40 protein-coding genes and 5 pseudogenes are annotated in these 42,942 nt (G+C 66.0%); 28 read left to right on the plus strand and 17 right to left on the minus strand.

Annotation, left to right across the window (positions count from 1 at the left end; translation table 11 throughout):
* On the plus strand, positions 1 to 601 hold a 601-nt coding region (locus ON20_RS28475), incomplete at its 5' end, for a sensor histidine kinase (protein WP_040840731.1).
* Positions 602 to 692: 91 nt separating this feature from the next.
* Here ON20_RS28475 and ON20_RS33610 read toward each other — a convergent pair.
* Together ON20_RS33610 and ON20_RS33615 are read right to left on the minus strand one after the other, a co-directional pair.
* The gene (locus ON20_RS33610; RefSeq protein ID WP_051163572.1) at positions 693 to 1,214 is read right to left on the minus strand and encodes a DMT family transporter; all 522 of its coding nucleotides are present in this window, start codon (positions 1,212 to 1,214) and stop codon (positions 693 to 695) included.
* Positions 1,215 to 1,261: 47 nt separating this feature from the next.
* Positions 1,262 to 1,741 (minus strand): DMT family transporter, encoded by a 480-nt coding sequence (locus ON20_RS33615; RefSeq protein ID WP_157229096.1) that lies wholly within the window; start codon positions 1,739 to 1,741, stop codon positions 1,262 to 1,264.
* Between the two features lie 296 nt (positions 1,742 to 2,037).
* Between ON20_RS33615 and ON20_RS28490 the strand changes: the two genes are divergently transcribed.
* Positions 2,038 to 2,538: a flavin reductase family protein gene (locus ON20_RS28490; RefSeq protein ID WP_040840733.1), complete on the plus strand. Its 501-nt coding sequence runs from the start codon at positions 2,038 to 2,040 to the stop codon at positions 2,536 to 2,538.
* 90 nt (positions 2,539 to 2,628) lie between these two features.
* Here the strand turns inward: ON20_RS28490 and ON20_RS28495 are convergent, their stop codons facing one another.
* A complete protein-coding gene (locus ON20_RS28495) occupies positions 2,629 to 3,501 on the minus strand; it encodes an RNA polymerase sigma factor SigF (RefSeq protein ID WP_083865413.1) in 873 nt (290 codons plus the stop codon).
* Positions 3,502 to 3,838: 337 nt separating this feature from the next.
* Here ON20_RS28495 and ON20_RS28500 point away from each other — a divergent pair, with 337 nt between their 5' ends.
* From ON20_RS28500 to ON20_RS28525, 5 genes are all read left to right on the plus strand, one after another.
* Complete coding sequence (locus tag ON20_RS28500) at positions 3,839 to 5,260, plus strand: cytochrome ubiquinol oxidase subunit I (RefSeq protein WP_040840735.1); 1,422 nt, start codon at positions 3,839 to 3,841, stop codon at positions 5,258 to 5,260.
* Positions 5,261 to 5,263: 3 nt separating this feature from the next.
* Positions 5,264 to 6,313 carry a cytochrome d ubiquinol oxidase subunit II gene (locus ON20_RS28505; protein ID WP_051163574.1) on the plus strand — a complete coding sequence of 350 codons (1,050 nt, stop codon included), beginning with the start codon at positions 5,264 to 5,266 and terminating at the stop codon, positions 6,311 to 6,313.
* A 72-nt stretch (positions 6,314 to 6,385) separates the two neighbouring features.
* Positions 6,386 to 6,910 (plus strand): hypothetical protein, encoded by a 525-nt coding sequence (locus tag ON20_RS28510; RefSeq protein ID WP_040840737.1) that lies wholly within the window; start codon positions 6,386 to 6,388, stop codon positions 6,908 to 6,910.
* Between the two features lie 339 nt (positions 6,911 to 7,249).
* Positions 7,250 to 7,825 carry a copper chaperone PCu(A)C gene (locus tag ON20_RS28520; protein WP_245547547.1) on the plus strand — a complete coding sequence of 192 codons (576 nt, stop codon included), beginning with the start codon at positions 7,250 to 7,252 and terminating at the stop codon, positions 7,823 to 7,825.
* Entirely contained in the window at positions 7,818 to 9,017 is a 1,200-nt protein-coding gene (locus tag ON20_RS28525; RefSeq protein ID WP_040840743.1) for a Dyp-type peroxidase, read from the plus strand. Before ON20_RS28520 ends, ON20_RS28525 begins: the two co-directional genes overlap by 8 nt.
* A 185-nt stretch (positions 9,018 to 9,202) precedes the next feature.
* On the opposite strand, the pseudogene ON20_RS39440 reads toward ON20_RS28525, so the two are convergent.
* Positions 9,203 to 9,526 (minus strand): annotated as a pseudogene (locus ON20_RS39440) (DUF6223 family protein); the annotation flags it as partial.
* Positions 9,527 to 9,718: 192 nt separating this feature from the next.
* Here ON20_RS39440 and ON20_RS28530 point away from each other — a divergent pair.
* The 5 genes and pseudogenes from ON20_RS28530 (at position 9,719) to ON20_RS28550 (ending at position 14,425) form a co-directional block, all read left to right on the plus strand.
* Positions 9,719 to 10,801 (plus strand): sensor histidine kinase, encoded by a 1,083-nt coding sequence (locus ON20_RS28530; protein ID WP_040840745.1) that lies wholly within the window; start codon positions 9,719 to 9,721, stop codon positions 10,799 to 10,801.
* Entirely contained in the window at positions 10,798 to 11,460 is a 663-nt protein-coding gene (locus ON20_RS28535; protein WP_040840747.1) for a response regulator, read from the plus strand. The genes ON20_RS28530 and ON20_RS28535 overlap by 4 nt, the downstream gene beginning before the upstream one ends.
* Positions 11,461 to 11,718: 258 nt before the next feature.
* Positions 11,719 to 12,246, plus strand: a complete 528-nt coding sequence (locus ON20_RS28540; RefSeq protein ID WP_281032926.1) for a nuclear transport factor 2 family protein — start codon at positions 11,719 to 11,721, stop codon at positions 12,244 to 12,246.
* A gap of 99 nt (positions 12,247 to 12,345) precedes the next feature.
* Positions 12,346 to 13,517: pseudogene (locus tag ON20_RS28545) on the plus strand (serine hydrolase domain-containing protein).
* A 62-nt stretch (positions 13,518 to 13,579) separates the two neighbouring features.
* Positions 13,580 to 14,425, plus strand: a complete 846-nt coding sequence (locus tag ON20_RS28550) for a mycofactocin-coupled SDR family oxidoreductase (protein ID WP_245547549.1) — start codon at positions 13,580 to 13,582, stop codon at positions 14,423 to 14,425.
* A gap of 22 nt (positions 14,426 to 14,447) precedes the next feature.
* Here the strand turns inward: ON20_RS28550 and ON20_RS28555 are convergent, their stop codons facing one another.
* Both ON20_RS28555 and ON20_RS39445 read right to left on the minus strand, forming a co-directional pair.
* Complete coding sequence (locus ON20_RS28555; RefSeq protein WP_245547551.1) at positions 14,448 to 14,999, minus strand: IclR family transcriptional regulator domain-containing protein; 552 nt, start codon at positions 14,997 to 14,999, stop codon at positions 14,448 to 14,450.
* A gap of 72 nt (positions 15,000 to 15,071) precedes the next feature.
* Positions 15,072 to 15,245: pseudogene (locus tag ON20_RS39445) on the minus strand (helix-turn-helix domain-containing protein); the annotation flags it as partial.
* A 249-nt stretch (positions 15,246 to 15,494) separates the two neighbouring features.
* On the opposite strand from ON20_RS39445, the gene ON20_RS40180 reads away from it, so the two are divergent.
* Genes ON20_RS40180 through ON20_RS28565 form a run of 3 tightly spaced genes read left to right on the plus strand, consistent with a single transcriptional unit; the run spans position 15,495 to position 17,015 of the window.
* Complete coding sequence (locus ON20_RS40180) at positions 15,495 to 16,121, plus strand: cupin domain-containing protein (RefSeq protein WP_040840752.1); 627 nt, start codon at positions 15,495 to 15,497, stop codon at positions 16,119 to 16,121.
* Positions 16,094 to 16,171 carry a hypothetical protein gene (locus ON20_RS41315; RefSeq protein WP_305080303.1) on the plus strand — a complete coding sequence of 26 codons (78 nt, stop codon included), beginning with the start codon at positions 16,094 to 16,096 and terminating at the stop codon, positions 16,169 to 16,171. The genes ON20_RS40180 and ON20_RS41315 overlap by 28 nt, the downstream gene beginning before the upstream one ends.
* Positions 16,155 to 17,015, plus strand: coding sequence for an SDR family NAD(P)-dependent oxidoreductase (locus ON20_RS28565; RefSeq protein ID WP_083865407.1), 861 nt, complete (start codon positions 16,155 to 16,157; stop codon positions 17,013 to 17,015). Before ON20_RS41315 ends, ON20_RS28565 begins: the two co-directional genes overlap by 17 nt.
* 46 nt (positions 17,016 to 17,061) lie before the next feature.
* Here the strand turns inward: ON20_RS28565 and ON20_RS28570 are convergent, their stop codons facing one another.
* Entirely contained in the window at positions 17,062 to 18,837 is a 1,776-nt protein-coding gene (locus ON20_RS28570; protein ID WP_040840754.1) for a TerD family protein, read from the minus strand.
* 357 nt (positions 18,838 to 19,194) lie between these two features.
* Here ON20_RS28570 and ON20_RS28575 point away from each other — a divergent pair, with 357 nt between their 5' ends.
* A complete protein-coding gene (locus ON20_RS28575) occupies positions 19,195 to 19,716 on the plus strand; it encodes a DUF2199 domain-containing protein (protein ID WP_218002680.1) in 522 nt (173 codons plus the stop codon).
* Positions 19,717 to 19,814: 98 nt separating this feature from the next.
* Here the strand turns inward: ON20_RS28575 and ON20_RS40065 are convergent, their stop codons facing one another.
* Both ON20_RS40065 and ON20_RS28580 read right to left on the minus strand, forming a co-directional pair.
* Positions 19,815 to 19,940 (minus strand): hypothetical protein, encoded by a 126-nt coding sequence (locus tag ON20_RS40065; RefSeq protein ID WP_281032927.1) that lies wholly within the window; start codon positions 19,938 to 19,940, stop codon positions 19,815 to 19,817.
* Positions 19,941 to 20,194: 254 nt separating this feature from the next.
* Positions 20,195 to 20,647 (minus strand): hypothetical protein, encoded by a 453-nt coding sequence (locus tag ON20_RS28580; protein ID WP_245547550.1) that lies wholly within the window; start codon positions 20,645 to 20,647, stop codon positions 20,195 to 20,197.
* Between the two features lie 111 nt (positions 20,648 to 20,758).
* Between ON20_RS28580 and ON20_RS38255 the strand changes: the two genes are divergently transcribed.
* From ON20_RS38255 to ON20_RS28590, 3 genes and pseudogenes are all read left to right on the plus strand, one after another.
* The gene (locus ON20_RS38255) at positions 20,759 to 20,953 is read left to right on the plus strand and encodes a helix-turn-helix domain-containing protein (protein ID WP_218002681.1); all 195 of its coding nucleotides are present in this window, start codon (positions 20,759 to 20,761) and stop codon (positions 20,951 to 20,953) included.
* Positions 20,954 to 20,965: 12 nt separating this feature from the next.
* A pseudogene (locus ON20_RS28585) lies at positions 20,966 to 21,904 on the plus strand (IS630 family transposase); the annotation flags it as partial.
* Positions 21,905 to 22,409: 505 nt separating this feature from the next.
* On the plus strand, positions 22,410 to 23,159 hold the full coding sequence (locus tag ON20_RS28590; RefSeq protein ID WP_083865409.1) for a class I SAM-dependent methyltransferase: 750 nt from the start codon (positions 22,410 to 22,412) through the stop codon (positions 23,157 to 23,159).
* Positions 23,160 to 23,209: 50 nt separating this feature from the next.
* Here the strand turns inward: ON20_RS28590 and ON20_RS28595 are convergent.
* Both ON20_RS28595 and ON20_RS28600 read right to left on the minus strand, forming a co-directional pair.
* Positions 23,210 to 23,689, minus strand: a pseudogene (locus ON20_RS28595) (IS982 family transposase); the annotation flags it as partial.
* A 122-nt stretch (positions 23,690 to 23,811) separates the two neighbouring features.
* Positions 23,812 to 24,231: an SRPBCC family protein gene (locus ON20_RS28600; protein ID WP_040840790.1), complete on the minus strand. Its 420-nt coding sequence runs from the start codon at positions 24,229 to 24,231 to the stop codon at positions 23,812 to 23,814.
* Between the two features lie 447 nt (positions 24,232 to 24,678).
* Here ON20_RS28600 and ON20_RS28605 point away from each other — a divergent pair, with 447 nt between their 5' ends.
* The 6 genes from ON20_RS28605 (at position 24,679) to ON20_RS40745 (ending at position 32,512) form a co-directional block, all read left to right on the plus strand.
* Positions 24,679 to 25,188 (plus strand): hypothetical protein, encoded by a 510-nt coding sequence (locus ON20_RS28605; protein WP_040840759.1) that lies wholly within the window; start codon positions 24,679 to 24,681, stop codon positions 25,186 to 25,188.
* Complete coding sequence (locus ON20_RS28610) at positions 25,188 to 26,564, plus strand: hypothetical protein (RefSeq protein ID WP_040840761.1); 1,377 nt, start codon at positions 25,188 to 25,190, stop codon at positions 26,562 to 26,564. The genes ON20_RS28605 and ON20_RS28610 overlap by 1 nt, the downstream gene beginning before the upstream one ends.
* Positions 26,561 to 27,940 carry a vWA domain-containing protein gene (locus ON20_RS28615; RefSeq protein WP_040840762.1) on the plus strand — a complete coding sequence of 460 codons (1,380 nt, stop codon included), beginning with the start codon at positions 26,561 to 26,563 and terminating at the stop codon, positions 27,938 to 27,940. Before ON20_RS28610 ends, ON20_RS28615 begins: the two co-directional genes overlap by 4 nt.
* A 13-nt stretch (positions 27,941 to 27,953) precedes the next feature.
* Entirely contained in the window at positions 27,954 to 29,081 is a 1,128-nt protein-coding gene (locus tag ON20_RS28620; protein ID WP_040840764.1) for an ATP-binding protein, read from the plus strand.
* Positions 29,078 to 31,870 carry a DUF5682 family protein gene (locus ON20_RS28625; RefSeq protein WP_040840766.1) on the plus strand — a complete coding sequence of 931 codons (2,793 nt, stop codon included), beginning with the start codon at positions 29,078 to 29,080 and terminating at the stop codon, positions 31,868 to 31,870. The genes ON20_RS28620 and ON20_RS28625 overlap by 4 nt, the downstream gene beginning before the upstream one ends.
* A 225-nt stretch (positions 31,871 to 32,095) precedes the next feature.
* Positions 32,096 to 32,512, plus strand: a complete 417-nt coding sequence (locus ON20_RS40745; RefSeq protein ID WP_368853943.1) for an integrase core domain-containing protein — start codon at positions 32,096 to 32,098, stop codon at positions 32,510 to 32,512.
* On the opposite strand, the gene ON20_RS28635 is transcribed toward ON20_RS40745, so the two are convergent.
* On the minus strand, positions 32,420 to 33,520 hold the full coding sequence (locus ON20_RS28635) for a CapA family protein (protein ID WP_040840792.1): 1,101 nt from the start codon (positions 33,518 to 33,520) through the stop codon (positions 32,420 to 32,422). The two genes, ON20_RS40745 and ON20_RS28635, sit on opposite strands and share 93 nt — an antisense overlap.
* Before the next feature lie 311 nt (positions 33,521 to 33,831).
* Positions 33,832 to 34,155 (minus strand): nucleoside triphosphate pyrophosphohydrolase, encoded by a 324-nt coding sequence (locus ON20_RS28640; protein ID WP_040840794.1) that lies wholly within the window; start codon positions 34,153 to 34,155, stop codon positions 33,832 to 33,834.
* Positions 34,156 to 34,480: 325 nt separating this feature from the next.
* Between ON20_RS28640 and ON20_RS38260 the strand changes: the two genes are divergently transcribed.
* On the plus strand, positions 34,481 to 34,678 hold the full coding sequence (locus ON20_RS38260; RefSeq protein ID WP_051163576.1) for a hypothetical protein: 198 nt from the start codon (positions 34,481 to 34,483) through the stop codon (positions 34,676 to 34,678).
* Complete coding sequence (locus tag ON20_RS37015; RefSeq protein WP_157229098.1) at positions 34,678 to 34,815, plus strand: hypothetical protein; 138 nt, start codon at positions 34,678 to 34,680, stop codon at positions 34,813 to 34,815. The genes ON20_RS38260 and ON20_RS37015 overlap by 1 nt, the downstream gene beginning before the upstream one ends.
* 54 nt (positions 34,816 to 34,869) lie before the next feature.
* Here the strand turns inward: ON20_RS37015 and ON20_RS28650 are convergent, their stop codons facing one another.
* The 4 genes from ON20_RS28650 to ON20_RS28665 all read right to left on the minus strand — a co-directional run bounded on the left by ON20_RS28650 (position 34,870) and on the right by ON20_RS28665 (position 41,218).
* Entirely contained in the window at positions 34,870 to 35,316 is a 447-nt protein-coding gene (locus tag ON20_RS28650) for an NUDIX hydrolase (protein ID WP_040840769.1), read from the minus strand.
* 432 nt (positions 35,317 to 35,748) lie between these two features.
* Positions 35,749 to 38,796 carry a glycine--tRNA ligase gene (locus tag ON20_RS28655; RefSeq protein WP_051163577.1) on the minus strand — a complete coding sequence of 1,016 codons (3,048 nt, stop codon included), beginning with the start codon at positions 38,794 to 38,796 and terminating at the stop codon, positions 35,749 to 35,751.
* Positions 38,796 to 40,187, minus strand: coding sequence for a radical SAM protein (locus ON20_RS28660; RefSeq protein ID WP_040840771.1), 1,392 nt, complete (start codon positions 40,185 to 40,187; stop codon positions 38,796 to 38,798). Before ON20_RS28660 ends, ON20_RS28655 begins: the two co-directional genes overlap by 1 nt.
* Before the next feature lie 26 nt (positions 40,188 to 40,213).
* Positions 40,214 to 41,218, minus strand: coding sequence for a glutathione S-transferase family protein (locus tag ON20_RS28665; protein ID WP_040840773.1), 1,005 nt, complete (start codon positions 41,216 to 41,218; stop codon positions 40,214 to 40,216).
* A gap of 409 nt (positions 41,219 to 41,627) precedes the next feature.
* On the opposite strand from ON20_RS28665, the gene ON20_RS28670 reads away from it, so the two are divergent.
* Positions 41,628 to 42,842, plus strand: coding sequence for a hypothetical protein (locus ON20_RS28670; protein ID WP_083865411.1), 1,215 nt, complete (start codon positions 41,628 to 41,630; stop codon positions 42,840 to 42,842).
* The last annotated feature ends 100 nt before the right edge of the window (positions 42,843 to 42,942 follow it).

Consider the following 42,942-nt stretch of genomic DNA (forward strand, 5'->3'; position numbering starts at 1 on the left):
GGCGTTCCGGTGGTTGAACTACACCATCGAGACCGAACTGCTGATGAACGAGATCGCCGACTCGACGGGCCGCATCTCCACTCTGCTGGACGCCGCCAAGCAGTACTCCCAGATGGACCGGGCTCCGTTCCAGGTGGTGGACCTGCACGAACTGCTGGACAGTACGTTGGTGATGCTCAGCCGCAAGATCGGTGACTCGATCGATGTCGTCAAGGACTACGACCGCACGCTGCCCCCGGTGGCCTGCTATGCCGCCGAGCTGAACCAGGTGTGGACGAATCTGATCGACAACGCGGTATACGCGATGGAAGGCCGCGGTACGTTGACGATCGGCACCCGGCAGGGGAACGATTGCGCGGTCGTGGTGATCGCGGACACCGGACCCGGTATTCCGGCCGACGTGCAGAGCCGTATCTTCGAGCCGTTCTTCACCACCAAACCGGTCGGCGAGGGCACCGGGTTGGGTCTGGACATCTCGTTCCGGATCGTGGTGAACAAGCACAGCGGCGACATTCGAGTCGAATCGCGGCCGGGCGACACCCGGTTCACCGTATGGCTACCGCTTACCCGCCCCGAATCCGAAGGGGAAGAAGATCGGTGACCGTAGGAGACGGCCGCCCCGGCCGGGCACAGGGTTCGGCCATCCTGTTTCGGGAATGCGATGGTCGGGTCTGCCGGCGGGGTCGCCCCGGTCAGTAACCGGCCATGAGATAGACCCCCGCGACGATCATCACGCAGGCCGTCGCGCGGCGCGGGCTCACGGAGCGTTTCGGGAAGCCCATCAGCCCGAAATGGTCCAGGACCAGGGCGCCGGACATCTGGCCCGCGATGATGAGCGCGTTGAACGTACTGGCTCCGACGCTGGACGCCACGGAGATCATGGCCAGTACCGCCGCGCCGCCGAGCAGCCCGCCGAACGGTGCCCAGGCGGGCATGGACCGCAGGTCCGACAGCGCAGGCCGGGCTCGCCGGCGCGAGCCGGTTCGTCGGGAGGTGGCGATGAGGTAGATCGCGAGAAACACCGCGAAGCCGGTGAACGCCACGGCGTAGGAGACGACCCCGCACAGCCACACGTTCCCGAGCGCCAGCTTCAACGAATTCTGGCAGCCCGCCTCTACGGAGCGTAGGGCGCCGCCGATGAGAATGAAGACGAAGAGCAGTGCGGTGGTGGCGCGGGGCAGGGTGGCGGGGGCCTCGATGGTGGGAGTGGCCACGGTGTTCCTTCACGGAGAGTTCGGATGGTTCCTGACGCGGCCGCCGATCAGGTGACCGACGCTCCGCGTCCGCGGGAGTCGTCGGCCATCAGGTAGATCGCCGCGGTGATCAATACGCAGGCCAGTACGCGGGGGAGGGTGGCGTGCCGCTCTTCGAAGCCCATCAGTCCGAAATGGTCCAGGACCAGGGCGACGGCCATCTCACCGACGATCACCAGCGCGCTGAATGTCGCCACGCCGACATACCGGGCGACGGCGATCATGCCGATGACGGCCGCGCCGCCGAGCAATCCGCCGAACGGCGACCACCACGGCATGCTTCGTACATCGTCGAGATCCGGCCACGGTGTTCCGGACAAGATCAGGAAAATCGAAAAGCCGGTCAGCGCAACGGCATAGGAGATCACCGCGCACAGCCACATGTTCTTCACATGGTTCATCAGGGTGTTCTGGCAGCCGGCTTCTACGGATCGTAGTGCGCCGCCGGTGAGGACGAACAGAAACACGAGCCCCATCATGATCAACATGGGCAGCACATCCTCGACACGGCTGGGTGAATACCGACGCCCTTCGGCTGCAACCGAATTGGCGCCGAGGTGAAGTGACGCAGATAACGTACCACTGAACGACGGTACAATAAAGAGGTTGCTCGGATTCGCGTTTTCGCACCTTCGAGCCCTGTGACGAGGTTGTGCGGCAGCCGTACTCGCGTACTGTGGGCAGGCCGAGCGTTCGAACAGCGCGGCCCACGACCTTCGACGGCCCGGCACACCCGAGTAGTGCCGTGGCGGTGACCGACCGAGGGATCAGATCAGGAGGACCGATGCCGGACAAGGATGTTCACGACGCGTTCGATGCCGTTGTGGCCGGAGCGGACTACCCGATGTGGGTGCTCACCACGGCCGTCGAGGACCACCGTGCAGGGTGCCTGATCGGCTTCTGCACCCAGATCGGCATCCACCCCCGCCGGTTCCTGGTGGGGGTGTCCAAGAACAACCACACTTTCCGTGTGGTCTCTCGCGCAGCGCATCTCGCCCTTCATCTACTGCCTGCCCACGATATCGATTCGGCGCGGTTGTTCGGCAGCGAAACCGGCGACGACATCGACAAATTCGCCCACTGCGAATCGTTCGACGGCCCCTACGGCCTGCCCATCCTCACCGCCGCCGTGGGGTGGTTCGCCGCGGCGATCATCGAACGTCACGACTTCGGTGATCACACCGGACTGCTGCTCGAGCCCGTGGCGGCGAGCGCGCCCCCGGACTCGGCGGCAGTATTGCGATACCGTGACGTGGCCGACCTGCCGGCCGGTCACGAAGCCTGACCGGCCGCGCTGGAACGGCCCGGCAGGCGAGCCTGCGCCCACCCTTCGAAATCGCCCCCGGGGCGGATACCGGCGAGGGGGTACGCCCGCTTACGCGGCGGTGACCCTCTCCGGTGCCTTCTCCGCCAGAGCCTGTTCACGCAGCCGGGCCAGCGTCCTGGACAGGATCCGCGAGACCTGCATCTGGGACACTCCGAGGCGTTCGGCGATCTGGGTTTGGGTCAGGGAGTCGAAGAACCGCCACACCAGCACCTGGCGTTCCCGCTCCGGCAGCGCCGCGATGAGCGGGCGTACCGCCATCGCGTCCTCGAGCAGTCGATAGCAGACGTCCTCGCTGCCCATACGGGCCAACAGGGTCGGCGAGCCGTTGTCCTCGTCGTCACGAAGGACCGAATCCAAGGAGCTGCTGGTATGTCCGTTACCGGCGATGAGGGCCTGGGTGACCTGGGTGACCTCCACACCGAGCTCGGCGGCGATTTCCCGCGCGGTCGGCACGCGCCCGAGGCGATGGGACAATTCCTCGGTTACCGGGCCTATCCGCAGTTGCAGTTCCTTCAAGGCGCGCGGCACCCGCACCGCCCAGGTGCGGTCGCGGAAGTGGCGGCGCACCTCACCCATGATGGTCGGTACCGCGAAGGACAGGAACGACGAGCCGCGCGTGTGGTCGAAGCGGTCCACGGCCTGCACCAGACCCATCCGGGCGATCTGGAGGAGATCGTCGAACGCCTCGCCCCGGTTGGTGAAACGGCGCGCGATGTGCTCGGCCAACGGCAGGCACAGGTGCACGATCTCCTCCCGAACCTGCCGACGGTGCGGGTCCTCGGCATCGAGGGAATGCAGTTTGTCGAACCACGGTTCGACGTTGTCGTAACTGTCCCCGTGCCCGCCCCCGCGCCGGGCACCGGATTCTTGATGCGCGCGGGGCGAGCGGCGGTCGGTCAGAACGGATGTCGGCTCGTTCATCGAGGCCTCCTGGGGTCCATACAACTGTCTCTTGGCTCGACCTCACGGGAACTACCCGCCAATCCGTGATTCAAACGTTATGGCTACTTCGGGTCTCTGTCAGAGAGGTGCGGGCAGGTGGCGGAATATCTCATCGCCGCGCTCGCGTGCTCGGTCACCGATGTGCCACGCGGGGACGTCCTCCCTCCGGTGCCACCCGGTTCGGGGGATGATCGCGGAGGGCGACGGGCGAGGTCGACCGGTTGGCGCGGCGAAAGGGGATAACCGGGGAGGGCGCGGCGCACGGTGGCCGAGCGCGGACGTCCGGTCCGCGGCGGAATCGGAGGAAGGGGCTGTGATGGTGTCGAGCACGCTGGTCGCGCTCTACGCTGCGGCGGGGCAGGACCCGCCGGGCTTGTTGCCCGCCCGTCAGCAGATGGCGTTCTCGTTGGGCTGGCATATCGTATTGGCCTGCTTCGGGGTCGCGTTCCCGGCCATGATCTACGTCGTGCACCGCCGCGGCATCACCCGCGATGATTCGGTTGCCTTGGGACTGGCCAAGCGGTGGGCGACGGTGTCGGCGATCCTGTTCGCCATCGGCGCGGTTTCGGGGACGGTGCTCAGCTTCGAAATGGGTCTGCTGTGGCCGGGGCTGATGGGCCGCTACGGCGATGTGCTGGGTCTGCCGTTCGCCTTCGAAGGACTGTCGTTCTTCATCGAGGCCATCTTCCTCGGTATCTACCTGTACGGGTGGGGGCGTATGTCGCCGCGACGTCATCTCGCGATGCTCATCCCGATGGGGGCCGCCGGCGTGGTGGGTACGTTCTGTGTGGTCAGCGTCAACGCGTGGATGAACAACCCGACCGGGTTCCGGCTCGTCGACGGTGAGATCACCGAGGTGAACCCGTGGCGGGCGATGTTCAACGACGGGGTCTCTCTGCAGTTCGCGCATATGTGGGTGGGTGCGTTCATGCTGGTGGGGTTCGTGGTGGCCGGTGTGTATGCCGCCGGGTTGCTGCGGGACCGGCGTGACGACCATCACCGTCTGGGCTTCACGGTGCCGTTCGTTTTCGCGACCGTCGCTGCGCTGCTGCAACCCTTTGTCGGGCATGTCCTCGGAATGCGGGTGCACGATACGCAACCGTCGAAGCTGGCCGCGTTCGAACTGGCCACCACCACCGAGGGCTCGGCCCCGCTGCGCCTGGGCGGTGTGCTCGTGAACGGGGAGGTTCGCGGGGTCTTCGAGCTGCCACGTCTCGGCTCGATCATCGCCCGCAATTCGCTGACCGCACCCGTTCCCGGTCTGGATACGGTAGCCGTCGAAGACCGGCCGCCGGTCAACATCACCCACCTCGCCTTCCAGACCATGGTCGCCATCGGCACCCTGCTCGCGGTCATGGTGCTCGTCTTCTGGCTGCTGCGATGGCGACGCCGCGATCTGTCGACCCACCGTTGGTTCCTGTGGATGGCGGTTGCCGCCGGGCCTCTCGCGGTCCTCGCGCTCGAATGCGGCTGGGTCGCCACCGAGGTCGGCCGCCAACCGTGGACCGTATGGCAGGTGCTGCGCACCCGCGAGGCCGCGAGTACCAGCAGCGGCCTGTGGTGGAGCTACACCGGTGTCCTGCTGGTCTATATCGGGATGACGGTGGGCGCGATCGTCGTATTGCGTTCCATGGCGCGCCGTTGGCGTGCCGGCAGCGAAACCCTCCTCGCGCCTTACGGACCCGAGGTCTCACCTGTCGATCAGGCGCAGCTCGTACGCAGCGCCGGAGAGGAGTGACCGATGGAGCTGTCGGATGTGGTGGCGACGGCCATGTTCACCGGGGTGGTGCTGTATTCGCTGTTCGCCGGCGCGGACTTCGGCTCCGGGTTCTGGGATCTGACCGCGGGCGGAGCGCGGCGCGGCGGTCGCCTGCGGGTGCTGATCGATCACAGTATCGGCCCGGTGTGGGAGGCCAACCACGTCTGGCTGATCTACATCCTGGTGTTTCTGTGGACCGCCTATCCCCGGGTATTCGCCGCCGTCATGACCACCCTGTTCATCCCGATGAGCCTGGCCTTACTGGGAATCGTGTTGCGTGGGGCCAACTTCGCCTTCCGCAAGTACGCCGAGTCGATGGCCCAGGCGCGCCTGTTCGGCGCACTGTTCGCCGGGGCGTCGCTGATGACCCCGTTCTTCTTCGGCACCATCGTCGGCGCGATCGCCTCGGGGCGGGTGCCCCCGGAGGGATACGGCGACCGGGTGAGCTCGTGGGTGAACCCGACCTCGTTCCTCGGCGGCATCCTCGCCGTGGGGACCTCGGCCTTTCTGGCCGGCGTGTTCCTCACCGCCGACGCCGCCCGCGCCGGAGACCGTACGCTCGCGGAATACCTGCGCCCGCGCACCCTGGTCGTCGGGGGAGTGACCGGTGCGATCGCGATCATGGCAATCGCCCCCATTCGACACGACGCACCGACCCTCGGTGCCGGCCTGCTCGGTCGGGCCTTCCCCCTGATCGCGCTGTCCGCCGCCGCGGGGGCGCTCACCCTGACCCTGGTGTTCTTCCGCCGATTCGGCTGGGCCCGGGTCTTCGCCTTGGTCGCGGTCGCGGCGATCGTCGTCGGATGGGCGGTGGCCCAAACTCCCTGGATCCTGGTCGACCGGATGCTTATCGCCGATGCCGCCGGAGCGCGGTCCACGCTGGTTGCGCTGCTCGTGGTCGTCGGACTCGCCGCGGTGACGGTGCTGCCCGCCCTCGCCTACCTGTTCTGGCTCACCCAGACCGATGCCTGGGTCCGCGACGAGACCACGCCCGGGGATCTCGTTGGGGCCGGCGACACCCGGGGTCGGTGATGAATGCCGGCCCCGGGTTCCGCGCGGACCCGCCCCGATCAGATCTCCGACATCGGGTAGTAGTATGGGCGCGTGCGGTCCCCGGCAGATGTTGCGGCACGAATTCGTGGTGCCTTCGTCGGATCCGCCGCAGGCGCGGTGAGTATCGCCGCACACGGTATCGGCGGCGCGAGTATGCCGCCGGACCACACCGCCATTGCTTTGCTGATCGCCGCGTGTACCGCGACCGGCGCCCTCTCCGGCTCGTTGCGCACCCGGCACGGTATCGCCGAGGTGATGGTGATGCTCGTCTTCGGACAGGCGCTCGGGCACACCGCCCTATCGGTTTCCGAACACGGGCACGAACACTCCGCGACGGCGCTCATGCTCGTCGCTCACCTCGTGGCCGTCCTCGTCGGGGCGCTGCTGATCCACGGCGTCGAACTGGCGATGCGATACATCCTCGCGAGTATGCGAGGTGTGCTTCTCGCGCTCGACCCTGTGCTTCCCGTGCCGGACGGGCTCATTCGTCCGGTCGTACGGACGACGGTGCCGAGGCGACTGCCCATCCTGGTGAGTTCGGGAATCGGTAGGCGCGGACCGCCGCTGCCCCGGTGACACCCCGTCCCCTTCACCGTTCGTCGTAGCGACGCGAATACCGGTGCGCCGGTCGCGCTCCCCGCCGAGTGGCATTCGACCGTGACAGCCGTCCCGATACGCGACACCCATACCGCGGACCGGCGAGGCAGCACCGGGCCACCGGCTTCCACCGTGGTCCGCACCGTCATCGGTACTCGTGCTCGGCCCAGAGCACGTATCGGATGATATCCATCGGTTCCCCATGCCTCGGCAGGCGACGCTCGGGCCACTCCGCGGTGCGATCGGCTCGCACCCCGGACACGACCCGAACCCGCTCCGGCGCGGTGAATTCCTCTTCTTCTCTCGAACGGAGTTCGTGTGTCCACCCCAACCATTCCCACCCCGCCGACCTCCGGCGTGTCCCGCGCCGCGCGCATGGTCCGCGCCGCGACCGTGGCGCTGTCGATACTGGTGCTGCCGATCGCCTGCGCGAACCCGGACCCGGACGTGAGCGCGGCCGAGTCGATCATCGTGCACGACCAATGGGTCAAGGCGGCCGAGGGCGGGATGTCCGCGGCCTTCGCGGAGATCACCAACGACGGTGACCGCGATATCGTCCTGGTCTCGGCGACCAGCGCGGCATCGGCCCGTATGGAACTACACGAGACGGTGACCGATCCGGCCGGTGCCAAGACCATGCGCCCCAAGGAAGGCGGTTTCACGATCGCGGCCGGTCAGACGCTCACCCTCGCGCCCGGCAACGACCACCTGATGTTCATCGACCTGAAGGAGCCGTTGCGCACCGGCTCGAACACCTCGATCGAACTTCACTTCGCCGACGGTTCCACCACGTCGTTCACCGCGAGGGTCCGGGACTTCCCCGGCGCGCAGGAGAACTACAACCCCGGCACCGGAGGCCATGAGCCCCACGCACCCTCAACCCACGATGGCTGAGCAGCGCGCGGGTCGGCTCACCCGGCGGCGGCTTCTCGGGGGAGGGGTCGCCGCCGCGGGGGTGGTCGGCGCGGCGGGCGCGGGGTGGACCGCCGCCGACCTTCGCCACGCCCCGTCCGAGACGGCGACCGCCACCGAATCGTTCTACGGCATCCATCAGGCCGGTATCGCCACCCCGCCCCAGGCGTATACCGCGTTCGTCGGGCTGGATCTGCGGCCGGACACCGATCGTGACGATCTGGTCGGTCTGCTCGGCATCTGGACCGAGGACGCCGCGCGCCTCACCCAGGGCCGGCCCGCGCTCGCCGATACCGAGCCGGAACTGGCGGCCCGCCCGGCGCGGCTCACCGTCACCGTGGGGTTCGGCCCTCGGATATTCGCGACGGTCGCGCCGGCGCAGCGCGGACCCGCCTGGTTGCGCCCGCTGCCGGCATTCGAGATCGACCGGCTGCGACCGGAGTTCAGCGGCGGTGACCTGCTGCTGCAGATCTGTGCCGACGAGCCGACCACCGTCGCACACGCGGTGCGGGTGCTGTGTCGCAGTATCACCTCGCTGGTCACCGTCCGCTGGGTGCAGCGCGGGTTTCGCGATGCCGCCGCCGGTGCCACTCCACGCAATCTCATGGGCCAGGTCGACGGCACCGTCAATATCGACCCGGACAGCGCCGACTTCGATCGGCTCGTCTGGGACGACGGCGGCCGGCAGCCATGGTTGGCCGGCGGCACCTCGCTGGTACTGCGCCGAATCGCGATGAACCTGGACACCTGGGACGAGCTCGATACCGAAGGCCGCGAACTCTCGGTAGGGCGCACCCTGTCCAACGGCGCACCGCTGACCGGCACCCACGAGCACGACGAACCCGATTTCACGGCCGTCGACACCAACGGTATTCCGGTCATCCCGCCCTCGGCGCATATCGCACGCGCCCACCACACCCATGACGGTGAGCGGTTCCTGCGTCGGGCGTACAACTACGACGACGCACCCGAGCCGGGGCAGATATCGAACTCGGGACTGTTGTTCGCGGCCTACCAGCGCGATATCGATGTCCAGTTCCTGCCGGTGCAGCGCAGACTGGCCGAGTTCGACGCGCTCAACGTGTGGACGACCCCGATCGGTTCGGCGGTGTTCGTCATCCCGCCGGGCACCGAGCCGGGCGGGTTCGTCGGCGAAACGCTTTTCGCCGACTGAGCTCGTTCGAGACCGGGGAGTGTCGGTGATGTTCCCCGCTCCACGAAGCGGGGAACATCACCTGCGGACCAGCGAATTCGTGGTGTGGACTGTAGTCGGCTCTCGGTAATCTCAGTAAGTCCGTTCTCGGCCGGCGGCAAGCATCGACACCAACCGTCCAGCGGTCGGTCGGGCCGCAGGCTCCTCTTCAAGACGACCGCGCCGAGGGCGGCGGCGATCAGCCCGACGGCCAGGGCCAGGAAGCCGCCGACGATGCCGTACCCGGTGCCGGGTCCGGCCTCGGCGGCGACCACGACCAGCCCGCCTATCCCCAGGCCGACCACCCCGGCCACCAGCGCGGTGACCGCGGAACGGCGTCCGGCGCCGCGGATGAGGGCGCGGACGCCGACGACGACACCGACCAGTCCCACGGCCACACCCACCAGGGACCAGAAACGCCCGGCGGTCAGCCCGGAGGAGCCTGACCGGGCCAGCACCTCCGAGGCGGCGAGTAGGTGACGAACGGACATGACGTGCTCCTTCTCCAACGACTGGGACGAGGAATATCCTCTCCGTCGGACCGGCCCTGATCGTCGTGCGCACGCAGACACTTCACGCTACTGCCGGGGGCGTAGAAACCCGCCGGGGTACCGCGTCTGCGGTAGACGGTGATCACCCCCGTGCACGACTTCCCCGCACGGATATCGGGCTAGGGTGCACCCATGGAACGGCTTCGGGACTGGGCGATCGCCGCGGGCATCGCGGTGTTTCAGCTCGTCTCCGGGTTGTCCGGGCCTCCGGTCGGGTGGGTGCTGCTGGTCGCCGGCGGGCTGTCGTTGTCCGCCGCCCGTCGGGTGCCGGTCGCGGTGCTGGCGGTGACGGGGTCGACCGCGTTGGCGTACCAGGCCCTCGGGGTGGATGTCCCCGCGGTCGCGTTCCTGTTCGCCGTGTACACGGCATTCCGGGCGGGGCACCGGGTGGCGGCTGTGGCGGGGTCGGTGGTCATGGTGCTCGTTATGCCCTTCGCGTTACTGGCTTCGCCGCGCGGGCTGCTCGTGGGTGAGGCGTTCGTGCAGACCCGGGACGTCCTGCAACTGGCGTGGCTGGTCGCCGCGTGCGCGGCGGGCGAAGCGGTGCGGCAGGCCGAGCGGCGGGCCGACGAGGCCGAACGTACCCGGGAGGAGGCCGCGCGGCGCCGAGCCGACGAGGAGCGGCTGCACATCGCGCGGGAACTGCACGACTCGCTGACCCATCAGATTTCGGTGATCAAGGTGCAGGCCGAGGCGGCCGTCCACCTGGCCCGCCGGCGCGGCGAACAGGTGCCCGAGGCGTTGTCGGCGATCCTGGAGGCCGGGCGCGAGGCGTCCCGGGAGCTACGGGCCACCCTGGAGGCCTTGCGCGACGACGGCGAACCGTCGCACGGGCTCGACCACGTACCGGACCTGGTGGAACGGGTCCGCACGACCGGTCTGGACGCGAAGTTGACGGTCGGGGGACGGCGCGGCGCTCTGCCGGCGGCCGTGGACCGGACCGCCTATCGGATCGTCCAGGAGTCACTGACCAACATCACCCGGCACGCCGCCGCCGATACCGCGTCGGTCCACATCGACTACCGCCCCGACGCCCTGGTGATTCGGGTGGACGACGACGGCCGCGCCGCGCCGGACACCACGCCTGTGTCGGGTGTGGGGCTGCTCGGGATGCACGAACGGGTCACCGCCCTCGGCGGCCGGTTGCATGCCGCGCCCCGCAGCGGAGGCGGGTTCACCGTCCAGGCCGAGCTGCCTGTGGAGCGGACGCCGTGATCCGCGTTCTGCTGGTGGACGACCAGCCGCTGATACGCAGCGGTTTCCGCGCACTGCTCGACGCGGAGGACGATATCGAGGTGGTGGCCGAGGCCGGTGAGGGCGCGTGTGGCGTCGAACTGGCACGTGCACACCTGCCCGACGTCGCGCTGGTGGACATCCGGATGCCCATCGTGGACGGCATCGAGGCGACCCGGCGCATCGCCGTCGATCCGGCCCTGGCCGGGGTGCACGTGGTGATCCTGACCAACTACGGCCTGGACGAGCACGTCTTCAACGCTCTGCGCGCGGGCGCGGCCGGGTTCCTGGTCAAGGACATCCACCCGGAGGACTTCCTGCACGCCGTCCGGGTCGCGGCCCGCGGTGACGCGCTGCTCGCGCCGTCGATCACGCGCAAGCTGATCAACCGGTACGTCAGCCGGCCGCCGGTTCCCGGCGAGGCTTCCGGTCTGGCCGAGCTGACCAACCGTGAGCGGGAGGTGGTCACCCTGGTCGCGCGGGGCCTGTCGAGCGACGAGATCGCCGACCACTTGGTGATCAGCCCGCTGACCGCCAAGACCCACATCAACCGGGCGATGGCCAAGCTCCACGCCCGCGACCGCGCCCAATTGGTCGTCCTGGCCTACGAATCCGGCCTCGTGACTCCGCGTCGAGTCTGACCTTCCCCACCTGGCATGGCCGTCCGCGGTGCGAGATGCGTTCTCCAACCGGATCGTGGCTGCAGGCGGTGACCATGAACGCGTCCTTGTGCTCGTACCGATCGGGGCCGTCGCTGCTCGTCGCGTTGCCGGGCACCTCGAATGTAGTCCATTGCGGTTGTCGCAAGCGGTACCTGGACTCACAGCACGGACACCAGACGCGTTGACAGGCGGTTTCCTTGCGTGAAAGTGTGTCAAAAACGCACGAGTGTGCGTTCTGTGAACCCGCAAGGAGTCTGGGCTTTGTCGCAGCTGGAAGATCGATTGGATATTCACGAATGCCTGTACCGGTATGCCCGCGCTGTGGATCGCCTCGACTACGAGGCCATAGCGGAGTGCTACTTCGACGATGCCATTGATACACACGCCGGCTACGTCGGTGACGCTGCCGGCCTCGTCGAGGACATTCGTACTCGGCATGCGTCGATTGATTCTGCGCAGCACTTCGTGACGAATGTCCTCATCGAGTTCGATGGGCCCGACCGCGCGCACGTCGAGTCGTACTGCCTGGCCTTTTTGCGTCGGAAGTCGGCGGAGGGCGATGACTCTCAAATCGAGTTCGTCTCTCGGTGTCGTTACGTCGACCGCTTCGAGCGGCGCGAGGCCCGATGGGCGATCGCTGATCGAGTGGTGGTCTTCGACGAGACGGTCGAGCAGCGGGTGGTGGACACGCGTCCACCGTCCTGGATCGCCTCGCGTCGCGACCGGACGGATCCGGTCTATACCTGGGGCCGCGGTGAGAGGTGACCCGGGTGGTCGTAGGTGGGTTGACGGCCGCAGCCTGCTAGGCAATAGTGTGGCACACATTACCGCACAAGTGAGCGCAGAACGCACAGAGGAATTTGCATGACTGTAGAAGGCGTGTGGCACGACCGGTTCTCGGGACTGGCGGACATCCTGCAGAAGAGCATCGAAACCGGGGATGACGTCGGTGCATCCGTTGCCGTGACACTCGACGGGCAGCCGGTCGTCGATCTGTGGGTGGATGGGTCGATGAGCAACGGACCGAGCCGTGGAAACGTGACACGATCTTGAATGTCTGGTCGAACACGAAGACGGTTACGGCTTTGGCGGCCCTTGTTCTCGTCGATCGCGGCGAACTGGATCTCTTTGCGCCGGTGGCGAAGTACTGGCCGGAGTTCGCGGCGAACGGGAAGGAGGGCGTCGAGGTCCGGTACATCTAGTCGCACACGTCCGGTGTCGCGGGCTGGGATCTCCCGGTCACGATGGATGGTGTCTACGACCCGGAGATCTCGGTGGCGAAACTGGCTGCGCAGGCGCCGTGGTGGGAACCGGGAACGTCAGGCGCCTATCACGCACTCAGCATCGGTCACCTCGTGCACGAGCTGGTGCGGCGAGTCACGGGATCGACTCTCGGCCAGTTCGTAGCCCGGGAGATCGCAGGACCGTTGGGCGCCGATTTCCACATCGGCCTGGACCGCTCCGAGGACCACCGGTTGTCGTACCTCATCCTTCCCCCGCAGGAGGAGTCGTTCGACGCTGAATTGGTCGAGCTGGACAAAGACAGCGTCGGCTACAAACTGACAGCAGCCGGATTGGCCACCGATCCGAGGACTGCGTGGGAGGAGCGGTGGCGGCGGTCGGAGATTTGCAGCGCCGGCAACGGCCAGGGCAATGCCCGCTCTCTCGCCACCATCCAGTCGATCGTCTCTCACGGCGAATACAACGGCGTCCGACTGCTTTCGGAGAAGACGTGCGATCTCATCTTCCACGAGCACTACAAGGGAGTCGACCAGTATCTGGGACTGCCCATCCGATGGGGGGTCGGATATGCACTGTCCTACCCGGAGGTCTTCCCGTATCTGCCCGACGGCAGGATTTGTTTCTGGGCCGGGTGGGGCGGTTCGATGGTCATCAACGATCTCGACCGTCGAATGACGATCGCCTACGTCATGAACCAGATGGAATCCGGGGTGCTCGGTACCTACCGCGGAATTGTCGGTGGGGTTCGAAGCGAAGCGCTGATCCGCGAGGTCTATGCAGCCCTCGATCGATGAACCGATCTTCACAGCGCACCTGTGATAGGCCGTCTCGCCCGGCGGCAGAATGCGAGAACCAGATGGGCCGATTCGAAGGCAAAGTAGCAGTCATCACCGGTGGTGCCCGTGGTCAAGGGCGCTCCCACGCCCTGGCCCTCGCGCGCGAGGGGGCCGACGTCGTCGTGGCCGACGTCCCCGCCCCGATTGCGTCGGTGCCGTATCCGCTCGCGACATCCGATGACCTGGCGGAGACGGTCGCGATGGTCGAGGAAGTCGGCGTCCGTGCTGTCGGCATTCCCACAGACGTGCGCAAGTCGGCCGACATCGATGCGGTGATTGCGACCGCGATCTCGGAATTCGGAAAGATCGACGTGCTCGTGGCCAACGCGGGCATCGTCTCGTACAGTCCGCTGATCGACATGGACGACGATACGTGGCTGGACATGATCAACGTCAACTTGACGGGTGTGGCGTGGACCATCCGGGCAGCGCTGCCGCATATGGCCGACAGGTCGTATGGGCGGATCGTCGTCACCGCTTCACAGGCGGCGCGCCGTGGAATGCCGAACCTTGCTCATTACTGCTCGGCGAAATGGGGTCTTCTCGGCCTGGTGAAGACCGTTGCCCTCGAGATGGCCCCGCATCTGGGCGTCACCTGCAATGCGGTGCTACCCGGCGGCGTCGATACTCCGATGATGCGCAACGATGCCGTCTGCCGAGTCTTTGCGCCCGACTGGACGCACCGACGGTCCAGGATCTCGAGGAACGGCTCCGTGCGTTCAATCCGATGCCGACGGCGTGGATCGAGCCCGCAGATATCTCCCACACTGTGCTCTACCTGCTCAGCGATGAAGCACGTTATGTCTCCGGGACAGCGGTCGACGTCGCTGCAGCCCACAATGCCGGTTAACAGGCTCGAGCCGTAGGGCGCCGACATAAGTCGGACTCCTACGGTTCTGCCGGGCTGCCCGCGTGCCGACCGGTTCGGAGGTCTGCCTCGATTTCGGTGGCCGTCGCTTTCAGTCGCAGCAGCAAATCTCCGCTGAGAGCGGAGAGGCTGACCGTCGCGGCCGTGACACCGATGGAGATCGCCGCAATAACCTTACCGGCCTTGTCGTGGACCGGAACGGCAACGGTCCGAAGATCGATTGCGAGTTCCTGGTCGCCGATGGCATATCCGTGGTGGGCGACCTGCTCGAGCTCGAGTCGAAGTGTTGCTTCGTCGACAATGGTGCGATCGGTCTGCTTGACGAGTTCGACCCTGGAAAAGTACGCATCGATATCGTCTGGCGGCAGCGCCGCGAGCAGCACTCGTCCCACCGGACTTGCATAGGCCGGCACACGGGTGCCGAACCCCACTTGTACGGCGACGAGCTTCTTCGCCTGCACGCCGGCGACATAGACGATTTCATCGCCGTCGAGGACGAACGCCATCGAAGTTTCCGAGATCTCGCGCGTCAACGCTTCGAGATGCGGCTGGATCACGTCGGGAAACGACACTGCGTCGAGGTAGGGCTGAGCCAGTTCGAGTACACGAGGCCGAAGGTAGAACCTGCTGCCGTCTACTCCCACGTATCCGAGTGCGACCAGCGTGTGCAAGAACCGTCGCGCCGCTGCCCGATCGATCTGCACTTCGCGCGCGACATCGGAGATGGTCAGCTGAGCACGTCCCTCACCGAAACAACGCAGGACCGCAAGACCCCTGTCCAATGCCTGGACGTAGGGGCCGTTGCCTTCTCGTGCCATCGCTTCATCCTAATCTCTTTGCCAACACCCTATCCCGTGCCGAAATGATCGACACGTCGCCGCTGACGAGGCGCGATCAGCATGCCACACCTATGTGCGTATTGCGCATGAGGGCGCGGCTCGCGCACGGTGTATTCACGGGTGGCTTCTCGATCGACCCCTGGCTTATTGACGCCCCAGAAGTGTCATGACACACTCTGTATGTGCGTTTAACGCACATATGAGCGATTAACGCACGGGGGGTGTGAGGTGACCGCGACGGTGTGGAAGTCCGGCCGGGACGCTGACAGCCCCATGGACATCAAGACCGGTTTGACCAGAAAAGACGAGGGAGAGTGGGTGTCCGGAACCGTTCCCGGCGCTGCCTACCGTGACCTCGGACTCGGCGCCAACTGTGATGGCCTCCTCAGCGCCCATCACGTGAAGTACGACGCAAAGGCGAGAGCTACCACCGACTGGCAGTTCCACGACGCCGACTTCCACTGGTTCTTCGTGCTGTCGGGCGAAATCGCAATTGCCAACGAGGACGGCGAGGAAGTCACCCTCGGCCGCGGCGGCTCTGCTTACCACCCTCCTTACTGGCGGCACCGCATCGTCTCCGCGACACTCGACTTCGAGGCGTACGAGGTCTTCGGTCCGGCCGAATACTCGACGACCACAGGCGAGGACGCATTGAAACCTGCTGAGGCCGAACAGTTTTCACACCTATCGGCGGTCTATACCGCTGAAGCACCCGAGTCGTACGTGCGGGGAGACGGCCCCCGGGCGTGGTCTCTGTACCGCGATCTCGGGACGCGCATCCCGACCGATGGTCGCATCCACGAGAAATCGCGTTCGGCGTACTGTTCCTGGCTTCTGACGAGGCGAGCTTCCTGACCGGCCACGACCTCGTGATGAGCGGAGGACAAGGTGAAGTCGCCTTCTGAGCACGAGCTGGCCCCGGGACCCGCTCTGTCCCTTCGCGGCAGGACCGCCGTGGTCGCCGGAGCAGGACGGGGGATCGGTGCTTCCGTCGCGACCACATTGGCGTCGGCAGGTGCGACCGTCGCCGTGGTCGAGATGGTCGCGGCACGCGCTGCCGAGACGGTTGCCGCCATTGAGGAAACAGGCGGCATTGCCTTCCCCGTGGTCGCAGATCTCACCGATTCCGAGTCCGTCCGAACCGTCGTAACGACCGTGCTCGAAAAAACCACCGGCATCGACATCCTGGCAAACGTAGCGGGAGGATCGTGGCCGTATGTCCCTTACCGGCGTCTGCACGAGGTCCCCGACACCGACTGGGCGACCATCCAGGACATCAACCTCACCTACGTCTACCGGCTCACCGCCGATGTGCTCGGGCACATGATCGATACCGGGCGTCAGGGCGCGATTGTGCATGTCACATCGATCGCCGGAGTCCTGAGCTCACCGCATGCGGCCGTCTACGGTGCGGCGAAGTCGGCCGTAATGTCACTGCCGCGCTCATTGGCACAGGAGTACGGGCCCGAAGGTATCAGGGTGAACGCTGTGGCTCCCGGGCGGATCGCTACGCCCGCGACGACATCACCTGACGGAGAACAGGTCGACTTCACACAGAGTATCCCTCTCCGCGCATTGGGCGAGCCTCGGGATATAGCGGACGCGGTCCTGTTTCTGGCATCTGACCGGGCCGGATACATCACAGGCCAGACCCTGCTGGTCGACGGTGACGCCTCCTCGACCCCCGGTCTGGTTCCGACCGGCGGCGTGCCGCTTCCTCGGAATGACCGCGCGGGCGGATTGCGTTAGAGCCTTCCGTCAACCCAGGGATTGCTGCACGGATAGGTTATGTAGGTCACTCCGCCGCGATGTCGACCCCGTACGAGCGGGCGAGTTCGGGGAGTCCGGACGGGTATCCCTGACCTATCGCCCGTAGGCGCCACATATCTTCACGCAGGTAGATCTCGGCGAGCAGCAGAGTGCGCTCTTCGGTAGCGGCGTCGAGCGTCGCGCGCGCGAAAACACCCGACTGGTTGCCGGCGCCGATCTCGAGCTCGATCGCGCCCACCGCCCCGAACGTTGTTCCGGCTCCGTCGATCGCGGCCGCGAGCGCGACCCGCACGCATCCTTGCGCAAGCTGGTCGAGGGTGAGCTCCACGGACTGCTCGCTGGGCCCGTCGGTGGTCAGTCGCAGGCCGTCGGTGGCGGGGTGGTTGTAGAAGACGAAATCAGAGTCCGCGCCGACCTTTTCGCGGCTGTCGAGAAGGAATCCCACGACGTCGACCTCGTACGATTCGCTATAGCTCCACGACACCCGTACTGACCACTCCTCGCCCAGCAGCTTCACCGGCAGGTCGATCACCTGGCCGCGGCTCATAATATGCGGGTCGGCGATTTCGGGTGCAGGGGTTGGCGGCGACGGAATGCGGGGTGCATCCAGCAGTTCCGGCCCATGCACGGGAATGTCGTGTTCGGTTGCCCAGCGCAGTCGGGGGTCGGTCTGCGCGTCGGCCAGTGCAAGGACGTCGGACACGTTCGCCGACATGTTCACCGCCGCCGAGCCGCCGAGTTCGGTGATCCGCCTCCTGGCCTCGGCCGCCACCGGGTGCGGCCCGCCGAGCACCAAGACTCGCCGCCCGGCCAAGGGACCGCTTCGTTCGGCGGGTCCGCGCCGGCCGGCCTTCGCACCGGCCGGCGAGGTGCCTTTGGTCGTCCCGGTCCGAACGCGTTCGAGCAGGCTCAGGAAGTCTGCTTCGGTGCGGACCGGGGTGCCGTGCCTGCGCGCCGCACCGGCCTTGCCGGTGGAGGCGTGCGGCGTATTCGTCACCAGGATGCTCGTCCGGCCGCTGACCGAACCCGTGACGTCCAGCCCCGCGGCCACGGCGCGGGCTATCAGCTCCGCACGATCGAGGAGGGTGTCGCCGGTGAAGGCGACCTTCATCCCTTGGACCAGAAGACCGTTGTCGTCGAGGCGCCCGGGATACTCGAACGCGCATACCGTCTTCGGTGTGGTACTCGGTCGTCTCCGGGTGCGGGGACGGGTATCCGGTGAACATGCCAGTAAGGGAAGCGTTATACCGAGCCCGGCCGCATCGGTGATCAACGACCGCAGTACCGCCGCGAGCACCTGTGCATCGTCGAGGGCATCGTGTGCGCGCTGTTGCCGGACACCGTAATACGTTGCCAGAGTGGACAACCGACAGTCCGGCACCGGGAGGGCGACGCGGCGTGCGAGAGCCAGCGTGCACAGTCTGTGGCCGATCGGTGGCGCCACCCCGATGCGGTCGAATTCTCCCGCAAGGAAGTCGTAGTCGAACCGGGCGTTGTGGGCGACCATGACCCGACCCGCCAGCAGTTCGGTCAACTCTTCCTCGATATGCTCGAAACGCGGCGCACCGTTCAGCAGTTCACGGGTCAGGCCATGGATATGGACCGGTCCGGGATCACATCCGGGATCGATGAGGGTATGGAACTCCCGGGCGACGGCGCCATCGCCGTCCAAGGTCAGTGCGGCGATCGATAACACCCGGTGGTCGGCAGCGCTGAGCCCCGAGGTCTCGACATCGACGACGGTAAAAGAGCCGAATCCGAACCCAGGTGTCGCCGCGGAGACTGTCGAATCGTATTGCATGCCAGAGGAATTGTAGACGAGTCGGTATATGTTGCGATCCGACCGAGCGTGTTCGAGTACTTTCGGTCAGCGCTATCACAGGTGGAAGCCCAGGATTCGGCGTCGGCGAGCGTGCAGGCGATTCGGTGCGTCGACCGGGAGCTCCGGGACTGGACCAAGCCGCCATGGAGATCGAAAGCACCACTTCTGTTGCTCGGTTGCCCGGCCCGGCTGCACTGAAGCTCTCCGTAATCCTGGACGCCGGTCGAGTACGCCCGGCCAACGCCCTCGAGCGCCTCAACTCGGTATTCTCGGAACCTGGCCAAGGCGTTGTAATGCCGAGAAGCACGCACGCGATGCAGCCGATACGCTTCCGTCGTGATAGATGGTTCCACTTTCGTCTGCTCATGCTGTGCGGAACCGCATGATGGACCACCCTTCGGCTATGGGACACGCGCGCCCGCGTACTGGAACGCCGACCTCGCGGATCGGCCGGGCAGCATGCTCGGAGAAGAACAGTGCGTGATCGCGGGAACGCACTTCTTCGCGCGGGCACGTCTCGTCCTGCCGATCACCGACACCGGCGACGAGTTCGACTGGGGCGTCCGGGTTTCCGTCAGCGAGCAGAACTTCGATCGGATATCGGCCGTGTGGGAGAAACCCGAAAGAGTCGAAGAACCACCGTATTTCGGATGGTTGGCCACAGAACTGCCCCTGTATGAACCGACAACCTTGAATCTGAAGACCCACTTGCGTACCCAGAGTGTCGGGAGTCGGCCACTCGTGGAGCTGGAGCCCACCGATCACCCCCTGGCCGTCGAACAGCGAACCGGCATCACGTTGGCCCGTGTCCAATCGATCGCTGAACAACTCCTGCACGCCGACCCGCTGACCGAGTAAACCGCGAACATCCCTTCTGCCGCGTTGTGCGCGGTCCGAAGCGGCCACGGGCTGATGTCAAGAACGATCATGACGTCAGGATTCGTCGATGAACGACGTCACTGTCCACCGATGTAGCCGAACTCGACGGTCGCGTCGCCGACGAACCAGCGCTCGGAGAGGCCTCGGTCGGTCAGCGGCACGCCGATGTTCTTGAAGTCATCGCCGAGCGAGGTAGCAACCATCTGGTAGTCCCGTACCGGCCGACATTGATTCCACGGCAGAAAACAGGCTTTCGGCCAGGTTCAGAACCTCCTCCAGAGGTCGATGGCCGGTCTTCCGAGTGCACGCACAGCAGATCGATATCGCTGAGCAGTTTCGCCTCGCCGGCCGTAGTGTGGCGAAGCCGGGCTTGCCGCGGGCCGGCGATCCGCCGCCCACCTGTTCCGCACCACCCAGCGACTCACCGGCCCACAAGCCGATGGGAAGGCCTTACCCTCTACGGCATCCTCCGCGAAATCCAGCGCGCACTCGCCATCCGGATCGGCACCTGCCCCTCTGCCACCACACCTTCCCGACCTGACAAAGTCCTACTAGTGGGTGCGCCCGTTAGTTCGTCGGGGGTTGCCAGGCGGTGGGTCGTTGAGGTAGAGGCCGAAGCGCAGTCGAGGGCTTCGGCGGATGTTCCGGCGGGCAGGCCACTGGGCAGCACAGAGTCGTGATAGGTGTCTCGGCCGGCGAGGTAGATGGCGAATCTCCAGGTTGTGGCATATCCGGTGTATCGCAGCCGCATCAGCGGCATGCGGGTCCCGTTGCCCAGTTCGCCGGTGACGTAGGCGAAGGCGCCGTGGTAGCGCACATGCAGGCGGGCCAGTTGAGGCCGGCGGTCCGCGGCGTGGGCGGCCAGTCGCTGCCGCAGCGAGGTCTTGGTCGGTTCCGGCGGTGCAGCCATGCGTGTGACCCTGCCACGAACAAGCTTTCGGCGTGGCTACCCGGTTCCGCGTGCCCGGTCGGGCAGAGTTTCTCAATCCGTAACCAGGTTGAGGGACAAGGGAATATCGTTGTGCTGCCACGCAGTCCGTATGTTGTCGTCCCGACCGCTGCGCAGCGGTCGCAGCCGGAAACGATCACCCGCCGGTCCTCGGTGCCGTATCGGACGGTACTGCGGGCACGAATCGTGCTCGCAGCTGCGGACGGGGAATCGAACACCGATATCGCCCGTGCCCTCGGCATCAACGCCGACACTGCCCGAAAATGACGGAAACGATTCTGCAGCAAAGGAATCGTTGGATTGACCGATCTACCTCGCAGCGGCCGGCCACGAACATTCACCGCCGAGCAGGTAGCGGAGGTCAAGGCCCTGGCCTGTGAACTGCCGTCGGTGTCCGGGCTGCCGTTGGCCCGATGGAGCTGCCCCGAGCCGGCCCGCGAAGTGACCTCACGCAGGATCGCCGAACAGATCTCGGCGTCGACCGTGCGGCGGATCCTCGCTCGGTACGCGATCAGGCCCTGGCAACACCGATCGTGGATCCTTCCCCGCGACCCGTATTTCGCACCCAAAGCCGCCCGGGTGCTGGACCTGTACGCCCGAATCCGGGACGGCGAACCACTCGACGCCGACGACTACGTACTGTCTGCCGATGAGAAACCCGGCGTCCAGGCCCGCCGCCGCATCTGTCGTAGCCTCCCGCCCACCGCCCGGCGGGCGATGCGAGTGGAATCGGAATACCGACGCGACGGCACTCTCGCCTATTTCGCCGCCTATGACGTGCACAGCGCCCACGTCATCGGCCGCTGCGAGCCCAGCACCGGCATCGCACCGTTCTCCCGGCTCACTGCCCAGGTCATGACCGCCGAGCCGTACGCCGGCGCGCGGCGAGTGTTCCGGATCGTCGACAACGGCGTCTCCCACCGCAACTGGGCAGCACCGGCGCGTCTGGCCGACGCCTACCCGAATGCGCATATGGTGTACCTGCCGGTGCACGCGTCGTGGTTGAACCAAGTGGAGGTCTACTTCTCCGTCGTACAGCGAAAAGCGTTGTACCCTCTGTCTTCGCCGACCTCAGCGCGGTCGCAGACCGGCTGTTCACCTTCCGACAGCACTACAACGACACCGCCCGACCGGACCTTCACCCGCGACGACCTCAACCAGCTCCTGCACCGCCTCGGACGCCACGACCTGCACGCACCCCGACCGACCGCCACATAACCCCCGACGAACCAGCGGGCGCACCCACTAGTGCCGACTGGTCCAAATGTGGCCAGGGTTATGCACCTGGGCTGTTCCAACTCGGCATCAATGCGATTGCGTCCGTGTGATCGACCCCTTACACCTCGCCGTGTATCACGGCGAGGCCGACGCCGCGGGCGATACGGCTCACGTCGAGTCGAAAGCCACCAGGCGGGAACCTGCGGTGACCTGCCGACGCGGTCGGTGACGGGGAGTTGGTTGGGATCTGGACCTCACGGACCCGGGATCCCGCCGGCTTGGGTAGCCACCTGGCAGGAAGACCGTGCAGCGACGGGTCGGAACAGATTCCGCCATCCGTTGTGCGGGGATGGGACAACCCTGGTCTAACTGTCTCGGCCCCGCATCGCCGATCCGAACTCGTCGACACGATGTGACCGGCTCGAAGGTGGGGCGTGGCGCGCCGACACGAATTACCCATCTTATTGCTGCATAGCAGTTACCTATCGAGCGTACTGTGCGGAGTATGCCTAACCACAATGGTCGGCCGGATTTCGACGCGCTGTACCGTGAAGCGCCACCGGAGCAGGACGCTCCTGCGCTGATCCCTTGGGATATCGGCGGCCCACAGCCGGTGGTGCAGCAGTTGGTGGCCTACGGCGCTGTGCGGGGCGAGGTGCTCGATCCCGGAACCGGTCCGGGACATCACGCGATCTACTACGCGTCCAAGGGCTACTCGGCCACGGGGATCGACGCGTCGCCGGCGGCGATCGAGCGGGCCGAGCGCAATGCGGAGCGTGCCGGGGTGCGAGTGAACTTCGAGGTGGCCGATGCCACCGAACTCGACGGCCTGGAGGGCCGGTTCGATACGGTCGTCGACAGCGCATTCTACCACGTGTTCCTCGACGACGAACAAACCCAGGCCCAGTACGCGCAGGCGCTGCACCGGGCCACAAAACCGGGGGCGCGACTGTTCATGTTCGAAGTCGGACGCCACAACGTCAACGGTCTCCAGCCCGAAGGTTTGCCTGCGGAGAATTTCGATCGGGTACTTCCCGCGGCCGGGTGGCGCATCGACCACCTGGGGACCACCACTTACCAAGCCACTTTCAGCCCGGAGACGTTTGCCCATCTCGCCCATGAGATGAGCGACGACTCGGGATGGGAAGAGCGAATGAAGCCGATGCAAGAACAACTTCAAATCATCGCACCGCTGCTGAAGAACAACCGGGTGCATATGCCGGTATGGGCCGTGACCGCCACCCGACTCGACTAGATGAATGATTCCAGGGGGAGACTGCGGAGCGGTTCCTACCCCTCGGCGGTTCAGTGGTCGTAGGCGGTTGGTGAGCGGTGGATCGGCGCGCCGGTGTGGTCGTTGTGCCAGATCGCGGCGGTGAGGACAAGGATGCGGGCGATGACTCCGGCTGGGGTGCGTCCGCCGTGTCGTTCCAGGTCGAGTTGGGCTTCGAGGGTTTGGCTGATCGATTCGACGGTCTGGCGCAGCGGCTTGAACAGGGCGGTGCCGGGCGTTCGGGTTCGCCTTGCGGGCAGGGCGCAGCACCCGTATTCGGCCCATCCGGCCAACTCGGAGCGTTTGACGGTCTCACGGGAGCGGCTGCACTGGACCGGGGTGGAATCGACCACCCGCACGTCGTCGGTCCACAAGCCGGTATCGGCGGCCAGGACTCTGATCACTGCGACGATCAAGGCGGTGGCGTTGCGCAGCCGCTTGTTGTGGCCGGGTTGTTTCGGTAGGTATCGGAACAGGTGCCGTAGATGCGCGTGGGCATATCGCAGCCGGCGGGTCATTGGCTGCCTGGCAGCCTGTTTCAGCACCGTGCACACTCACGGCAACGGCAAGCCGCAACAGAATCGACTCATCCCGCGGCACTACGGAGTCTCGAGTGCGTTCCCGGTTCGGGCGGTCAGCGTTCCAGTAACGCCTTGAGTGTTGCCAGGTCGCGTCGGACCCAGTCGGTGTCGGCGTCGAATCGCGCGTCGTCGACCTCCGGCTGCTGCAACAACGTGAGCATCACCGTTGCCCCCTCGCCATTGCGGATCACGCGCAGCGGGATGTCCAGTGTCGGGCCGGCCGGGAAGCGCACGCGGTGATCGGCGACGCCGAACTCGTTGGGCGGGCTGAAAAGGACGTAGGCCTTGCCCTCCGGCGCGTCCGCGACCCACTCGCCGGGCTCCGCGCCGGGATCGCCGGAGCCCGGTTCCAGGCCGGCGGAAAGCCCGGTCGCCCACTGTGGGTAGTTCCGCGGCTCTGCCAGAAAGGCCGCGACCTCTGCGTACGGCCGCACGACGTTTTCACTGATATGCCGCACCGGTAGCGTCGTCACCCGCACGACACTACCAGCAACACCTTCCCGAGCCGGGGTCCGTGCGCAGCGAACCACCCGGTTACGGTGCGCGGCACAGCCGCACAACCCCCTGGAATCATTCGTCCAGGCGATCGGATCCCACCTCGACCATGGTCGGGGTCCGCAGCGCGAGCACGGAGGCAGTCCACGCGATGTTGGGCTCGAGGTGAGTGTCCCGATGGACGCACCGCGGTATTCGAAGTAACAGCACTTGCAGCGGCGTCTATAGCCGCATGTTTCGTAGATGAAGGGAATAGGACCACATCGTGTGCGGGGCGCGCTCGGTTCATGGCGGTCGCCATCGCCGCCGGTGGGCCTGGAAGCGGGCGTGTAAGTGTTCTTCACCAGCCGATTCGGGGTTGTGACGGCACTTGTCGGTGCCGTCACATACTTTGTGCGCATCGTGATCGACCGGGAGGGAGAACGATGGCCTCGAATCCGAGTGCCACGCCGGATGGACCGGCATGGGAAAGCGCTTCTGTCGTGCGGGTTTTGCCCGCCGTCGCACCGCGCAAACTGAACAAGGTGCCGTTTGTGGAACTGGCCGACGGACGCCTCCAGGGCGTGGTGTCGAGTGGCTCCGATATTTCACGCGTGTACGTGGCGTCGGTGACCGCCGGGACACATGGGCTGAGCTGTAGCACCAATAACAACCGGCCGTGCGGCGGGTTGAACCAGGGGTGGGCCTGCAAGCATCTGGACGCACTCATCGCAGAAGCGGTGCTCCAGTACGGGCAGGACCGGGTGGCGCGTTTCCTGCGTGTCGAGGTCCCCGAGGGCGCCCGACTCGCGAGCTGTCTCGATGGAACTCGCGACCCGGCTCCGGCCGCCGCGGTGTTCAGCCGGTTCCTGCGGCATCTGACCTACCTGGAGCTGCCGGGTAGCGCCACGCCGATCCCGGAACTGCACTGGTTCCCGGCGGGGGTGGGTCGCTGATGCAGGCTGTACAACTGGCCGCACTGGCGGATGCGCCTGCCGGCGTCGCGGCAGCCCTGGACGCGGTGAGCGGCTTCGATACCGCGCTGGTCAACGGCTTCGCCCGGCTTTCCGAACCGCAGAGCGCGGCACTGGCGGCACTGGCCGGAGCCGTGGCGGGTTCGCCGCTGGCCGAGGCGGTGGCAGCGGCGGTGTCGAAGGTGAGCACGGGGGCGATCGGCACGGATGAGCTGTCGGTGCTGGCCGCCGCCCGTGCCGCCCTGCTGGGCGCGGTGCACGACGCACTGGTCGACCAGGCCGATACGGCGTTGGGCCGCACTCGATCCGAGTGGACGGCCACGCCGGATGCCGCCGCCCCGAGTCCGCTCGCGGCGGGTTCCCGCGCCTGGCTGGGCGAACTGGCCATCGCCGGATGGCGCGGCGTGGACCACGACCTGGTGGCGGACGCCGATCACATCGTGGAGTCGCTCCTGGCGGACCCCGCGCTGCGACGGCTGGCGATGCTGCTGGACGGCTTCACCGCCGAGCTGGGCGCCTTCGCTCCGATCGCCACCATGGACCGGGTACCCGCACGACGCTGGGCCGATCTGTGGACGCGCGCCCTGCTGCTGTCTTGGCGCGGCGCGGAATCCGATGTGAACGAATCGGTTTCGGGTCGGATACTGCCGCTGGGCGTGGACATACACGAGCATGGAACCGCCGTACAGGCCCAGGTGCACGGCGTGCTGGAGGTCGCGGGCGCACCGGCCCGTCGGGTGCGGGTATCGGTGGCCGCCGCCAAGGTGGACACCATTGTGGGACCGGCGGTTTGGCAATTGCTGGGTGCGCATCGGCAGTTGCTCACCGCGCTGGCCGAGCACCGCGCGCTGGAGCTCACCGACATGCCGCTGACGGCGACCGGTGACCTGCTGTGGGATGACGAACGGGCGAAGGCCGGGGAGGCGGCCGATCCGTTCGTCACCGCCACCGTGCAGCTGCCGCAGGCGCAGGCCCCGGCCGTCGCGCCGTTGAACAGCGATCCAGTGCACATCGCCGAACCGGTTCTGCTCGAGGGGTACCGGTTCCGCGATGGTGCAATGGAATTGGGCGAGCAGCGGATCCGAGTGGAACTCGACGCGCTGCCATCCGCAGGTCCGCTCACTCCGGCCGGGGTGACCGCCTCCGGCACTATGATCGGATTGCTGCGCTGGGATGCCGGCGGCTGGTCGGTGCGACCGCTGGCCGTGCGGCGCAAGGTCAAGAGCGCACTCACCGCCTTCCACAACGGTGATTGGGCGCTCGGCCCGACCGATCCGAAAGTCGCCAAGGCACAGGCCAAGTCGGGCGATGCCGTGGCGGTATTGCGTGAACGCGCGGGATGGTTGCTGCGCAAATGACTACCGCATCGCGAAGCGATTCCATGGGGGTGACGGGTGGACCGAATCATGAGACGCGACGCCAGATCCTGTACTGGCGTCTCCTGGCCGGTGTCTTCACCGGGGATCAGCAACCGACGCTGGAACAGGCGAGCGTGGGCATCGTCGACGATCTGGGGTTGCCGCCGGCCGTGCTCGATCCGGGCATTTCCATCGACAATGTGGTGCAACGCTATCCGGAGATGAAGGCGGAGTTCGAAAGCCTCGACTTCTCCGAGGCCGTCGACTCCGCAATCGAGACCGTGGATTCCGCGGCCGAGAACGAGGCCGGGGCCGATTCGCGCCGGCCCATCAGCGCGGCCGATGTCCGCACCGCCGCACTGGTTTCCAAGCTGCTGCTGAACGTCTTCGCCACCGGCTCCGGCCAGGTCAGCGCCACCCAGCTGGCGGGCTGGCAGTCCGATGCCAACTGGCTGCGCCGCAACCTGGGCGAGGAGCAGGCCTGCGACCTGCAAGGCGTGCTCACCGGTTTGGAAGGCGAACTGGTGTCCCGCATGCGGTTGCGTGAAGTGCTGGCCGATCCGCACCTGGCCGCACAGCTCACTCCGAGCATGTCGCTCATCGAACAACTGCTGCGCGACAAGCACAATCTGTCCGGCGTGGCCCTGGCCAATGCCAAGCGCCTCATCCGCCGCTATATCGACGAGGTCGCCGAAGTCCTGCGCACCCAGGTGCAGCAGAGCAGCGTCGGCACCGTCGACCGCTCGGTCCCGCCCAAGCGGATCCTGCGCAACCTGGACGTGGACCGGACCATCTGGAAGAACCTGCCCAACTGGAATCCGCAGGACGAACGCCTCTACGTCGACCGGCTCTACTATCGCCAGACCGCCAAGCGCACCGTCCCCGCCCGCATGATCGTGGTGGTGGACCAGTCCGGTTCCATGGTCGACTCCATGGTGAACTGCACCATTCTGGCGTCGATCTTCGCGGGCCTGCCCAAGGTGGATGTCCATCTCATCGCCTACGACACCCGCGCCCTGGATCTCACCCCGTGGGTGCACGACCCGTTCGAGGTGCTGTTGCGGACCAATCTCGGTGGCGGCAACGACGGTCCGGTCGCCATGGCCATGGCCCAGCCCAAGATCACCGACCCGAAGAACACCGTGCTGGTGTGGATTTCGGACTTCTACGAGTTCGACCGTTCCCAGCCCCTGTTCGAGGCCATGGAAGCGGTGCACCGCTCCGGGGTGAAACTCATCCCGGTCGGCTCGGTGAACAGCTCCGGCCACCAGAGCGTCAACCCGTGGTTCCGTGAACGGTTCAAAAACCTCGGCACCCCGGTGATTTCCGGACGCATCCAGAAACTCGTGCACGAACTCAAGAACTTTCTCGACTAGGAGACCAGCCATCATGAACGACGTTTTGCGCGCCCCCGCCGAGGTCAAATACGCCGAGGAACTGGATTGGCTGGAGTCCGTCGACGACGGCCCCAAACCGTTCGCGTGGCGGCTGAGCCCGAAGATGGTGCGGCTGTTCATTCTCGGCTCCGAACGCGCCGACGGACTGGACCGCCAGGTGGAGCAGAAGTGGTTCGGTGACCGCAGTTTTGTCGAGCGCAGCATCGTCACCCTGGCCTCGGACCGGGGTCTGCTGCTCATCGGTGATCCGGGTACCGGCAAAAGCTGGCTGGCCGAGCTGCTGGCCGCGGCCATCAGCCGCAATTCCACCCTGGTGGTGCAGGGCACCGCCGGCACCACCGAGGACCACATCAAGTACTCGTGGAACATCTCCATGGTCATCGCCAAGGGCCAGTCGCGGGAGTCGATGATCCCGTCCCCGATCATGACCGCCATGGAGCAGGGCGTGATCGGCCGCTTCGAGGAGCTCACCCGCTCCACCAGCGATGTGCAGGACGCGCTGATCTCCATCCTGTCGGAGAAGTACGTCTCGATTCCCGAGCTCGACGACGACAATGTGGTGTTCGCGCAGCCGGGCTTCTCCATCATCGCCACGGCCAACAGCCGCGACCGGGGTGTGAACGACCTGTCCTCGGCGCTCAAGCGGCGCTTCAACTTCGTGCGCATCCCGGTGGTGTCCAATAAGAAGAGCGAAGCGGAGATCGTGCGCTTCCGCACCGCGGAACTGCTGCGCCGCCATTCCATCGAACTGGAGCTGCCGCCCACGCTGCTGGACATCCTGCTGGAGAGCTTCGCCGATCTGCGTGCCGCCGCGGCCGCCGCCACCAGCGACGACGACAAACTGGAGTCGGCGCTGTCCACCGCCGAGCAGATCGGCGTGCTCGAGGACGCCATCCTGCACAGCCAGTTCTTCGGTGAGCGGGAATTGCGCGCCGAAACCCTCGCCGGTTCGCTGGTTGGATCCCTGGCCCGTCGTACGCCTGAGGACCTGGCCATTCTCAACAAGTACCTGCACGGTGTGGTCGAGCCGCGCACCAAGGACAAGAAGGGCCGGCAGGACAATGCCGCCTGGGGCGAATTCCTGGACGGCGGCCGGGCGGCCATCGCGAGGCTGTCGTGACAGTCTCCGATACCCGGCTCGCGCCGAATACCTTTGCCGCGCTGCGGGACCAGCTGGCGGACGCGGCTGTCGCGTTCGCCGGCGCGCCCGGGGCGGCGGGTGACATCCTGGCGGGCATGGTCGACGATGTCGACCGGGCGCTGTCGGAGCGGTTAGAGATCTTCCCGGTCTGTCACCACTCACCCGCCTCGGGTCTGGCCATGGTGCGGCGACTGCGCGAAAAACAGCCCAGCGTCATCTACCTGGAACTGTGCGAAGACATGCGACCACTGCTGGACGAACTGCGCAACTGCCGGTTGCCGGTCGCCTTGCAGGCCTTCGCCACCGATACCGAGGGCTTCCCGGCGGAATGGGCGCCGCTGTCGGTGGTCGCGCCGATCACCGAATCATCGGCCGAATACCAGGCCATCTCCTACGCGCTCGATACGCCGGGTGTCGAACTGGTGCTGGTGGATCGCTCCACCGATCACGTCTTCCAGTGGGCTCCCAAAGAAGCGAAGTCGGAAACACCCGCCGACGGCGAACAGGCCGAGGACGACGGCCTGCACGGCGAAGCGGTCGGCATCGAAATCGGTGACCTGCGCCCGCGTTTCGCCGAGCTGGAAGAGCACCTGCTCCACCACGGCAAGGTCCGGCACTGGTCGGAATGGTGGGACCAGTACGTCGAGCAGCCCCTCGTGGACGCCGACTACGACACCTACCGCCAGGTCATGGTGATGATCGGCAGCCTGTTCCGGCGGCTGCGGCGCGGCAGCACCGTCGAGGACGAGGACCGCGAACGGTACATGTGGACCCGCATGCGGGAACACGTGTCCGCCCACGGCATCGATCCGGGAGGGGCGTTGTACGTGTGCGGAGCGGCCCATGCGGCCGGCCCGGTCGAACAGTTCGGGTTGGACTCGGACGCGCCGTTCGAGATCTTGCCACGCTCGGCCACCAAGTGGCACTACGGGCTTATTCCGTCCAGCCACTCCGCCATCGAGGCGCAGTTCGGGTTGGCCGGCGGCGCGGTGTCGATCGCGGCGGCCACTTGGGCGAAGGGATTGCGGCGCGGCAGATTGCAGTCATTCCGGTTGGAAGGTCAGCAGGGGACGAAGAAGCGCGCCAAAAAACTGCCACTTGTCCCGGCCGAGCCCGAAGCGGAAGTAGCGGATCGACTCTCGGGCTTCCTGTCTCGGCCGCCGGTACTCGACCCGCTCGATGAGGCCGAACTCCTGGAGTGGTCGGTGGATATCGTCCGACTGGCCCGGCGCAATGGCTACCCGGCCAGCACCGCCGACGCCATCGCCATCTTCGAGACCTCCATCCTGCTGGCAGGCTTGCGCAATCGCGCCCGTCCGACGCCGTACGACTTCCAGGACGCGGCCGTCACCTGCCTCGAGAAGGACCGGGTGCCGGGGCGGCGCGATATGCGGCGGCTGTGCGAAATCCTGCTCGGCGGCGACCGCATCGGCCAGGTCGGCTACGCGGCGCTGCCACCGCTGGCCCGCGATGTGGTCGACCGGCTGGAGCCACTGGGACTGGACCTGACCAAGCGGACACTGCAACGCGCGCTGCTGGACCTGAAGACGAATCCCGACCTGCGGCCGTGCTCGGATCTGCTGTGGCTGCTGCGCAGGTTGCTGCCACCGGACGCGCTGCGGCCCATCATGGGCTCACGCGGGCTGGGGGAGACCTCGATCCAGGAGAGCTGGGATATCGGGCTCGGCAAATACCAGCGCTCGCTGGTGGAGCTCGGCTACGAGGGTGTGTCGGTGGAGCAGGTGCTGGAGCAGCGCCTGCGGCGTACGGTCGCCGCACCGGACGCGACAGCGGCGGTGGCGCTGGGCGCGGTCGAGGACGCGCTGGTGTATCTGGGATCGGTCCGGCTCGCCGCCGAGCTGGGCAATCGCGCGGTCGAACTCCTCACCGCCGAGCGAACGGTGGACGACGCGCCCGTCGTGCTTCGGCGCATCCGGGCGCTGCTCAACTACTTTCGCTCCACCGAAGCCGGCCTGCCGGTGTGGTGTGAACGGTTCGTGACGGCCGGGTACGCGCACTACTGCACCCTGCTGCCCACCGCCTTCGCCGCCGAGGAGACCGGACCGGCGCAGGTGGCGGCCATGCTGGGCTTTCTGTTCGGGATGGAGAACCTGGCGCTGTCGCTGGGCTGCGACCACACGCAGTTGGAATTGGCGGTGCTGCAATCGCACCCGGAGGCGCCGGCCAAGGTGGCCCTGCTGTGGGCGGCGCGGTTCCAACTCGGCCTGCTGACCATGGCCGAGCTGCGCGAGCGGTGCGACGGGATGCTGGCCAACCCCCTGGTACTGCCGACGGTTCCGCAGTACGTGAGCGGTTTCGTGCAGGCCATCGACCCGGCCCCGGCATTGAAACCGTTTGTGGTGGAGCTATTGTCGAAGGCATTCGGCACGCTACCGGACGCGGTGCTGCTGCCGTGGCTGCCGAAGCTCATCACCACCCTGAAGGACCAGGCGGGCGACCTGATCCCGAGCCTGGTCCGGGAAGCGGGCCGCACCTTCCCCGGCGCACTGCCCGCCGTGGACACCTTCGTGCCGCCCTGGTCGGTCGAAGCCGCCCCGGCCGCGACGCCGGTGGCGGCACCGCGCGGGCCGGTCACCGAACTACTGGCCGCCCACCCCGCCGCCTGCGACGCGCTCGCCGGACTGCTCGGCGTCGAGGGCGGTTGGCAGGAGGCCGGAAACCACGAGGTAACCGGTTTGCTCGACCGGTTCCCCGCAACCGCCGCCGCACTGGCTACACAACTCGGCGTGTCGGCCACGCGGGGCTGACACGGGCCCGGCCAATGCACACGCCTCACATTCGTTTCAGCGAAAACGAGGGGTGAATGTGGGGTTGGTTCAAACAGAACAAGGTCAGGCCCGGTGTTCTGATCTACCGGGCCTGACCTTGTTCTGTAGGGTCCCCGGTTGATATCCAGCAGTGCTCCGACATGCCGATCACGGCACTTGAGTCACCTCATGGTCTTTCGGTGAAATCTTCGAAGACACCATCTTCTGCCCTCGTTCGGCACGGTAGGGGACTGCTTCGACAACGCCGCCATGGAATCGTTTTGGGCACGGATGCAAACCGAACTACTCAACACCAGGAAGTGGACGACGACCCTCGAGTTGACCATCGCGATGGCCGACTGGATCGACAACTTCTACAACACCGAACGCCGCCGCTCCTACCTCGGCCACATCAGCCCAGCCGAGTACGAAACGCTCTGGATCGATACCAATCCCTTAACTCTCATAAGACCGGACCGACCATTGCGGACCGGATCACCCGGACCGAACCAGCGGGGTCACATCACTTGCACAGTCGATGAGCGATCATTAGAACGCCGGCCCGGCGGTCAGGAGATCGTCGGGCCCGATCTCGACCTGGGTGCCGAACCGGCGGCTGATATCGGCGAGCCGGGTACGTAGCCATTGGGTATCTGTTCGCCCCGCTCGCTCAAGCCGGATGCGACGGATGCGCAGGGGCAGCATTCGCAGTATGACCGGCTCGGCCGGGGCGAGAGCGATGAGATACAGCAGCCGTAGGTCGGGCCGGTAGGACTCGTGGCCGCCGATCCCCTCGTAATCGTCGATCACATCACCGCATCCGTACAGGATGGGTTTACCCCGGTAGATCTCGATGGGTCGTGGATGGTGCGCGGAATGGCCGTGCACGATATCGATACCGGCGTCGATGAGGCGGTGTGCGAACTGTCGCTCGCTCAGGCCGATTCCATACCCCCAGTTGGATCCCCAATGCACTGACACGATCATGAGCTCACCGCCACGCCGGTGGGCCGACATTTGCGCCGCAACGTCGTCGGCGTGCCCCGCCGAGGGGTGGGCGAGGCGCCAGACTCCCGGACGGTCGGTGGCGGCGGCCCAGTCCGGGGGAACGCCACTGGACCGGGTCGATACGGACGCGATCAAGACCCGGCGCCCGTCCGACAGCGGCACTGCGGCGGGCTGTTGCGCCGCGGCGAGATCCGCCCCCGCACCCACGGCCCGGATATTCACGCCGGCCAGCGCCTCGAGTGTGTCCACCAGTCCGCCGATACCGAAATCGAGGGAATGGTTGTTGCTCAACGCGCAGACGTCGGGGCCGATCGCGGTGAGCGCCGGGAGATTGCCGGGCTGCATGCGATAGTGAATATCCTTGCCGGGGGCGAAGTAGCCGTCCGCGGTGATCGCGGTTTCCAGATTGACCAGGCGTACCTCGGGCGCGAGGTCGTCCAACAGGCCTGGTACCTCGCCCCACGGCCAGTCGTAGCCGCACGGCCGCGGCACCGGTCCGTTGGCCCACTCGGCCAGTTCGACGTAATGCCGGGCGTCCCGGACCCATGGCTCCCGGAGCGTCGGATCTCCCGGCTGTGGCAGGACCTGGTCCACGCCACGGCCCAGCATCACATCACCACCGAGAAGGACCGTGACCGTCATCCTGACGCTGCCCGGTACGGCATAGGTTCGGCCCGCCTCCACATTGCCTCGGCCCAGCACGTCCTCGAACAAATAACGAGCCACACCGGGGCGACCGCACATGCGTTTGAATCCACCCCGAGATTCATGCATAAACGCTATCACCGGGTTCGCGGCGGGGAAACAACGGTATCTGCGCACCCTCGTCGAGAGTGTCGAACCGGCGCCTGCCGTGATTCCACGCCGGCCGGGCACGAGGCCACCGCACTGGCTACGCAGCTCGGAGTGTGGACTGTTGTCGGCTCTCGGTAATCTCAGGGGCCCATTCTCGGTCAGCGGCAGGCATCGACTTCTTCGAGCCATAGCCGCTCGCCGAACCCACCGCGCTCTGCGGCTTTGTTCTGGGCAGCGCGTTGCACATCGTCGAGGGTGAAGCCGTAGAGCGCCGCCAATGAGGTAAGCACTTCGAGCACGTCGGCGGCTTCCTCTACCTGCTCACGGCGGTTGTTCGCGGCACGTAGCTCCGCGGCCTCCTCGAGCAGTTTCTCGTGGAGGGCTGCTTCATACGCGGACGTATCGAGCACACGAACGCTCGGCGCGCGACCACTGGCGCGAATTAACTCGGGGATCCTGTCCCTCACGAGCTTTCCCGTCATGTCGGCCCCTCTCGGCATACTTTCGGTTCATGAAGTTCTACCTCGACGAACCGACACCTCGAACGTCGTGGAGACCCGCGATCCTCGTGGGCGTGAAGACACGAACCTACAAGTTCGCGCTCGGCTCGACGCTGCTCGGATTCGGCCGGGCCGGCGCCGACCTCGTTCCGCTGCGGGATGTTGCGAGCCGCTATGCGGCCAGGCTCCTCGAGCGCGGTGCCACGTCACCGCAGGTGCCGGCCACCACCGCTTTGGGGACAAGGACTTTCTGTCCGTACTGGCACGGGAGCGTGAAGCGTCGATCGCCGCGGGTGCGCCCACCGAGGTGCTGGTCGAAGCCGCTGTGCGGTCGATCCCGGCGATGGTCATGCAGAAGTTCCACAACCTGCGTGTGGTCGGGCGTGTCGCGCACACTTTCTACACGCTGGAAGGCGCCGGCACGAATCAATTGTGCTGCGATCCGGTTCGAATGTGTTGTTTCGAGAATTCTGCGGGCCAGTTCTTGAAAATCGGTTCTCGGTGATGGACAACGCGAACGGAAAGGCATGGTGGCAATACGACGCCGTCGAAGAATCAGTCGAAGACGCCGAGCGCAAACAGGTGACGCCGCGGCGGTTCGACGAACTGGTCGACTCGCTCACCGACTGGAAGCTCATCTGAGGGATGGTCCCGGCCTGTGGAGTGCCGTCGAGGGAGGCGGTGGTACCCACAGTGTCAGAAGCCGTACGTCGACATCTGACGACCGGCCACGATGTGATCCAACGCCTCCCGGCAGTACGGAATCATCCCTTCCGGAAGCTCGTCGAGGGAGAACCATGCCAGGTCATCGCATTTGTCCGGCTCCATATTGGACGGCTCGCCCTGCCACCGGATGACGCGGAAGAAGAACGCGACCCGACCGCCCGACGACGCGTTGTGCATGACATGCACGAATTCGACGTCATCGGCAGCGATCGTCACGCCGATCTCTTCCGCGCCCTCTCGCACCAGCGCCTCGACCAGCGACTCTCCGGCTTCCAGGTGCCCCGACGGTGGATGGTAGGCGCCGTCCTCGAAGCCGGTATTCGCCCTACGCCCGAGCAGTATCCGTCCCTTGTTATCCGTGAGGAGCAGATGCACATCCCCGATCACCTTGTGCCGCTCGACACCGGCAACGGCCATCACCCAACCCCACTTTCTTTCGCTGCGCCCCGACTCGAGCGACGTGACCACTGACGAAACAGGCTGTCCTTCAACGGTATATCCATGGAAGACCCTTGGCCGACAGTCAGTGGATTCTCATGGACTTCATGATGTCCATGGTGAACCGTCTCATCGGCGGTACCGAAGCCGCGGAAACCACGATAGGCAGTTGCAGCAGCCCTGACGGTTCACGAGTCGGGCCGTCCAGTCGCCTGCGGCACGCTACAGGGCAGCCGAGCCCGACCACGAAAACGCTGCCATCAGATAAATCGACGGCTCACTGTGTTAGACGATCGCATCGTGCGAGACCAATTCGCATGGCGCATACTCGAGGCAAGCTGGGCCCCGAACGCGGAACGATTCACGCCGCCGCATATCGGAGCCCCTTATGACTGTCCAGCGGGCGAGCTGTTATCCGTCCTGCTTTTGCAGCAATTGGTGGACCTCTCGCCAGTCGATCCCGGTTGGAGCTGTGGTCAAGACCGCGTGAAGTAGCCCGAGCCTGGCGGCACGGTCGGCGGGGTCGTCGGCCATGACCAGGACGTCGTCGAAGAATGTGGTGAGAGGTTCGATCAAGGTGTGGCCGTGGCTGATCCATTCGGTCAGCGGCCTGTCGCCCGCGGTGGGGACGGCGTTCAACGCGGTTAGGAGTTGTTGTTCGGCGGTGCTGGTGAGCCGGGTGGTGTCGTAGCCGGTGGGCACGTCGGCGGGCATGATGCGCATGATCCTTTGTAGTCCTTCTACGAGGGCGCCGAAGCGGTCGTCTGTGCCGGCTGTTCGGATCTGATCGATCAGGCTGTCCGCGCGGTGCGGGGCTTCAGCGGAGGGTCGCACCGCGGCGATGAGTCCCGGGTCGACGGCTTCGTCGCGGAGTCGCTGCTCGTAGCGGGTGGTGATGAGTTCCTCGGCGGTGGACAGGACGATGGGGTCGACGGTGAGTCCCTGGCCGCGGAGTTGGTCGGCGGCGATCGCGAGTCCGGCGGAGACGGTGATGTCGGCGAGTCGGGGGTGGTTGCGCAGGATCGCCAGGATTCCGGCCGCGGCGCGGCGGAGGCCGTAGGGATCGGCGCTGCCGGTCAGTTTGGCACCGACTGCGAGCATCGCGACGAGAAGATCGAAGCGGTCGGCCAGTGCCAGTAGCGCGCCGGGCACAGTGGTGGGGATGTCGTCTCCATGGTGTCGGGGCAACTCCATTTCCCACAGTGCCGTGGCGACGGATTCGGGTTCGCCGGCTTTGCTCGCGTATTCGCGGGCCATGGTGCCTGCGAGGGAGGTCATTTCGATCACCATCTGGGTGGCGAGGTCGAATTTCGCGAGTGCGCCGGCGCGGGTCAGGGTTGCCGAGTCGGCGGCCGAGAGGTCGGTGTGGGCGCCGAGCGCCATGGCGGTTGCGGCGATGCGGTCGGCGCGGTCGGCCATGGTGCCGACTTTCTCGTGGAACATCAGGGCCGCGAGCCGGGTCCGGAACTCGTCAGGGGTGGTGGCCAGGTCGGCGGTCCAGAAGAATGCCGCGTCTTCGAAACGGGCGCGGAGCACGTTTTCGTTGCCCTTGCGAACAACCTCGGGGTCGCAGTAACCGTTGGCCATTGTCACGAACACCGGCAGAAGGTCACCGGTGGCGGAGCGGACCGGGAGGTAGCGCTGGTGTTTGCGCATCACGGTGATCAGGATCTGTTCGGGCAGGTCCAGGTATTTCGGGTCGAAGCAGCCGAGAATGCCGGTCGGCGATTCGACGAGGTTGGTGATCTCGTCGATCAGCGCGGCGTCGCCGTCGAGATCGATGTGACCGGCTTCGGTTTCGGCGAGAGCGGTGGCCGAGGATATGACGCGGGCGCGGCGCTCAGCGGGGTCGACGACGATTCCGGCGGCCTCGAGTGCGCAGTGGTAGCGGTCTGCGGCGGGGATATCGAAGGTCGGTGTGGTGGATTGACGGTGGCCTCGGGTGTTGCGGCCTGCCGCCAATGTGCCCGCGGTGACCGGGAGAACCTTGTCGTCGAGGAGTGCGATGAGCCATCGGATCGGGCGGGAGAAGCTCAGGACCGGATCGCGCCAGCGCATGTTCTTGTCCGCTCGCAACGACAGGGTGAGCTGGGACAGCACCTCGGTGAGCACGACCGGTGCCGACCGGCCGGTGCGCGTGCTCTTGACTGCGACGTGCTCGGCGCCGCTGATCTCGATGCGCTGGAGATCATCGGCCGAAACGCCTTGGGAACGGAGGAAACCGGCGAGAGCTGGGGTGGGATTACCGTCGGCGTCGTAGGCGGCGGTGACCTTCGGGCCACGGCGCAGGTCCACGGTGTCCGGTTCGCGAGCGGCGATGCCCTCGACTCGTACGCTGATCCGGCGTGGGGTCGCCTCCACGGTGATTTCGCCATGGGGCAGGGCAGTGGCGTCCAGGAGTTCGGTGAGTGTGGTGTGCACGCCGGCGATAGTCGCCGTCACGACGTGCGGGGGCAGTTCCTCGGTGCCGAGTTCGAACAGCAGCACCGCATCCTGGGCTGTGGTGATCGTGGCCGGATCGACCGCAGGTGTGGCGAGCGGGGGCGTGACGTGCACCCCGCGTGGGTGACCCGCCTGCTCACGCAGGTCCGTCCACAGGGCGGCGATCTCACGAGATTGCTTGCGCATCACCGCGAACCACTTCGCGCGTTCCGCCGTGCTCACCGCGCCACGCGAGTCCAGGATGTTGAACGCATGGCTGGACTTGAGGACGTGCACATGGGCCGGAACCGGCAGTTGGGCGGCGATCATGCGGTCGGCTTCGGTCGAGTACGCGGTCAGCAGACCGCGGGTGGTGTCCACGTCGGCGTCGTCGAGGTAGTACCGCGACATCTCGTACTCGGCTTGGCCGAAGACCTCGCCGTAGCCGACACCGGGTGCGTAGACGATGTCCTTGAAATGTGTGACGCCCTGGACCGCCATCAGGATCCGCTCGAGGCCGTAGGTTATCTCCACCGGCACTGGGTCCAGATTCTGGCCCGCCACCTGCTGGAAGTAGGTGAACTGGGTGATCTCCATGCCGTCGAGCCAGACTTCCCAGCCCAGACCCCAGGCGCCGATCGCCGGCTGGGCCCAGTTGTCTTCTACGAATCGCACATCGTGTGCGTCGAGGTCGATGCCGAGGGCGGCCAGCGACCCCAGGTACAGCTCCTGCGGGTCGCCCGGTTCGGGTTTGAGGATGACCTGGAACTGGGTGTGGGTCTGCAGCCGGTTCGGGTTCTTGCCGTAGCGGGAGTCGTCGGGTCGCACCGACGGCTCGACATAGGCGACGTTCCAGGTTTCCGGCCCCAGCACGCTCAGCAACGTGGCCGGGTTCATCGTGCCCGCGCCGACCTCGGTGTTGAACGGCTGACCTACCAGGCAACCTCGCTGCGACCAGTAGGTCTGCAGGCGCAGAATCGCTTCCTGCATCGATACGGGGGCGGAGGTGTCGTTGCTGAGGGCAGCTGCCTGGGCCATCAGGAAATCCTATCGTTGCCGAGAGCAGGCATTCCCAGTGATACGCCGGTCGCCGCAGCGAAGAAACTGGACAAGTGGCAGCCGCCACGGCAGGCGTCGGCAACCGTGCAACCGCCGCACGTGGGCCTGGTGGCGACCGCATCGTGCACGGCATCGGTCAGTGCCGGCCACGCGCCGGCGAGAGATTCGGTGTGCAGGGATCCGAAGTAGACGTTGGAGTGCGGGCAGTTCCGCAGGCGGCCGTCGTAGGAGACGCTGCCCCACACCATTCCCGATTCGCAGTGCCCGGAGAGCTGGGACAGTCGCAAGCCCAGAGTCGGGTCGTCGGACCGCAGCGGCGTGTCGGTGTCGCTGGTACACAGCTTCTGCGCGCACGGCCACGCCACCGTCATCCCCGGGCATTCGGTGGAAAGGAGTTCGTCGATTCGGGCGATCAGCGGCATGGTGACAGAGACGGGGATGCCGTAGCGGTCGTCGTGGCGGCCGGTCGGGACGTAGCGCATGACACCGAACTCGCGCACCCCGAGCGCATACACATCACGGATCACGTCCAGAGCGCCCTCGATATTGCCTTTGACCAGTGTCATCTCGGCGACCACGGTGATACCGGCGTCGATCAGCAGCCGCATGGCCTCGATCGCGCGGTCGTACGCGCGGGGATGACCGGTCAGCTCGTTGTGGGTGTCGCGATCACCGTGGATCGACACCAGCACACAGCGGACGTTCGCCGCCGCCAGCCGCGCTGCCTGTTGCGCGGTGAGGAAGTGACCGTTGGTGAACACCACCTGGTACAAGCCGCGGCGCCCGCCGTGCTCGAAGATCTCCATCGCATCCGGATGCAGCAGCGTCTCCCCGCCGCTGTAGCGGACGACGAAACAGCCCCGTTCGGCGCATTCATCGAGGATCGAGCACGCCAGTTCGGTCGGAATATGTTTGCCCGGAAGGGCTTTCACCGCGCGCCGGACGTCGGTATCGCTCATGTCCGGGTCGATCTTCCAGACGTTGTAGCAGAACCCGCAGGCCCAGTTGCAGACGGCGGTCAGCTCGATCTCGAGCCGGAGCGGGAAGTTCAGCTTCGTGTCGAACCGCTTGTCGACTCCCAGCAGCGATCCATGGTCGCCGTCACGATTGGGTGAGCTCGGTGGTGTGGTCAACGTGGAGACCAGGCCGGCGGCGTCGGCAGCGACACGGGTGGGGTCGGCGTTGTAGCGCTGCGCGATATCACCGATTACGGTGTCGTCGTCGGCGCCGGAGAACATCAGCGACACCATCGACTCCGCGATCGTGTTGCGGAGTCGATGGAATGTGCCGGTGCGAGGATCGAACAGCAGGCCGAGGTCGGCTCGGTATCTCAGCTGCCGGGTCAGTGCCCGGGAGAACGTGGCAGGCATGGCGAAGCTCCTTGAATCGGAGATGGTCAGGCGGGGGATAGGCGCGCGAACAACCCGGCGACGTCGTCGGCAACGCGTGCAGGCGGCACCCGGTAGGTGTGGGCGAGTGTGTGCGTGATCTGTTCGAGGTCGAGACCTTGGTAGGCCAGCCGGACCGCTTCCACGGCCGTGGCGTTCACCAGACGCTCACAGCGGTCACGCTGCCAGTCGTGCAACAGCCGCTTGCCCGGGTGATAGCGATAGTGGCGCAGGATCCACTGTGGTGACCCGGTCGGCGCCTCGTCGATCGCCCGATAGATCACGCGGGCCTCATCGATATGTGTAGCGATCGACGGACGCTCCAGTAGGCGTCGTGCGTAGTCGGCCACGGCCGGGTCCTCGATGCCGATATTCCACCCGCGCATCTGCTGGAAGTACGTGGACACCATGACATCCGCGAGTCCGAAATCCCCGACCAGGAACGGGCCACCCGAACGGTGCAGCAGACCGGCCGCGATGTCACACACCCACCGGGCCTGTTCGAACGCGCCCGGACCCGGGGTGCCCGGATCTGCACGCAGCGACCGCGCGTAGGACGCGCCCTCACGCAGGTACGGCAGATCGTGGCTTGCCCAAGCACATACCGATCGCACGAGCGCCCGTTGGCTCGGCGTAGCACCCATCAGCAGAACGTCGGACTCGGGCGCGATCTCGTCGAGGTATTCGGCGATCGACACGACATCTCCGGCTACAGACCCGGTTTCGGTGTCGGTCAGGATCGGTACCCGTGGCAGCAACACCATCGCCGAGTTTTCCAGAATGTCTTCGACATCGGCTTCCGCCAGATCCGCAGCATCGCAGGCACAGCCGATGCTTGCCTCACGTTCGTCGATGCCGTCGCCGGCGTAGAGAACACCATCGAGACTCTCACTGGTCGGCCAATCCAGCTCCACGATCCTCTCGGTTACCGGAAGGTCTTTCTCGGCCACCGCAATACGGCCGCGCATCGACCATCCCGAAAAATGGAGATCACCCACATACAGGATCAGCATCCGACCGTCCCTCCGCCGCATTGTGCCGCCGGTCCCTGGCCGGACGAACGCGTACTGGCCAGGGATATTCGAGTCAGTCGCACTGGCGGCTGATCATCGTCTTTGTCTCCACCTCCGGGGCCTCGTACTCCCCGCGGTCGGCCGTCGTGGTGGCCTGTTCCGACATCACATCTCCTTCGGTCGATCTCCTGGACAGTGGCACCAAGGACACGAACCCTTCTCTCCCGCATAGTTTTTCGAGCGGCTGCCACGATTCGAGTGTCTGCCGGACGCGCGCGCCGTGCTATCCCTGCTGTAGCCCGTATTTCTGGACACCATCAACCGAAGTGGACATTTTCTGGACACCGGCAGTGTGGCGGGTCGGATAATCCGATGTCGCAACCGAGCTCACTGGACATAAGGTGGACAGATGTCGGCGCCACCCCCGATCGACCAGGTGAAGGACAATTTGAGAAGGTTGCGCCGCGGACTCGCACTGGCCCGGCCCACAGCCCTGCTCGCCCTCATCGACGAACCCGTACAGGCGTATCTGTGCCGCGGTACCGATATCGAGCCGGGCTCGGCCGAACACGTCGAACGTCTCACCGGCATACTGCGCGCGGCGATTGGTCAACTCTCCGAGGGAGAGAGGGTCTATGCCGAGGTGGATTTCAACGTCGAATCCGACCACGCGTACCCGACACTCACCGACCGACAGGAATCACTGGCTCAGCACCTCAAATGCGCAGTCAAGACAGTGCGTCGCCGTTCCGACCAGGCATTGGACACCCTGGCATATGTCCTGGTGACACTCTCATCCACCCGGGACAAGCCACCAGCACACATCCCGGGCGAGAGCACCCGTGACCACGCTGATCGATCGACCCCCGCCGACATAGTCCGCCGATTCTGGGGCTTACGCCCCGGCGCCGGCATCGATATCGTCTGCTCGGAAATTCCGCCGGACGAGCGCCCGGACTACGCGTCGCCGCGGGACCGGAACTACCTTCGATACGCCAAATTCGCCGATCTGGACACGCTGATCTTCGTCCGCACCCGGCTGGCGCAACTCGACCCCACGATGGTGATCCGCGACTTCGCCCCCTCGGAATACTTCGACACCCACGCCGAAGTGCTCGTGGTAATCGGCGGCCCGCCGTGGAACGCCAAGTACCGAGAGTTCCTTCCGCAACTGCCTTTCTACTTCGAAGCCCACCCACTCGGCGAAGACGATCCGCTCGTCGTGCCCGAACTGGACAATCTCAGCTTGTCGCCGCGCTGGACACCGGGCGGAGAACTGATCGAAGACCTCGCCGTACTCTCCCGGCTCACCGTGCAGGGAACCACCGCATTTCTGCTCGGCGGATGCCTCACCCTCGGAGTCCTCGGCGCGGCTCGCTGCCTACTCGACACACGACGGGGTCCCACCAACACCGAATATCTGACCGACCGCATCGGCAGAGACGACTTCGTCCTCGTCACCGAGGCCCGCCGCGTCGGCGGTATCACCGATATCGCCGACCTCACCGTCGTCGAACCCCTCCTGCTCATGTCCCGCGCCCACGGTTCGGACTGGGGTGTGGTGGTCGACAACACCAAACGCTTCACCTGCCACCACCGCTCCTCACCGAAGCAGACGCCGTGATCGACCTGGATGACATCGAGATATATATCGTGAATCTGCCCCGCCGGACCGACCGCCGCGCCTGGATCGACGCCCGACTACCTTCCGGACTGCCGGTCAC

This window comes from Nocardia brevicatena NBRC 12119, assembly GCF_000308495.1.
Classification (GTDB): Bacteria; Actinomycetota; Actinomycetes; order Mycobacteriales; family Mycobacteriaceae; genus Nocardia; species Nocardia brevicatena.

What these genes read in the sequence shown, in the direction of transcription:
- ON20_RS40065 (WP_281032927.1), bottom strand. Translation starts at nt 19,940, where the DNA reads ATGGTTGCTACCTCGCTCGGCGATGACTTCAAGAACATCGGCGTGCCG.
- ON20_RS28660 (WP_040840771.1), bottom strand. Translation starts at nt 40,187, where the DNA reads ATGCCTGCCACGTTCTCCCGGGCACTGACCCGGCAGCTGAGATACCGA.
- ON20_RS28670 (WP_083865411.1), top strand. Translation starts at nt 41,628, where the DNA reads ATGTCGGCGCCACCCCCGATCGACCAGGTGAAGGACAATTTGAGAAGG.
- ON20_RS28580 (WP_245547550.1), bottom strand. Translation starts at nt 20,647, where the DNA reads ATGGCTGCACCGCCGGAACCGACCAAGACCTCGCTGCGGCAGCGACTG.
- ON20_RS28610 (WP_040840761.1), top strand. Translation starts at nt 25,188, where the DNA reads ATGCAGGCTGTACAACTGGCCGCACTGGCGGATGCGCCTGCCGGCGTC.
- ON20_RS28655 (WP_051163577.1), bottom strand. Translation starts at nt 38,796, where the DNA reads ATGGCCCAGGCAGCTGCCCTCAGCAACGACACCTCCGCCCCCGTATCG.
- ON20_RS28620 (WP_040840764.1), top strand. Translation starts at nt 27,954, where the DNA reads ATGAACGACGTTTTGCGCGCCCCCGCCGAGGTCAAATACGCCGAGGAA.
- ON20_RS28500 (WP_040840735.1), top strand. Translation starts at nt 3,839, where the DNA reads ATGGTGTCGAGCACGCTGGTCGCGCTCTACGCTGCGGCGGGGCAGGAC.
- ON20_RS28550 (WP_245547549.1), top strand. Translation starts at nt 13,580, where the DNA reads ATGGGCCGATTCGAAGGCAAAGTAGCAGTCATCACCGGTGGTGCCCGT.
- ON20_RS37015 (WP_157229098.1), top strand. Translation starts at nt 34,678, where the DNA reads ATGGACAACGCGAACGGAAAGGCATGGTGGCAATACGACGCCGTCGAA.
- ON20_RS28505 (WP_051163574.1), top strand. Translation starts at nt 5,264, where the DNA reads ATGGAGCTGTCGGATGTGGTGGCGACGGCCATGTTCACCGGGGTGGTG.
- ON20_RS33615 (WP_157229096.1), bottom strand. Translation starts at nt 1,741, where the DNA reads ATGTTGATCATGATGGGGCTCGTGTTTCTGTTCGTCCTCACCGGCGGC.
- ON20_RS28640 (WP_040840794.1), bottom strand. Translation starts at nt 34,155, where the DNA reads ATGACGGGAAAGCTCGTGAGGGACAGGATCCCCGAGTTAATTCGCGCC.
- ON20_RS28530 (WP_040840745.1), top strand. Translation starts at nt 9,719, where the DNA reads ATGGAACGGCTTCGGGACTGGGCGATCGCCGCGGGCATCGCGGTGTTT.
- ON20_RS28605 (WP_040840759.1), top strand. Translation starts at nt 24,679, where the DNA reads ATGGCCTCGAATCCGAGTGCCACGCCGGATGGACCGGCATGGGAAAGC.
- ON20_RS28590 (WP_083865409.1), top strand. Translation starts at nt 22,410, where the DNA reads ATGCCTAACCACAATGGTCGGCCGGATTTCGACGCGCTGTACCGTGAA.
- ON20_RS28650 (WP_040840769.1), bottom strand. Translation starts at nt 35,316, where the DNA reads ATGGCCGTTGCCGGTGTCGAGCGGCACAAGGTGATCGGGGATGTGCAT.
- ON20_RS28635 (WP_040840792.1), bottom strand. Translation starts at nt 33,520, where the DNA reads ATGACGGTCACGGTCCTTCTCGGTGGTGATGTGATGCTGGGCCGTGGC.
- ON20_RS28525 (WP_040840743.1), top strand. Translation starts at nt 7,818, where the DNA reads ATGGCTGAGCAGCGCGCGGGTCGGCTCACCCGGCGGCGGCTTCTCGGG.
- ON20_RS28495 (WP_083865413.1), bottom strand. Translation starts at nt 3,501, where the DNA reads ATGAACGAGCCGACATCCGTTCTGACCGACCGCCGCTCGCCCCGCGCG.
- ON20_RS28490 (WP_040840733.1), top strand. Translation starts at nt 2,038, where the DNA reads ATGCCGGACAAGGATGTTCACGACGCGTTCGATGCCGTTGTGGCCGGA.
- ON20_RS28615 (WP_040840762.1), top strand. Translation starts at nt 26,561, where the DNA reads ATGACTACCGCATCGCGAAGCGATTCCATGGGGGTGACGGGTGGACCG.
- ON20_RS28570 (WP_040840754.1), bottom strand. Translation starts at nt 18,837, where the DNA reads ATGCAATACGATTCGACAGTCTCCGCGGCGACACCTGGGTTCGGATTC.
- ON20_RS28665 (WP_040840773.1), bottom strand. Translation starts at nt 41,218, where the DNA reads ATGCTGATCCTGTATGTGGGTGATCTCCATTTTTCGGGATGGTCGATG.